The organism is Streptomyces sp. NPDC127108, assembly GCF_042677545.1.
Lineage (GTDB): Bacteria > Actinomycetota > Actinomycetes > Streptomycetales > Streptomycetaceae > Streptomyces.
Genome location: NZ_JBHXTE010000008.1, coordinates 1 through 57671 on the forward strand (window position 1 = coordinate 1; position 57671 = coordinate 57671).

The 57671-nt window shown below is 72.2% G+C and carries 45 protein-coding genes (1 of these 45 running past the window's edge); 25 read left to right on the plus strand and 20 right to left on the minus strand.

Translation table 11 applies throughout. The features are described 5' to 3' along the window. Positions 1–73 precede the first annotated feature (73 nt). Both ACFVHO_RS08530 and ACFVHO_RS08535 read right to left on the minus strand, forming a co-directional pair. Entirely contained in the window at positions 74–1372 is a 1299-nt protein-coding gene (locus ACFVHO_RS08530) for a citrate synthase (protein WP_030359945.1), read from the minus strand. A gap of 228 nt (positions 1373–1600) precedes the next feature. After that, complete coding sequence (locus ACFVHO_RS08535; RefSeq protein WP_385711835.1) at positions 1601–3817, minus strand: ATP-dependent RecD-like DNA helicase; 2217 nt, start codon at positions 3815–3817, stop codon at positions 1601–1603. Between the two features lie 397 nt (positions 3818–4214). Here ACFVHO_RS08535 and ACFVHO_RS08540 point away from each other — a divergent pair, with 397 nt between their 5' ends. From ACFVHO_RS08540 to ACFVHO_RS08565, 6 genes are all read left to right on the plus strand, one after another. Continuing rightward, positions 4215–5246 (plus strand): LacI family DNA-binding transcriptional regulator, encoded by a 1032-nt coding sequence (locus ACFVHO_RS08540; protein ID WP_385711554.1) that lies wholly within the window; start codon positions 4215–4217, stop codon positions 5244–5246. Next, on the plus strand, positions 5243–6883 hold the full coding sequence (locus ACFVHO_RS08545) for a sugar ABC transporter ATP-binding protein (RefSeq protein WP_385711556.1): 1641 nt from the start codon (positions 5243–5245) through the stop codon (positions 6881–6883). The genes ACFVHO_RS08540 and ACFVHO_RS08545 overlap by 4 nt, the downstream gene beginning before the upstream one ends. Beyond that, positions 6870–8852, plus strand: a complete 1983-nt coding sequence (locus ACFVHO_RS08550; RefSeq protein WP_385711557.1) for a substrate-binding domain-containing protein — start codon at positions 6870–6872, stop codon at positions 8850–8852. The genes ACFVHO_RS08545 and ACFVHO_RS08550 overlap by 14 nt, the downstream gene beginning before the upstream one ends. 60 nt (positions 8853–8912) lie before the next feature. Continuing rightward, complete coding sequence (locus ACFVHO_RS08555) at positions 8913–9821, plus strand: ribokinase (RefSeq protein ID WP_385711559.1); 909 nt, start codon at positions 8913–8915, stop codon at positions 9819–9821. Beyond that, on the plus strand, positions 9818–10213 hold the full coding sequence (gene rbsD, locus ACFVHO_RS08560) for a D-ribose pyranase (protein ID WP_385711561.1): 396 nt from the start codon (positions 9818–9820) through the stop codon (positions 10211–10213). The genes ACFVHO_RS08555 and rbsD overlap by 4 nt, the downstream gene beginning before the upstream one ends. Before the next feature lie 268 nt (positions 10214–10481). Then, entirely contained in the window at positions 10482–11018 is a 537-nt protein-coding gene (locus ACFVHO_RS08565) for a DUF937 domain-containing protein (RefSeq protein ID WP_385711562.1), read from the plus strand. 11 nt (positions 11019–11029) lie between these two features. Here ACFVHO_RS08565 and ACFVHO_RS08570 read toward each other — a convergent pair whose 3' ends face one another. Genes ACFVHO_RS08570 through ACFVHO_RS08580 form a run of 3 tightly spaced genes read right to left on the minus strand, consistent with a single transcriptional unit; the run spans position 11030 to position 14156 of the window. After that, positions 11030–11881 carry a sugar phosphate isomerase/epimerase family protein gene (locus ACFVHO_RS08570; RefSeq protein ID WP_385711564.1) on the minus strand — a complete coding sequence of 284 codons (852 nt, stop codon included), beginning with the start codon at positions 11879–11881 and terminating at the stop codon, positions 11030–11032. Continuing rightward, on the minus strand, positions 11878–13008 hold the full coding sequence (locus ACFVHO_RS08575) for a dihydrodipicolinate synthase family protein (protein ID WP_385711566.1): 1131 nt from the start codon (positions 13006–13008) through the stop codon (positions 11878–11880). The genes ACFVHO_RS08570 and ACFVHO_RS08575 overlap by 4 nt, the downstream gene beginning before the upstream one ends. Next, positions 13005–14156: a Gfo/Idh/MocA family protein gene (locus tag ACFVHO_RS08580; protein ID WP_385711568.1), complete on the minus strand. Its 1152-nt coding sequence runs from the start codon at positions 14154–14156 to the stop codon at positions 13005–13007. The genes ACFVHO_RS08575 and ACFVHO_RS08580 overlap by 4 nt, the downstream gene beginning before the upstream one ends. A 192-nt stretch (positions 14157–14348) precedes the next feature. Between ACFVHO_RS08580 and ACFVHO_RS08585 the strand changes: the two genes are divergently transcribed. After that, entirely contained in the window at positions 14349–15401 is a 1053-nt protein-coding gene (locus ACFVHO_RS08585) for a LacI family DNA-binding transcriptional regulator (protein ID WP_385711570.1), read from the plus strand. Between the two features lie 16 nt (positions 15402–15417). Here the strand turns inward: ACFVHO_RS08585 and ACFVHO_RS08590 are convergent, their stop codons facing one another. Next, complete coding sequence (locus ACFVHO_RS08590) at positions 15418–15606, minus strand: hypothetical protein (protein WP_385711572.1); 189 nt, start codon at positions 15604–15606, stop codon at positions 15418–15420. A 200-nt stretch (positions 15607–15806) separates the two neighbouring features. On the opposite strand from ACFVHO_RS08590, the gene ACFVHO_RS08595 reads away from it, so the two are divergent. The 4 genes from ACFVHO_RS08595 (at position 15807) to ACFVHO_RS08610 (ending at position 19427) form a co-directional block, all read left to right on the plus strand. After that, positions 15807–16184: a nuclear transport factor 2 family protein gene (locus ACFVHO_RS08595; protein ID WP_385711573.1), complete on the plus strand. Its 378-nt coding sequence runs from the start codon at positions 15807–15809 to the stop codon at positions 16182–16184. 130 nt (positions 16185–16314) lie between these two features. After that, positions 16315–17340 (plus strand): SMP-30/gluconolactonase/LRE family protein, encoded by a 1026-nt coding sequence (locus ACFVHO_RS08600; RefSeq protein ID WP_385711575.1) that lies wholly within the window; start codon positions 16315–16317, stop codon positions 17338–17340. 120 nt (positions 17341–17460) lie between these two features. After that, positions 17461–18399: a GNAT family N-acetyltransferase gene (locus tag ACFVHO_RS08605; RefSeq protein WP_385711577.1), complete on the plus strand. Its 939-nt coding sequence runs from the start codon at positions 17461–17463 to the stop codon at positions 18397–18399. 194 nt (positions 18400–18593) lie between these two features. After that, positions 18594–19427 (plus strand): sugar phosphate isomerase/epimerase family protein, encoded by an 834-nt coding sequence (locus tag ACFVHO_RS08610; protein WP_385711578.1) that lies wholly within the window; start codon positions 18594–18596, stop codon positions 19425–19427. Positions 19428–19470: 43 nt separating this feature from the next. On the opposite strand, the gene ACFVHO_RS08615 is transcribed toward ACFVHO_RS08610, so the two are convergent. Both ACFVHO_RS08615 and ACFVHO_RS08620 read right to left on the minus strand, forming a co-directional pair. Further along, on the minus strand, positions 19471–20268 hold the full coding sequence (locus tag ACFVHO_RS08615; RefSeq protein WP_385711580.1) for a MerR family transcriptional regulator: 798 nt from the start codon (positions 20266–20268) through the stop codon (positions 19471–19473). Next, complete coding sequence (locus ACFVHO_RS08620; protein WP_385711582.1) at positions 20265–21224, minus strand: EamA family transporter; 960 nt, start codon at positions 21222–21224, stop codon at positions 20265–20267. The genes ACFVHO_RS08615 and ACFVHO_RS08620 overlap by 4 nt, the downstream gene beginning before the upstream one ends. A 179-nt stretch (positions 21225–21403) precedes the next feature. Between ACFVHO_RS08620 and ACFVHO_RS08625 the strand changes: the two genes are divergently transcribed. The 3 genes from ACFVHO_RS08625 to ACFVHO_RS08635 all read left to right on the plus strand — a co-directional run bounded on the left by ACFVHO_RS08625 (position 21404) and on the right by ACFVHO_RS08635 (position 25161). Beyond that, entirely contained in the window at positions 21404–22330 is a 927-nt protein-coding gene (locus tag ACFVHO_RS08625) for a LysR family transcriptional regulator (RefSeq protein ID WP_385711583.1), read from the plus strand. Between the two features lie 295 nt (positions 22331–22625). After that, on the plus strand, positions 22626–24407 hold the full coding sequence (locus ACFVHO_RS08630; protein ID WP_385711585.1) for a glycoside hydrolase family 3 protein: 1782 nt from the start codon (positions 22626–22628) through the stop codon (positions 24405–24407). Between the two features lie 124 nt (positions 24408–24531). Further along, the gene (locus ACFVHO_RS08635; RefSeq protein ID WP_385711587.1) at positions 24532–25161 is read left to right on the plus strand and encodes a hypothetical protein; all 630 of its coding nucleotides are present in this window, start codon (positions 24532–24534) and stop codon (positions 25159–25161) included. 199 nt (positions 25162–25360) lie between these two features. On the opposite strand, the gene ACFVHO_RS08640 is transcribed toward ACFVHO_RS08635, so the two are convergent. The 7 genes from ACFVHO_RS08640 to ACFVHO_RS08670 form a co-directional block, all read right to left on the minus strand. Then, positions 25361–26797, minus strand: coding sequence for a S28 family serine protease (locus tag ACFVHO_RS08640; protein WP_385711589.1), 1437 nt, complete (start codon positions 26795–26797; stop codon positions 25361–25363). 142 nt (positions 26798–26939) lie between these two features. Further along, on the minus strand, positions 26940–27332 hold the full coding sequence (locus tag ACFVHO_RS08645) for a hypothetical protein (protein WP_385711591.1): 393 nt from the start codon (positions 27330–27332) through the stop codon (positions 26940–26942). Between the two features lie 138 nt (positions 27333–27470). Beyond that, the gene (locus ACFVHO_RS08650) at positions 27471–31241 is read right to left on the minus strand and encodes an ABC transporter ATP-binding protein (RefSeq protein WP_385711837.1); all 3771 of its coding nucleotides are present in this window, start codon (positions 31239–31241) and stop codon (positions 27471–27473) included. A 357-nt stretch (positions 31242–31598) separates the two neighbouring features. Further along, positions 31599–32528, minus strand: coding sequence for a serine hydrolase (locus tag ACFVHO_RS08655; protein WP_385711593.1), 930 nt, complete (start codon positions 32526–32528; stop codon positions 31599–31601). Positions 32529–32627: 99 nt separating this feature from the next. Further along, complete coding sequence (locus ACFVHO_RS08660) at positions 32628–34313, minus strand: thiamine pyrophosphate-binding protein (RefSeq protein WP_385711595.1); 1686 nt, start codon at positions 34311–34313, stop codon at positions 32628–32630. Continuing rightward, positions 34310–35332, minus strand: coding sequence for an agmatinase (gene speB / locus ACFVHO_RS08665; protein WP_385711597.1), 1023 nt, complete (start codon positions 35330–35332; stop codon positions 34310–34312). The genes ACFVHO_RS08660 and speB overlap by 4 nt, the downstream gene beginning before the upstream one ends. Before the next feature lie 264 nt (positions 35333–35596). Further along, positions 35597–37066 carry a sodium:solute symporter gene (locus ACFVHO_RS08670; RefSeq protein ID WP_385711599.1) on the minus strand — a complete coding sequence of 490 codons (1470 nt, stop codon included), beginning with the start codon at positions 37064–37066 and terminating at the stop codon, positions 35597–35599. Between the two features lie 191 nt (positions 37067–37257). On the opposite strand from ACFVHO_RS08670, the gene ACFVHO_RS08675 reads away from it, so the two are divergent. Further along, positions 37258–38904 (plus strand): PucR family transcriptional regulator ligand-binding domain-containing protein, encoded by a 1647-nt coding sequence (locus ACFVHO_RS08675; RefSeq protein ID WP_385711601.1) that lies wholly within the window; start codon positions 37258–37260, stop codon positions 38902–38904. 337 nt (positions 38905–39241) lie between these two features. Next, on the plus strand, positions 39242–40021 hold the full coding sequence (locus tag ACFVHO_RS08680) for a phosphatase (RefSeq protein ID WP_380854922.1): 780 nt from the start codon (positions 39242–39244) through the stop codon (positions 40019–40021). Between the two features lie 77 nt (positions 40022–40098). Here ACFVHO_RS08680 and ACFVHO_RS08685 read toward each other — a convergent pair whose 3' ends face one another. The 4 genes from ACFVHO_RS08685 to ACFVHO_RS08700 all read right to left on the minus strand — a co-directional run bounded on the left by ACFVHO_RS08685 (position 40099) and on the right by ACFVHO_RS08700 (position 43962). Next, positions 40099–41022 carry a cation diffusion facilitator family transporter gene (locus ACFVHO_RS08685; protein WP_385711603.1) on the minus strand — a complete coding sequence of 308 codons (924 nt, stop codon included), beginning with the start codon at positions 41020–41022 and terminating at the stop codon, positions 40099–40101. 90 nt (positions 41023–41112) lie between these two features. After that, positions 41113–41994 (minus strand): acyl-CoA thioesterase, encoded by an 882-nt coding sequence (locus tag ACFVHO_RS08690; RefSeq protein WP_385711605.1) that lies wholly within the window; start codon positions 41992–41994, stop codon positions 41113–41115. Between the two features lie 7 nt (positions 41995–42001). Then, positions 42002–43159 carry an acyl-CoA dehydrogenase family protein gene (locus ACFVHO_RS08695; RefSeq protein WP_385711607.1) on the minus strand — a complete coding sequence of 386 codons (1158 nt, stop codon included), beginning with the start codon at positions 43157–43159 and terminating at the stop codon, positions 42002–42004. Between the two features lie 155 nt (positions 43160–43314). Next, the gene (locus ACFVHO_RS08700; protein WP_385711609.1) at positions 43315–43962 is read right to left on the minus strand and encodes a TetR/AcrR family transcriptional regulator; all 648 of its coding nucleotides are present in this window, start codon (positions 43960–43962) and stop codon (positions 43315–43317) included. Between the two features lie 83 nt (positions 43963–44045). Between ACFVHO_RS08700 and ACFVHO_RS08705 the strand changes: the two genes are divergently transcribed. The 9 genes from ACFVHO_RS08705 (at position 44046) to ACFVHO_RS08745 (ending at position 56498) form a co-directional block, all read left to right on the plus strand. Further along, complete coding sequence (locus tag ACFVHO_RS08705; protein WP_385711611.1) at positions 44046–45662, plus strand: carboxyl transferase domain-containing protein; 1617 nt, start codon at positions 44046–44048, stop codon at positions 45660–45662. Between the two features lie 19 nt (positions 45663–45681). Beyond that, positions 45682–47730, plus strand: a complete 2049-nt coding sequence (locus tag ACFVHO_RS08710) for an acetyl/propionyl/methylcrotonyl-CoA carboxylase subunit alpha (protein ID WP_385711839.1) — start codon at positions 45682–45684, stop codon at positions 47728–47730. Then, positions 47727–48704 carry a hydroxymethylglutaryl-CoA lyase gene (locus ACFVHO_RS08715; protein ID WP_385711613.1) on the plus strand — a complete coding sequence of 326 codons (978 nt, stop codon included), beginning with the start codon at positions 47727–47729 and terminating at the stop codon, positions 48702–48704. Before ACFVHO_RS08710 ends, ACFVHO_RS08715 begins: the two co-directional genes overlap by 4 nt. 5 nt (positions 48705–48709) lie before the next feature. Further along, on the plus strand, positions 48710–49870 hold the full coding sequence (locus tag ACFVHO_RS08720) for an acyl-CoA dehydrogenase family protein (protein WP_385711615.1): 1161 nt from the start codon (positions 48710–48712) through the stop codon (positions 49868–49870). A gap of 108 nt (positions 49871–49978) precedes the next feature. Beyond that, positions 49979–51025 carry an ABC transporter substrate-binding protein gene (locus ACFVHO_RS08725; protein WP_385711617.1) on the plus strand — a complete coding sequence of 349 codons (1047 nt, stop codon included), beginning with the start codon at positions 49979–49981 and terminating at the stop codon, positions 51023–51025. A 320-nt stretch (positions 51026–51345) separates the two neighbouring features. Continuing rightward, complete coding sequence (locus tag ACFVHO_RS08730) at positions 51346–52788, plus strand: pyridoxal phosphate-dependent decarboxylase family protein (RefSeq protein WP_385711619.1); 1443 nt, start codon at positions 51346–51348, stop codon at positions 52786–52788. Continuing rightward, positions 52772–54055 (plus strand): lysine N(6)-hydroxylase/L-ornithine N(5)-oxygenase family protein, encoded by a 1284-nt coding sequence (locus tag ACFVHO_RS08735; RefSeq protein WP_385711620.1) that lies wholly within the window; start codon positions 52772–52774, stop codon positions 54053–54055. The genes ACFVHO_RS08730 and ACFVHO_RS08735 overlap by 17 nt, the downstream gene beginning before the upstream one ends. Positions 54056–54096: 41 nt before the next feature. Next, positions 54097–54699, plus strand: a complete 603-nt coding sequence (locus ACFVHO_RS08740) for a GNAT family N-acetyltransferase (protein WP_385711622.1) — start codon at positions 54097–54099, stop codon at positions 54697–54699. After that, positions 54696–56498 (plus strand): IucA/IucC family protein, encoded by a 1803-nt coding sequence (locus tag ACFVHO_RS08745; RefSeq protein WP_385711624.1) that lies wholly within the window; start codon positions 54696–54698, stop codon positions 56496–56498. The genes ACFVHO_RS08740 and ACFVHO_RS08745 overlap by 4 nt, the downstream gene beginning before the upstream one ends. A 58-nt stretch (positions 56499–56556) precedes the next feature. Here ACFVHO_RS08745 and ACFVHO_RS08750 read toward each other — a convergent pair whose 3' ends face one another. Beyond that, positions 56557–57671: the 3' portion of a beta-N-acetylhexosaminidase gene (locus tag ACFVHO_RS08750; RefSeq protein WP_385711625.1), read on the minus strand. Its footprint extends 502 nt past the window's final position; only the last 1115 of its 1617 coding nucleotides appear in the window; its start codon lies off the right edge, out of view; it ends in the stop codon at positions 56557–56559.

Sequence of the window (57671 nt, forward strand, 5' to 3'; positions counted from 1 at the left end):
TGTTGTGGCTGGTCGCGCAGTTCCCCGCGCCCCTTACGGGGCGCACCACCCCGCCCCGCGGGCGGGGTTCAGGTCAGCGAGACTCCACCGGGACGAAGTCGCGGATGACCTCGCCGGTGTAAATCTGGCGGGGGCGTCCGATACGCGAGCCGGGCTCCTTGATCATCTCGTGCCACTGGGCGATCCAGCCGGGCAGGCGTCCCAGAGCGAAGAGCACCGTGAACATCTCGGTCGGGAAGCCCATGGCGCGGTAGATCAGGCCGGTGTAGAAGTCCACGTTGGGGTAGAGCTTGCGCTCGACGAAGTAGTCGTCGGCCAGCGCGTGCTCCTCCAGCTTCAGCGCGATGTCGAGCAGCTCGTCGGACTTGCCGAGCGCCGAGAGGACGTCGTGCGCCGCCGCCTTGATGATCTTCGCCCGGGGGTCGAAGTTCTTGTAGACGCGGTGCCCGAAGCCCATGAGCTTCACGCCGTCTTCCTTGTTCTTCACCTTGCGGATGAAGGTGTCGACGTCGCCGCCGGTCGCCTGGATGCCCTCGAGCATCTCCAGGACGGACTGGTTGGCACCGCCGTGCAGCGGACCCCACAGGGCCGAGATGCCGGCGGAGATCGAGGCGAACATGTTCGCCTGCGAGGAGCCCACCAGACGGACCGTGGAGGTCGAACAGTTCTGCTCGTGGTCCGCGTGCAGGATCAGGAGCTTGTCGAGCGCGGAGACCACGACCGGGTCCAGCTCGTACTCGGCGGCGGGCACCGAGAAGGTCATGCGCAGGAAGTTCTCGACGTAGCCGAGGTCGTTGCGCGGGTAGACGACCGGGTGGCCCTGCGACTTCTTGTACGCGTACGCCGCGATCGTCGGAAGCTTGGCGAGCAGGCGGATCGTGGAGAGGTGCCGCTGCTTCTCGTCGAACGGGTTGTGGCTGTCCTGGTAGAACGTGGACAGGGCGCTGACCACGGAGGACAGCATCGCCATCGGGTGGGCGTCGCGCGGGAAGCCGTCGTAGAACCGCTTGACGTCCTCGTGCAGCAGGGTGTGCTGGGTGATCTCGTTCTTGAAGGTGGCGAGCTCGTCGACCTTCGGCAGCTCACCGTTGATCAGCAGGTACGCCACCTCGGTGAAGGTGGAGCGCTCCGCGAGCTGCTCGATCGGGTAGCCGCGGTAGCGCAGGATGCCCTGCTCGCCGTCGAGGTAGGTGATGGCGGATTTATAGGCGGCCGTGTTGCCATAACCGCTGTCCAGGGTCACCAGACCGGTCTGGGCGCGGAGCTTGCCGATATCGAAGCCCTTGTCGCCGACAGTGGACTCGATCACCGGGTAGGTGTACTCGCCATCGCCGTACCGCAGTACTACAGCCTTGTTAGCGTTCTCGCTCACGTCATCCCTCACCGACGTTGTGCCTCTTCTTCGAGGTGCCCTGACTGTCTCTACCATCCCCCATTTGGCCCTGGAGAGTGCACTCGGGGTCGACCATTGGGCCTATTGGCGGCACTCAGTGCCGCCAACCTGCTCATCCTGCCCCCTTCGCCCCAGTTCCGAAAGTGCTGTGTGACGTTTCCGACTCGTTTGATCGATCAAAGGTCGGCGACGCGTTGACGCCTACCCTCAGCCGCCGCGTCGAACCGCCAGCCGATGATCCAGCGCCGTCCATCTGCGGCCCGCGGAGACCGTGCGGACCGCCTGCCCCAGAGCCTTGCGCGAACCGACCAGGACGACCAGCTTCCTGGCGCGCGTCACGGCCGTGTAGAGCAGGTTCCGCTGGAGCATCATCCAGGCGCCGGTGGTGACCGGGATCACCACCGCTGGGTACTCACTTCCCTGTGAGCGGTGGATTGTCACCGCGTAGGCGTGGGCGAGTTCGTCGAGTTCGTCGAAGTCGTACCCGACCTCCTCGTCCTCGTCCGTGCGGACCGTGAGGCGCTGCTCGTCGGCGTCCAGGGCGGTGACCACGCCCACCGTGCCGTTGAAGACGCCGTTGGCGCCCTTCTCGTAGTTGTTGCGGATCTGCGTGACCTTGTCGCCGACGCGGAAGACGCGGCCGCCGAAGCGCTTCTCCGGCAGGTCGGGGCGGCCGGGGGTGATGGCCTGCTGGAGCAGGCCGTTCAGATGACCCGCGCCCGCCGGGCCGCGGTGCATGGGGGCGAGGACCTGCACGTCCCGGCGCGGGTCGAGGCCGAACTTCGCGGGCAGGCGACGGGCGGCCACGTCGACGGTGAGCCGCCCGGCCTCCTCGGTGTCGTCCTCGACGAAGAGGAAGAAGTCGTTCAGACCCTGGGTCAGGGGTGACTGCCCGGCGTTGATGCGGTGGGCGTTGGTGACGACGCCGGACTGCTGCGCCTGGCGGAAGACCTGGGTCAGCCGAACCGCGGGGACGGGTCCCTCCTCGCTGAGCAGGTCCCGCAGGACCTCGCCCGCGCCGACGCTGGGCAGCTGGTCCACATCGCCCACGAAGAGCAGATGGGCGCCCGGCGGGACGGCCTTCACCAGCTTGTTGGCGAGGAGCAGGTCGAGCATGGAGGCCTCGTCGACGACCACCAGGTCGGCGTCCAGGGGCCGGTCCTTGTCGTACGCGGCGTCGCCGCCCGGCTTCAGCTCAAGGAGGCGGTGGACGGTGGAGGCCTCGGCGCCGGTCAGCTCGGCCAGGCGCTTGGCGGCACGGCCCGTGGGCGCGGCGAGCAGCACCTTCGCCCGCTTGGCGCGGGCCAGCTCCACGATCGAGCGGACCGTGAAGGACTTGCCGCAGCCAGGACCGCCGGTGAGGACGGCGACCTTGCTGGTCAGGGCGAGCTTGACAGCCTCCTCCTGCTCGGGCGCGAGGTCGGCCCCCGTGCGCCCCTTGAGCCAGCCGAGCGCCTTGTCCCAGGCGACGTCCGCGAAGCCCGGCATCCGGTCCTCCGGTGCCCGAAGGAGCCGCAGGACCTGCCCCGCGAGGGACAGCTCGGCGCGGTGGAAGGGGATCAGATAGACGGCCGTGACGTCGTCGCCGCCGTCCGGTCCGGGAACGGCCTCGCGGACCACCCCTTCGGGGTCCTCGGCCAGCTCGGCCAGGCAGTCGATGACGAGGCCCGTGTCGACCTGGAGGAGCTTGACCGCGTCGGCGATCAGGCGCTCCTCGGGCAGGAAGCAGTTGCCCTGGTCGGTGGATTGCGAAAGGGCGTACTGGAGACCGGCCTTGACGCGCTCCGGGCTGTCGTGCGGGATGCCGACGGACTGGGCGATGCGGTCGGCGGTGAGGAAGCCGATGCCCCACACGTCGGCGGCGAGGCGGTACGGCTGGTTCCGGACCACCGAGATGGAGGCGTCCTCGTACTTCTTGTAGATCCGCACGGCGATGGACGTGGAGACGCCGACGCCCTGGAGGAAGACCATCACCTCCTTGATGGCCTTCTGCTCCTCCCACGCGGCCGCGATCTTCTTCGTGCGCTTGGGGCCGAGTCCTGGCACCTCGATGAGGCGCTTCGGCTCGGTCTCGATGACGTCGAGGGTGTCCACGCCGAAGTGCGTGGTGATGCGGTCGGCCATCACCGGGCCGATGCCCTTGATGAGGCCGGAGCCGAGATAGCGCCGGATGCCCTGGATCGTGGCCGGGAGGACCGTCGTGTAGTTCTCGACGGTGAACTGCTTGCCGTACTGCGGGTGGGAGCCCCAACGCCCCTCCATCCGCAGCGACTCGCCGACCTGCGCGCCGAGCAGCGCGCCGACGACGGTCAGCAGATCCCCGCCGCCGCGCCCGGTGTCCACGCGCGCGACCGTGTACCCGTTCTCCTCGTTGGCGTACGTCACACGCTCCAGAACGCCCTCGACCACGGCCATACGGGGCACGGCGCCGGGCTGTGCAGGACTCGACATGGCCCGACGGTACCGCCGCCCACTGACAGCCCCCCCGTCAGGGCCGCGGCCGACCTGAGCCCCGTCAGGGCCGCGGCCGACCTGAGCCCCGTCAGGGGCGCGGGGAACTGCGCGCTCAGCGCGCGAAAACCCGCAGACGCATCTGCGGAGATCCCGGCAGACGCGTCTGCGGCTTCTGTTGTGGCTGGTCGCGCAGTTCCCCGCGCCCCCTACGGGGCTGAGCCACTGGTCAAGGCGCCCCGCCAGCGAAAGGCGCCCACGCCAGCGAAAATCACGATCGAGTTTCAGCCAGCCGACAACCCTTGCCACCAGCCGTGTAATCGATTCCAATCCCTCGTGTAATCGATTCCACGAGGAGGTGGCATCGGCAGTGGCAAGCGTCGGCATCAAAGACGTCGCGGCCCGCGCGGGCGTCTCCGTGGCCACGGTCTCGCGTGTCCTGAACGCGCACGCGTCCGTGAGTCCCGCCGCCCGGGAGCGCGTGCTCGCCGCGGTGGACGCGCTCGGCTACCGGCCCAACGCGCTCGCCCGGTCCCTCAGGACGGACCAGACGCGCACGCTCGGCCTGGTCATCAGCGACGTGCTGAACCCCTACTTCACCGCACTGGCCCGCTCCGTCGAGGAGGAGGCCCGGGCGCTCGGCTACAGCATCATCTTCGGCAACGCCGACGAGCGGCCCGAACTCCAGGACCACCACATCCGCACGCTCCTGGACCGCCGCATCGACGGCCTCCTCGTCTCCCCCGCCGACGGCGGCTCCCCGCTCGTCCTGGACGCGGCGCGGGCAGGCACCCCGATGGTCTTCGTCGACCGCTGGATCCCCGGCCTCGACGTGCCCGTCGTACGGGCCGACGGCAGCTCCGCCGTGCGCGACCTGGTCGCCCATCTGCACGGGCTCGGCCACCGCAGGCTCGCCATCATCGCCGGGCCCGCGGCCACGACCACCGGCAGCGAGCGCGTGACGGCCTTCCGGGACGCGCTCGCCGAGTACGGCCTCGAACTGCCGGACGCCTACATCGGCCAGGGCGACTTCCAGGCCGCGAGCGGACGGCGCGCGACCGAGGGCTTCCTCGCGCTGCCCGAGCCGCCCGAAGTCGTCTTCGCCGCCGACAACTTGATGGCGCTCGGCGCCCTCGACGCGATCCGCGCGCGCGGCCTGCGGGTTCCGCACGACATCGCGCTCGCCGCCTTCGACGACATCCCCTGGTTCGTGCACACCGATCCGCCGATCACGGCGATCGCCCAGCCCACGGGCGAGTTGGGCCGGGCCGCCGTGCGGGCGCTCACCGATCTGATCGAGGGCCGGACCCCGGAGTCCGTGACGCTGCCGGCCCGCCTTGTCGTACGCGGTTCGTGCGGCGAGCTCCCCCCGACCGGCACGACCCGAAGGAGTGACGCATGACTGGCCCCGCACCGGTGCGCGACGCCGTGCAGGACGCACCGGAACTGCTGCGCGTCGAGGGCATCCGCAAGGCCTTCCCCGGCGTCGTCGCCCTCGACGGCGTGGACTTCGACCTGCGCGGCGGGGAGGTGCACGTACTCCTCGGCGAGAACGGGGCGGGCAAGAGCACGCTCATCAAGATGTTCTCCGGCGCCAACCAGCCCGACGCCGGCCGCATCCTCGTCGGCGGCGACGAGGTCCGCATCCACGGCGCGCAGGACGCCGAGCGGCTCGGGATCGCCACCATCTACCAGGAGTTCAACCTCGTCCCGGACCTGACGGTCGCCGAGAACATCTTCCTGGGCCGCCAGCCGCGCCGCTTCGGCCTCATCGACCGCAAGCAGATGGAGGCGGACGCGGCCGAGCTGCTCGCGCGCGTGGGCGTGGACGTCTCGCCGCGCGCCCGCTGCCGCGACCTGGGCATCGCCCGGCTGCAGATGGTGGAGATCGCCAAGGCGCTGAGCCTGCACGCGCGCGTGCTCGTCATGGACGAGCCGACGGCCGTGCTCACCTCCGAGGAGGTGGAGAAGCTCTTCGCCATCGTGCGCGGACTGCGCGCCGACGGCGTCGGCGTCGTCTTCATCACCCACCACCTGGAGGAGATCGCCGCGCTCGGCGACCGTGTGAGCGTGCTGCGCGACGGCCGCAGCGTGGGCCAGGTGCCCGCGTCGACGCCGGAGGACGAACTCGTCCGCCTCATGGTGGGCCGCTCCATCGAGCAGCAGTATCCGCGCGAGCGGGCCGTGGAGGGTCAACAGGCCGACGGGGACGCGCCGTTGCTGCGGGTCCGCGGGCTCACGCGCGGCGGGGTCTTCCACGACGTCGGCTTCGAGGTGCGCGCCGGTGAGGTCGTCGGCGTGGCGGGCCTGGTCGGCGCGGGGCGCACGGAGGTGGCGCGGGCCGTGTTCGGCGCGGATCCCTACGACGCGGGCACGGTGGAGGTCGGCGGCCGGGCGCTGCCCCGGCACGACGTGTACGCGGCGATGACCGCCGGCGTCGGGCTCGTGCCGGAGGACCGCAAGGGCCAGGGTCTGGTGCTCGACGCGTCCGTCGAGGAGAACCTCGGCCTGGTGACGCTGCGTTCGGCGACGCGGGCGGGCCTGGTCGACCGGGCCGGGCAGCGGGCCGCCGCCGAGCGGATCGCGGGGCAGCTCGGGGTGCGCATGGCCGGGCTCGGCCAGCACGTGCGCACCCTCTCCGGCGGCAACCAGCAGAAGGTCGTCATCGGCAAGTGGCTCCTCGCCCAGGCGAAGGTGCTGATCCTCGACGAGCCGACGCGCGGCATCGACGTCGGCGCGAAGGTCGAGATCTACCAGCTCATCAACGAACTCACGGCCGCCGGGCACGCCGTCCTGATGATCTCCAGCGATCTGCCGGAGGTCCTCGGGATGAGCGACCGGGTCCTGGTCATGGCACAGGGCCGGATCGCGGGCGAACTCGACGCGGACGAGGCGACGCAGGACGCGGTGATGGCGCTGGCCGTCAGCACGGGGTCCGCGACAGCGCCTGTGGACAACGGCGCCCCTGTGGACAACGACAACACCCCCGCAGGCGACGCCGCCGGGGACGCGAAGGAGGACTCCCGTGGCAACCACTGACACCCGCCCCGACAAGACGGGGACCGGCGGCGCGGGCGGCGGCCTCGACCTGCGCCGCGTCCTGCTCGACAACGGCGCGCTCAGCGCCCTCGTGGTCCTGGTGGTCGCGATGTCGCTGCTCTCCGGCGACTTCCTGACCACGCAGAACCTCCTCAACGTCGGCGTGCAGGCGGCCGTGACGGCGATCCTCGCGTTCGGCGTCACCTTCGTCATCGTCGCGGCGGGCATCGACCTGTCGGTCGGCTCGGTCGCGGCGCTCTCGGCGACGGTCCTCGCCTGGTCGGCGACGAAGGAGGGAGTGCCCGTCTGGATCGCGGTGCTCCTCGCGGTCGCCACGGGCATCGCCTGCGGTCTGGTCAACGGCGTGCTCGTCTCGTACGGGAAACTGCCGCCCTTCATCGCGACCCTCGCGATGCTGTCGATCGGCCGCGGCCTGTCCCTGGTGATCTCGCAGGGCTCCCCCATCGCCTTCCCGGAGTCGGTCTCCAAGGTCGGCGACACGCTGGGCGGCTGGCTGCCGGTGCCGGTGATCGTGATGGTGGCGATGGGCCTGATCACGGCGCTGATCCTGTCGCGTACGTACATCGGCCGCTCGATGTACGCGATCGGCGGCAACGAAGAGGCGGCGCGCCTTTCCGGCCTGCGCGTGAAGCGCCAGAAGATCATCATCTACGCCCTGTCCGGCCTGTTCGCGGCCGTCGCGGGCATCGTGCTCGCCTCCCGCCTGGTGTCCGCGCAGCCGCAGGCCGCGCAGGGCTACGAGCTGGACGCGATCGCCGCGGTCGTCATCGGCGGCGCGAGCCTCGCGGGCGGTGTCGGCAAGGCGTCGGGCACGCTCATCGGCGCGCTGATCCTCGCGGTCCTGCGCAACGGCCTCAACCTCCTTTCCGTGTCGGCGTTCTGGCAGCAGGTCGTCATCGGCGTCGTGATCGCGCTGGCCGTCCTCCTCGACACGCTGCGCAGGCGGGCCGGGGCGGGCGCGGGCGGCGGCGGTGCCGTCGGCAGCACGTCTTCCGGAACCGGCCGCAAGGGCCCACAGGCCCTGAAGTACACGCTCGCGGCCGTGGTCGCGGCCGCCGTGATCGCCGCGGTGTCCGTCTTCAACTCCGGCTCATCCGGTACGTCGACGAAGATCGGCCTGTCCCTGTCCACCCTCAACAACCCCTTCTTCGTACAGATGAAGGAGGGCGCGCAGGCGGAGGCCAAGAAGGCGGGTGTGGACCTGACGGTCACGGACGCGCAGAACGACGCGTCCCAGCAGGCCAATCAGCTCCAGAACTTCACCAGCGAGAGCATGAAGGCCGTCATCGTCAACCCGGTCGACTCCGACGCCGTCGGCCCCGCCGTGCGCGCCGCGAACAAGGCGGACATCCCCGTCGTCGCCGCCGACCGCGGCGTGAACAAGGCCGACGTCGCCACCCTCGTGGCCTCCGACAACGTCGCCGGCGGCAGGCAGGCCGCGAAGGCCCTCGCCGACAAGCTCGGCGGCAAGGGCGAGGTCGTCGTCCTCCAGGGCACCGCGGGCACCTCCGCGAGCCGGGAGCGCGGGCAGGGCTTCGCCGAGGACATCAAGGAGTTCCCCGGCATCAAGGTCGTCGCCAAGCAGCCCGCGGACTTCGACCGCACCAAGGGCCTGGACGTCATGACGAACCTGCTCCAGGGCAATCCGGGCGTCGACGGCGTCTTCGCGGAGAACGACGAGATGGCGCTCGGCGCGGTGAAGGCGCTCGGCGACAAGGCGGGCAGGTCGGTGTCGGTGGTCGGCTTCGACGGCACGCCCGACGGCCTGAAGGCGGTCGAGGCGGGGACGTTGTACGCGTCGGTGGCACAGCAGCCCGCGGAGCTTGGCCGGATCGCGGTGCGCAACGCGATCCGCGCGGCGGACGACAAGGACGACAACGAGCCTGCCGCCGTGGTGAAGGTGCCGGTGAAGGTGGTCACGGAGAAGAACGTGGCACGGTTCAAGTGAGGCGCCGTACGCGTACGGGTGTCGACACAGCACGGGGAACATGGGAAAGGCAGAACCACGATGCATGACTACGACCTGCTGGTCGTGGGCTCGGCCAACGCCGACCTGGTGACCGCCGTCGAGCGGCGGCCCGCCGCGGGCGAGACGGTCCTCGGCTCGGACCTGGCCGTCCATCCGGGCGGCAAGGGCGCGAACCAGGCGGTGGCGGCGGCCCGGCTCGGGGCGCGCACGGCGCTGCTCGCCCGGGTCGGCGACGACGCGTACGGCCGTCTCCTCCTGGACTCGCAGCGGTCGGCGGGCGTGGACACGGTGGGGGTCCTGGTGGGCGGCGCGCCGACCGGGGTCGCGCTGATCACGGTGGACCCGTCGGGCGACAACAGCATCGTGGTGGCGCCGGGCGCCAACTCGCGTCTGACGCCTGCGGACGTACGCGCGGCCGGAAGCCTCTTCCAGGCGGCCCGGGTGGTGTCGGTGCAGCTGGAGATCCCCCTCGACACGGTCGCGGAGGTGGTGCGCGCGCTGCCCGAGGGGACGCGTCTGGTCCTGAACCCGTCGCCGCCCGCGCCGCTCCCGGACGAGGTCCTCGCGGCCTGCGATCCCCTCGTGGTGAACGAGCACGAGGCGCGGGTGATCCTCGGGGGCGCCGGTGCGGACGTGCCGGATGCGCCCGAGGAGTGGGCGAAGGGCCTCCTCGCGCTCGGCCCGAGGTCGGTGGTGGTGACGCTCGGCGGCGAGGGCGCGCTGGTGGCCGGGCCTGACGGGGTGGCGCGGGTGCCGTCGGTGAAGGTGGCGGCCGTGGACACGACGGGTGCCGGGGACGCGTTCACGGCGGCCCTAGCGTGGCGGCTCGGCGCGGGCGCGGACCTGGAGTCGGCGGCGCGGTACGCGGCGAGGGTGGGGGCGCTCGCGGTGACGCGGGCGGGGGCCCAGGTGTCGTATCCGTCGGGTGCGGAGGTGGCCGCGCTGTGAGGAAGGCCGGGATACTCAACCGCCATCTTTCGGGCGCGCTGGCCGAGCTGGGTCATGGCGACCGGGTCCTGGTGTGCGATGCGGGGATGCCGATTCCGGCGGGGCCGCGGGTGGTGGATCTGGCGTTCGTCGCCGGGGTGCCGTCGTTCGCGCAGGTCCTGGACGGGCTGCTCGCGGAGCTCGTGGTGGAGGGCGCGGTGGCGGCGCGGGAGGTGCGGGAGGCGAATCCGGGGACGGCGGCGTTGTTGGAGCGGCGGTTTCCGGGGGCGGCGCTGGGGTTGGTCCCGCATCAGGAGCTGAAGGAGCGGTCGGCGGGGGCGCGGCTCGTGGTGCGGACGGGGGAGGCGAGTCCGTACGCGAACGCGCTGCTGACGTGCGGGGTCTTCTTCTGAGCCGGGCTGTTCCACCGGGCGGCCGGGGTGCGCGGCGCCGCTGTCCCTGAACGCCCGGGAACGTTTCGAGGGGGCCCTGTCCGTCGACCGGGCCCCCTCGGTTTCCCTCCCCTTGTCAGTTGCTCCGCGGATCCCCCCAGATCCCCCCTCCAGAGCTTCTGACACCCAGTACGACACGCATGGTGGCGGAAGGGTTGCACGACTTCGGCAAGTTCCTCCGGAAGATTTCGGCGTGCCGACAAACCCCCACGGACGTAGCGTTTCGCCCATGAGCGACGACACCTCATTCGAGCAGGACGTACTGAACGAGCTGGGCGACGACAGGCTCCAGGAGATCGCCGACGTGCTCGGCACGGACCCGGCCGGCGCGCAGGCCGTCGTGGGCCAGACGGTCTCGACGCTCTCGGGCACCCTGCAGGACAAGGCACAGGCGGCCGACCCGGAGGAGGCGGCCGAGGTCCGCCAGGCCTTCACGGAGGAGGCCCCGCTCCAGGGCGTGGCCACCCTGGGCGGCGGCCTCGGCGGGCTGCTCGGCGGCGGCATCATGGCGGGCATGCTCGGCAAGCTGAGCCGCCCCGTGGCGAACGCGGTCGCGAAGAAGACCGGCCTCCCCGTGGCGACGGTGACCCGCGCCGTGGAACTCCTGATCCCGGTGGTCCTCACGGTCCTCACGAAGCGCGCCCGGAAGACCGGGCCCGGCACCACCGCACCGAGCCCCTCCGGCGCGGCCCCCAAGACCGGCCAGGGCGACGGGTTCGACCTGGGGGATCTGCTGGGGAACATTCTGGGCGGCGGCAAGAAGTAGCGCCCGCGCCGTCAGCAGGCGTGCTCCAGATACCTCCGCACCGTCTCCCCCAGCACCTCCCGGCCGTCCGCCGCCCACAGGGTGTCGTTGAAGAGTTCGACCTCGATCGGGCCGGTGTAGCCGGCGGTTTCGGCGAGGTGGCGCCAGTGGGGGAAGTCGATGGTGCCGTCGCCGAGTTGGCCTCGGCCGGTGAGGACGCCGTGGGGCAGGGGGGTGGTCCAGTCGGCGAGTTGGAGGGCGTGCAGGCGGCCGGTGGAGGCGGCGCGGGTGAGGGCGGTGGGGGCCTGGTCGTCCCACCAGATGTGGTACGTGTCGGCGCAGACGCCGACCTGGTCGGCGGGGAAGCGTTCGGCCAGGTCGAGGGCCTGGGTGAGGGTGGAGACGACGCAGCGGTCGGCGGCGTACATGGGGTGGAGGGGTTCGACGGCGAGGCGGACGCCGCGGGCGGCGGCGTGCGGGGCGAGTTCGGCGAGGGCGTCGGCGACGCGTTCGCGGGCGGCGGGCAGGTCGCGGTCCCGGTCGCCTGCGGGGAGGCCGCCGGAGACGAGGACCAGGGTGTCGGTGCCGAGGGTCGCCGCCTCGTCGATGGCGGCGCGGTTGTCGGCCAGGGCGCGGGCCCGTTCGGCAGGGTCGTGGGCGGTGAAGAAGCCGCCCCTGCACAGGGTGGTGACGGTCAGTCCGGCGCCCCGCACCAGCTTCGCGGCCGCCTCAACGCCGTACTCCTGGACCGGCTCGCGCCACAGGCCGACGCCCCGGACGCCCAAGTCGGCGCAGGCGGTGACCAGTTCGGGCAGGGAGAGCTGCTTCACCGTCATCTGGTTGATGCTGAAGTCGGCCGGGGCGCGGGGCGGGGGTGGTGTCATGGGGTGACTCCGTGGATCTCCTGGAGCGTGCGCATGCGGTACGCGGCCAGGTCCGGGTCGGGGAACAGGGAGAGGGCGGCGGCGAGTTCGTACGCCCTGGTGAGGTGCGGCAGGGAGCGGGCCGACTGGAGGCCGCCGACCATCGTGAAGTGGTTCTGGTGGCCCGCGAGCCAGGCGAGGAGGACCACGCCCGTCTTGTAGAAGCGGGTGGGCGGCGCGAAGAGGTGGCGGGCCAACTCGACGGTGGGGTCGAGGAGTTCGTGGAAGGTCTTGGGGTCGTCGGCGTCCAGCGCGCGTACGGCTCGGGCCGCCACCGGCGCGAGCGGGTCGAAGACGCCGAGCAGCGCGTGGCTGAAGCCTTGGTCGTCGCCCGCGATCAGGTCGGGGTAGTGGAAGTCGTCGCCCGTGTAGCAGCGCACCCCGGCCGGGAGGCGGCGGCGCAGGGCGACCTCGCGGTCCGCGTCCAGGAGCGAGATCTTCACGCCGTCCACCTTGCCGGGGTGCGCGGCGATCACCTCCAGGAACGTGTCCGTGGCCGCGTCCAGGTCGGCCGAGCCCCAGTAGCCCGCGAGCGCCGGGTCGAACATCGGGCCGAGCCAGTGCAGGATCACCGGGGCGGTGGCCTGCCGGAGGAGGCCGTCGTACGTCGTCAGGTAGTCGTCCGGGCCTTCGGCCGTCGCCGCCAGGGCCCGCGACGCCATCAGGATCGCCCGCGCGCCCACGCCCTCCACCAGCGCCAGCTGCTCCTCGTACGCGTGCCGTACGTCGGTGAGGGTCGCCGCGGGCGAGGTCAGCTGGTCCGTGCCGACGCCGCACGCGATCCGGCCGCCGACCGCCGCGGCCTCCGCCGCCGACCGCCGGATCAGCTCGGCCGCGCCCGCCCAGTCCAGACCCATGCCGCGCTGCGCGGTGTCCATGGCCTCGGCGACGCCGAGGCCGTGCGCCCACAGGTGGCGGCGGAAGGCGAGGGTGGCGTCCCAGTCGACGGCGGCGGGGCCGTCCGGGGACACGTCGGCGCGCGGGTCGGCGACGACGTGGGCGGCGGCGTAGACGGTGCGGGAGCGCAAGGGGGGCAGGGCGGGCGAGGGGGACGCGGGGGGCTCGGGGGGTACGGTCGCCGCGTTCACAGCGCGATCTCCGGTACGTCGATCCGGCGCCCCTCCGCCGACGACCGCAGCCCCAGCTCCGCGAGCTGCACGCCCCGCGCGCCCGCGAACAGGTCCCAGCGGTAGGGCGCGTCCGCGTACACGTGCCGCAGGAACAGCTCCCACTGCGCCTTGAAGCCGTTGTCGAACTCCTCGTTGTCGGGGACCTCCTGCCACTGCTCGCGGAAGGAGTGCGCGGCGGGCAGGTCGGGGTTCCACACCGGCTTGGGCGTGGCCGCGCGGTGCTGGAAGCGGCAGCCGCGCAGGCCCGCGACGGCGGAGCCCTCGGTGCCGTCGACCTGGAACTCGACCAGTTCGTCGCGGTGCACGCGTACCGTCCAGGACGAGTTGATCTGCGCGACGGCGCCCCCGTCGAGCTCGAAGATGCCGTACGCGGCGTCGTCCGCCGTCGCGTCGTACGGCTTGCCGCGTTCGTCCCAGCGCTGCGGCACATGTGTGACGGCGAGGGCCTGCACGGAGCGCACCCGGCCGAACAGCTCGTGCAGGACGTACTCCCAGTGCGGGAACATGTCGACGACGATGCCGCCGCCGTCCTGTGCGCGGTAGTTCCAGGACGGGCGCTGGGCCTCCTGCCAGTCGCCCTCGAAGACCCAGTAGCCGAACTCGCCGCGCACGGACAGGATCTGCCCGAAGAAACCGCCGTCCACCAGGCGCTTCAGCTTGCGCAGGCCCGGCAGGAACAGCTTGTCCTGGACGACGCCGTGCTTGACGCCCGCGTCCCGGGCGCGCCGGGCCAGGTCGAGGGCGGCGTCGAAGGACGTGGCGGAGGGCTTCTCGGTGTAGATGTGCTTGCCCGCGGCGAGCGCCTTCAGAATCGCCTCCTCGCGGGCCGAGGTGACCTGCGCGTCGAAGTAGACGTCGATCGTGGGGTCGGCGAGGACGGCGTCCAGGTCGGTCGACCAGTGCGTGAGGCCGTGCCGCTCGGCGAGCTCGCGCAGCGCGTGCTCTCTGCGGCCCACGAGGACCGGCTCCGGCCACAGCCGGGTGCCGTCCCCCAGGTCGAGGCCGCCCTGCTCGCGCAGGGCGAGGATCGAGCGGACCAGGTGCTGGCGGTGACCCATGCGTCCCGTCACGCCGTTCATGGCGATGCGGACCGTCTCGCGTGTCACGTGAGTTCCTCCGTAGGCGCGGGGCGCTGGGCGCGCGGCCGGTGGGCGGGGGCGGTGGTGGGGACAGTGCTGGGAACAGTGGTGGCGGCGAGGTTCTTGCGTCCGGTAGGGCCGTCCATGCGTAGCAAGCGCTTTCTATTGGGGAGAAGCTAGCCTGCCGGACAAGGTTCGTACAAGACCGGAGGCCAACAGATGACCGTGACCCTGGCGGACGTGGCGGCTCGCGCCCAGGTGTCCCCCGCCACCGTGTCCCGCGTACTGAACGGCAACTACCCCGTCGCCGCGGCGACGCGTGAGCGCGTACTGCGCGCGGTGGACGACCTGGACTACGTCCTGAACGGCCCCGCGAGCTCGCTGGCGGCGGCGACCTCGGACCTGGTCGGCATCCTCGTCAACGACATCGCCGACCCGTTCTTCGGGATCATGGCGAGCGCGGTCCAGTCGGAGATCACAGGACCGGGCGGCCGTGCCGGGGGCGAGCGCATGGCGGTGGTGTGCAACACCGGCGGCTCCCCCGAGCGCGAGCTGACGTACCTGACCCTGCTCCAGCGCCAGCGGGCCGCGGCCGTCGTGGTGACCGGCGGCGCCATCGAGGACGCCCCGCACGCGGCGGCGATCGGCGGCAAGCTGCGGCGGCTCGGCGAGGCGGGCTCGCAGGTGGTGCTGTGCGGGCGGCCGCCCGCCGAGGAGGCCCCGGACGCGGTGGCCCTGACCTTCGACAACCGGGGCGGCGGACGGCGCCTCACCGACCACCTCATCGGCCTCGGCCACCGCCGCATCGGCTACATCGCGGGCCCCACGGAGCGCACCACCACCCGGCACCGCCTGGAGGGCCACCAGGAGGCCCTGGCCGCCGCGGGCGTCCCCGACGACCCCCGCCTGACCCTGCACGGCCCCTACGACCGCCGCTCCGGCTACGACGCCACCCTCGAACTCCTGCGCCGTGCCCCGGAGTTGACGGCCGTCGTCGCCGCCAACGACACGGTGGCCCTGGGCGCCTGCGCGGCCCTGCGCGACCGCGGCCTGTCCATCCCCGGCGACGTCTCGGTGGCGGGCTTCGACGACCTCCCCTTCAGCATCGACGCGGTCCCCGCCCTGACGACGGTCCGCCTGCCCCTGTACGAGGCGGGGGCGCGGGCCGGCCGCATCGCCATGGGCCGCGAGGAGGAGCCGCCCGGCGGCATCGCGACGGTCCACGGCGAGCTGATGGTGCGCGGCTCCACGGGAACCCCACGCCGGACCTGACGCCCCCCGCCCCGCCTCAACTCCCCACGATCGTCCACCGGCCGACCTCCCGGTGCCCCGAGTCCAGCACGGTCTCGCCGACCCCCGGCTCCATGGCGTAGTACCGCAGGTTGCCCGCCCAGTAGCGCAGGACGCGCCCCAGCTCCCGGGTGGTGTCCTCCGCCGACGCGGCGTCGTCGACATCGACTTCGAGCACGAACTTCACGACGGCCTCCCACAGGCACGGTCGGGGCGGGGCCGATGCCGCCGCCCTCTCGTGGGTTCCAGCATTTCATTGAAGTTCCTTTGGGGACTTTTTGCGGATTGTGGCCGGTCAGCGATGTCAAGAACGCGAAAAGTCTCAAACAGCCCGAGGGGCGTGACGGTGGGGGCGAGTTCCCCGGCGAATGCTGGTACTACTGATGCATGCAGGAAGAGGCCGCGCAGTCCGCGATCGACACGTTCATCTCCGCCTTCAACGCGCCGGACGACAGTCGGGTGACGACGCTGCTCTCCCAGGCCCTGACCTCGGACGTGGTGTTCTGGGGGCCGCTCGGGCGGCGGGAGGGGATCGAGGAGGTCGAGCGGTTCGTGCTGGATCTTCGGGGGCATCCGGCGGGGGCCGGGACCATGGTGCGGTGCTCCGCCGTGGACATGCCGGACGAGTGGGCCCGGTACCGGTGGGTCTTCACGACGCCGGACGGGGGGCCGCGGCTCGCGGGGACGGATGTGGTGCATCTGCGGCGGAGCCTCATCGACCAGATCATCGTCTTCGCCGGGGAGATCAAGCCGTCCGGCTTCTGAGGCGCCTGGTTCCGTTCGCCCGGTGAACCCGTGACACCGGCGGGAACTCCGGGTACCCAAGTGGGCTCTGCTCGCCGAAGCTGAAGGGGAGTTCGTCTCCTCCCTTCCAGTTGATACGGAGAGTTGAGTCATGAGCCCACAGATCCCTTCGGCCCGTGGGGCCGAGCTGTCCGGTCCGGCCCGTCGCGCCGTGCTCGTCGGTGCGGTCGCGTCCGCGGTCGCCCTCGCCGCGGGTACGGACACCGCCTCCGCGCGCGCCGCGTCCGGGGGTGGTGATTGGCCCACCACCTTCCCGCTGCCCAACGGGTTCCGGCCCGAGGGCATCGCCATCGGCAGAGCGCCGTACGCCTATCTGGGCTCGCTCGGCACCGGGGCCGTGTACCGGGCCGATCTGCGCACCGGGCGGGGTGAGTTGTTGCACCCGGGCGTGCCCGGGGTCCCGGCCGTCGGGATGAAGGTCGGGAGGGAAGGGCTGCTGTACGTCGCCGGGGGTGCCAGCGGCACCGCGCGCGTGCTCGACCTGCGGACCGGGGCGATCGTGGCCACGTATCGACTCGCGGCGGAGACCGGCCACTTCATCAATGATGTTCATCTGGCGGAGGGCCGGGCCTGGTTCACGGATTCCTTTGATCGGGTGCTGTACGGGGTGCCCCGTGGGCGCGATGCGGCGCCGGGAGACGTCCTGCGGCTGCCGCTCGGCGGTGACTGGCAGCAGGAGCCCGACGTCTTCAACGCCAACGGCATCACGTCCACGCCCGACGGCCGCGCGCTGATCGTCGTCAGCAGCCAGCCCGTCGGCCGCCTCTACCGGGTCGACCCGCGCACCGGCCACGCCGACGAGATCCGTCTGAAGGGCGCGGACGGCGTGCCGAACGGTGACGGTCTGGTGCGGGTCGGGCGCACGTTGTTCGTGGTGCAGAACCGGTTCAACCTCGTCACCGGGTTCCGCCTCGGCGCCGACACCCGCACCGCCGCCCTGCGCCACCGCCTCACCGACCCCCGCTTCGACATCCCCGCGACCGCCGCGCGCTTCGGCGACCGGCTCTATCTCGTCAACGCGCGCTTCACGACCCCGCCCACGCCCGACACGACGTACGACGTCGTCGCCGTGCCGCTGCCCGGGGCCAAGGCCGGGAGGGGGGTCGCCGACAGCTGACGCCGGGGCATGGCTCCTGGCCGGTTCCCGTCGTATGCTCGGAGACATATCTCTGACTGAGTCAAGTATCCGAGGTCCCGGGTCCGGGTTCGGGATCCCGGCCGGGTGAGGTGGCAGCGCATGAGCGTTCAGGAGATCCGTTCCTTCAACCGCTTCTACACGAATCTCATCGGCGCGCTCGACTACAGCCGCCACCTGTACGCGCCCTACACCCTCACCGAGTCCCGGGTGCTGTACGAACTGGCCCACTCGCCACGCACCGACGTCGCCGACCTGCGCGGCGAACTCTCCCTGGACGCCGGGTACTTGAGCCGCATCCTGGCCAAGTTCGAGGAGGACGGCCTGGTCGAGCGGGCGCCCTCGGAGCGGGATCCGCGGCGGCGGCGCGTCACGCTCACCGCGCGCGGGCGCACCGCCGCCGAGCTGCTCGACGAGCGGTCCCGGGAGGCGGTCGGCTCGCTGCTCGCGACGGTTCCGGCCGCCGAGCGCGGGCGGCTCACCGCCGCCATGGCGACCGTCCGCGGCATCCTGTCCGACGGCACCCGCCGCCCGCCCCGCGCCGACGACGTGCTCCTGCGCGAGCCCGGCGCGGGCGAACTGGGCTGGATCGTGCAGCGCAACGGCGCGCTGTACGCGGCCGAGTACGGGTGGAACGCCGACTACGAAGGCCTGGTCGCCCGCATCGTCGCCGACTTCGCCCAGGACCACGACCCGTACTTGGAACGGGTGTGGATCGCCGAGCTGGACGGGCGTCCCGTCGGGTGCGTGATGTGCGTACGCGACGAGGCGCCCGGCACGGCACGGCTGCGGCTGCTGCTCGTCGAGCCGGAGGCGCGGGGGCTCGGCATCGGGGACCGGCTGGTCGGCGCGGTCGTGGACTTCGCCCGGGGGGTGGGGTACCGGGAGCTGGTGCTGTGGACCAACGACGTCCTCAGCTCGGCCCGGCCCATCTATCAGCGGCACGGGTTCGTGCTCGTCGCGGAGAAGGCGCATCGGTCGTTCGGGGCGGATCTGGTGGGGCAGGACTGGCGGTTGCAGGTTCAGAGCGGGGCCCTTTAGCGGCGTTGGGTGCCCCCGTCCGGGGGTGCGGGTCGTCGCCTTAGCGTCTGCCCGGTTGCGGGGGTCGCGCGAGTGCGGGTTCGTCGTGGCTTGTCGCGCAGTTCCCCGCGCCCCTTACGGGGCACCCCGGTCCTCGACGTCTCGCCCCCTGCCGGGGGCGTTTCCGTAGCTCTCCTCGGGAAAGAAGTCCGGCCATGAAACTCGCCTTCTCCACGCTCGGCGTACCCGGTATGCCCGTCCCGGACGTACTGCGGCTTGCCGTCACGCACGGCTATCACGGCGTCGAGCTGCGCGCACACCCCGAAGAGCCCGTCCACCCGGGCCTCGGGCTCACCGAACGGGCCGATGTGGCCGCCGGGTTCAAGGACGCGGGCATCGACGTCCTCGGCGTCGCGGGGTACGCGCGGGTCGCGGCGCCCGGGGACGACGAGCCCGTCCTGGACGAGATCCAGGCGCTGCTCGCCCTCGCCCGTGACCTCGGCGCGCCCTACGTCCGTGTCTTCCCCGGCGGATTCCCCGACGGCCCCCCGGCCGACGGCACCGAGCCGCCCCAGGAGCAGCTCGACGAGGCCGACGCGACGGCCGCGCGACGGCTCGGCACCGCCGCCGAGCACGCCGCCGACGCCGGGGTCCGCCTCCTCCTGGAGACCCACGACTCGCACCGCACCGGCGCCGCCGCGGCCCGCGTCCTCGGCACCGTCGGCCACCGGAACGCCGGCGCCCTGTGGGACCTGATGCACACCTGGCTCGGCGGTGAACAGATCGCCGACACCTACGCCACGCTGTCCCCGTTCCTCGGCTACGTCCAGGTCAAGGACATCGCGAGCGCCGACGACACCACCCCGCTCCCCCTCGGCGCGGGCGTCCTGCCCCTCGCCGAGTGCGTGGAACACCTCACCCGCAAGGGCTGGGACGGCTGGCTGTGCTGGGAGTACGAGAAGCGGTGGCACGAGGGTGCGGCGCCGCTGCCCGAACTCCTCGGCCCTGGGCGGGAGTTGCTGGCACGGCTGCTGACGGAGTCGGCCTGAGGGGACGCCCCTGCCTCACGCGCAGGGCCGCGTCCCGGTCGGCTCAGGCCCCCTCGCCCTCTCCCGGGCCCCCGCCCACATATCCGTCCAGCAGCCCCGCCCCCGCCAGCATCGCCCGTGACCTCCGCGTCAGCTCCTCCTGGCGGCGGGCCAGGGCCGCGCGCAGCGCCTCGCTGCTGCCCGTCTCGCGCAGGCCGTCCAGGACCGGGCGGATCGCGGGCAGGGCGTAACCGGCCTGGCGGAGCATGGTGATCATGCGGGCGTCGCGGACGTCGGCGGCGTCGTAGCGGCGGTACCCCGTACCCCGCTCCCGCGCGGGCGCGAGCAGGCCCGCCGACTCCCACACCCGCAGCGCCGACGCCCGCACGCCGACGCGGGCGGCGACCTCACCGACGGTCAGGTCCACGCGGGACGGCGCCGCGGCCACGGCGGACCCGGCCCCGGCGGCCGCCGTTCCAGCGGGCCCCGACCCCGCCGCTCCCTCCCGCGCCACCGCCTCCAACGCCGCCCCCGTCGCCCGCAGCGCCTCCCTGCGCGCGTGCAGTTCCGCGTGGGCCGCGTCCAGCAGGGTCAGCGCCAGCGGTACGTCGTCCGCGTGCACCGCCCGCATCACCGCGCGGGCCGTCTCGGGGCCGAAGCCCTTCGCCAGGGCGCGGTAGGTGAGCAGGGCGCGACCGTGGACGGGGGCGAAGCGGCGGTAGCCGGAGGGGGTGCGGGGGGTGGGGGGCAGGATGCCCGCGTCGGCGTAGTCGCGTACGAGCTGGGTGGAGACGCCGGCCATCCGGGCCAGGTCGACGGGGCGCAGGGCCTTGGGCAGGTGCCGCGCGGGGCGCGGGGTCATGCGCGGGACGAGGGTTCCGGGATCACTTCGTCAGCGTACGTCGCCGGGGCGTCCGGTGAAGTGGGCGTACGCCGCCGGGGCGTGGGCGTGGTCGGCGCCCGGCGCCCTGCCGGGAGCGAGGCGAGCGCCACCCCGCCCACGAGGAGCGCCGCCGCGCACCACTGGAGCGCGCCCACCGACTCGTCCAGGAACAGGGCGGCCGACGACATGCCGAAGACCGGCACGAGCAGCGAGAACGGGGCCACCGTCGACGCCGGGTGGCGGCGCAGCAGGTACCCCCAGACGCCGAAGCCGAACACGGTCGTGATCCACGCGACGTACACGATGATCCCCACGCCCTGCCAGTCGAGGGAGCGCAGCGCGTCCAGGTCGCGCGAGGGGCCCTCGAAGAGCAGCGAGAGGCCGAGCAGCGGCAGGATCGGGACGGTGCTCACCCACACCATGAAGTTCAGGGCGTCGGGCGGCGCGGCCTTGCGGGTGAGGACGTTCGACACGCCCCAGCAGGCCGCCGCGGCGACGGTCAGGCCGAAGGCCGTGAGCGGCCCGGACGCGCCCTCGTGGACGGCGGCGACCGCGATGCCCGCGAGGGCGACGGCCATGCCCACCACCCGGATCCGGGCCGGGCGTTCGCCGAGGACGGCGAAGGCGATCAGGGCGGTGAAGACGGCCTGGATCTGGAGCACGAGCGAGGAGAGACCGGCCGGCATCCCCGCGTCCATGCCGATGAACAGCAGCCCGAACTTGGCCACGCCGAGCGCGAGGCCCACGCCCACCAGCCACTTCCAGGCGACCTTGGGGCGGCCGACGAAGAACACGGCGGGCAGCGCCGCGACGAGGAAGCGCAGGGCGGAGAAGAGGAGGGGCGGGAAGTGGTCGAGGCCTATCTCGATGACGACGAAGTTCACGCCCCAGACGGCGGCGACCAGGACGGCGAGGAGGATGTGGGTGGGGCGCATGCGTCGAGGATCACGCGACCCGAGTGTTCAGCACCAGCGCGAGTTTCTTCATGATTGTCTGAAGCGTTGCTTAGGAGTGGTGTCCCGGCGTCACCCGCGGCGGACGCCGACCACAGAGAACCGCAGAACCGCAGAACCGCAGAGACCCGCAGAGAACCGCGGAGAGACGAGGTGACCCCGTGCTGGACCTCGCCCGGCTGCGCGCCCTGCACGCCGTGTCCGTCCACGGCACCGTCGGCGCCGCAGCCGAAGCGCTCGGCTACACGCCGTCCGCCGTGTCCCAGCAGATCGCCAAGCTGGAGCGGGAGACCCGTACGACGCTCCTGGAGCGGCGGGGCCGTGGCGTGGCCCTGACCGAGGAGGCGGTGCGGCTCGCGGACGCGGCACAGGAGTTGCTGGCGATCGTGGAGCGCGCGGAGACGGACCTGGAGGAGCGCCGGGGCGTCCCGGCCGGACGCCTGACGGTGCTCGCGTTCGCGTCGGCGGCGCGCGGCCTGCTGCCCGGGGTGCTCGCGGAGCTCGCGCGCCGCCACCCGGCGCTCGACACGCGCCTGTCGGAGATCGAGCCGCATCTGTCGGTGGACCTCGTCGCCAAGGGCGCGGCGGACCTGGCGATCGCGCACGACTGGGACATCGCGCCACTGCCCGCGCCGCCCGGCGTCGAACAGGCCGTGATCGGCGACGACTTGTGCGACCTCCTGGTCCCGGACGGGCACCGGTTCGCCGGGCGGACGTCGGTGCGGCGCGAGGAGCTGCGCGGCGAGCGGTGGATCTCGCAGCCGCCGGGGCGGGTGTGCCACGACTGGCTGGTGCGGACGATGCGGACGGCGGGCTGCGAGCCGGACATCGTGCACCGCGCCGAGGAGAACCCCACCCTGATCGCCCTGGTCGCGGCCGGTCTCGGCGTCGCCGTGATCCCGCGCCTGGGCCGCGGCCCGCTCCCGGCGGGCGTCACGGCGGTGCGGCTCGACCCGCTGCCGGTGCGCAGGCTGTACGCGGTGTGGCGGACGGGAGCGGCCCGGCGCCCGGCGATCGCGGAGGCGGTACGGGTGGTGCGGGAGCAGTGGGTCCCCGCGGCCGACGGCCCACCGGGCGGCACCGGCTGACTCCGCACTCCCACCCGCACCAACTTCGGGCGATCGGGGGCAGTTCGGGAACCCTGACGCGCGCCCCGTCGTCCAATGGGCACGCTGTCGGAGAGTCTCCGCGAGGCGGTGTCGGCATCGCTGCTGGCTGCGAACGCTGACCACCCTCTCCGCCGCCCGTGGCCGGCAGCGCGCCGCCACCGGTGCGCCCCCTCCCTTGCACCGGTGGCGGCCCCTCCCCCGCTCCCGTCGCGGCACCGCCCTTGACCCGCCGCACCCCACGGGATATCCGTGGCAGGTGCCTCACGACTCCCACATGACCACCAGCGGCCAGGACACCCCCGACGACCACGACGCCCACGCGCGCGACCTGCTGTCCCGCATGACGCTCGAAGAGAAGGTCGGCCAGCTCTTCGTCCTGCATGTGTACGGGCACCACGCGAGCGCCCCGGACCAGGCCGACATCGAGCTGAACGAGCGGGAGCTGGGCGTCAGCACCGCCGCCGAAGCCGTCGCCAAGTACCGCCCCGGCGGGCTCATCTACTTCGGCTGGGCCCACAACACCCGCGACCCCCACCAGCTCGCCACGCTCTCCAACGACGTGCAGCGGGTGGCCCACGACACCTCACCGGGCATCCCGCTGCTGCTCTCCGTGGACCAGGAGCACGGCATCGTCGCCCGCATCGGCGCGCCCGCGACGCTCCTGCCGGGCGCGATGGCTCTCGGCGCGGGCGGCGCCGCCGACGACATCCGTGAGGCGGCCCGGATCGCGGGCGCCGAGCTGCGCGCGCTCGGCATCCTCCAGAACTACGCGCCGTCCGCCGACGTCAACGTGAACCCGGCCAACCCGGTCATCGGCGTACGGTCCTTCGGCGCGGGCCCGGACGCCGTGGCCGCGGCCGTGACCGCGCAGATCGAGGGCTACCGGGACGCGGGCGTCGCCCCGGCCGTGAAGCACTTCCCCGGCCACGGCGACACCGAGACCGACAGCCACTCCGCGCTCCCGCACATCCACCACACCCGCGAGCAGTGGGAGGAGCTCGACGCCCCGCCGTTCCGCGCCGCGCTCGCCACCGGCGTCGACGTGGTGATGACCGCCCACATCGTGGTCCCCGCCCTCGACCCGGCGCTCGACCCGGCGACGCTCTCGTACCCCGTCGTCACCGGCATCCTGCGCGAACAACTCGGCCACCAGGGCGTGATCGTGACCGACTCCCTCTCCATGCAGGGGGTGCGCACCAAGTACGGCGACGACCGCGTGGCCGTCCTCGCCATCAAGGCGGGCGTCGACCAGCTGCTGCACCCGCCGCAGCCCGAACTCGCCTGGAACGCCGTCCTCCAGGCCGTCCGCGACGGTGAACTCACCGAGGCCCGCATCGACGAATCGGTCCTGCGCATCCTCCGCCTCAAGCGGAAGCTCGGCCTGTTCGAGCAGGCGTACACGACCCCGGACGAGGTGGACGCCACCGTCGGCAGCGCCGCGCACCTCGCCGCCGCCGACCGCATCGCCGAGCGCACGACGACACTGCTGCGCAACGAGGGCGGCCTGCTCCCGCTGTCCCCCGCCGCCCACGGCCGCCTCCTGGTCCTCGGCGCCGACCCGGTCTCCCCGTCCGGCACCACCGGACCGCCCACCACGGTCCTCGCCGCCGCCCTCACCGAACTCGGCTTCACCGCCACGGCGTTGAGCACCGGCACCGAACCCTCCCCGGAGGCCGTCGAGAAGGCCCTCACCGAGACGGCGTCCGGATCCCACGACGCCGTGATCGTCACGACGTACGACGTCACGGACGGCGACCGCCAGCACGCCCTCGTGACCGCCCTCACAACCGCCCCCGACGCACCCCCCGTCATCACCGTCTCCGTCCGCACCCCGCACGACGTGACCCGGCTGCCCGGCGTGCGGGCCGCGCTCGCCGCCTACTCCTGGACGGACGTCGAACTGCGCGCCGCCGCCCGCGTCATCGCCGGCCGCGTCCGCCCCGTCGGCCGCCTGCCCGTGCCGGTGCCGAGCCCGGACGACCCCGGGCAGGTGCTGTACCCCATCGGCCACGGCCTCTCGTACGAGCCCTACGCCGACCCCGACCCGCAGGCGTAGCGGGCGTACGCAGCCCGCCCCCGCCGCCGGGGCCAACGTGCGCAAAGCCCCCCGCGCGCCTGGCGTGCGCCCGCCGCGCGGGGTCACGCTGGGTGCACATGGCGACGTGTCGGGGGGTCCGGCCATGCGGGTGTCAGGAGCGGTGGTGGCGTGCTGCGGCGCGCTGCTCGCCGCCGCGCTCGCCCTCACCGGCTGTCAGAAGTCCCCCGGCTCCGACGGCGCCCGGCCCTCCGGCGACACCCCGCCCGCCGGATCCGCCGGGTCCGGGCCCGGTTCCGTCTTCCTCGGCGCCGACGAGTGCAGTTCCCGCGGCCTGAAGTCCTTCACCGAAGTGCCCTGCGGCAGCGAGCGGGCCGCCGCGCGCGTCATCGCCCGCCACGGCGGTCGTTTCTCCGACGGGCCCGTCTGTCCCGGGCGCACCGACTTCGTCCTCCACATCAGCGCGAACCGGCCGTCCGTCGACGAGGACGGGGACGGGGCGGTGCCGCAGGGCTACGCCTGCATGCGCAATCTGGAGTCGCCCCATCCCGGGGATCCCGGGGCCGGGGGTGGGCCTCGTACCGTCGTCGGGGACTGTGTGTACGGGGCCGGGCGGGGGCAGGTGCGGGAGACCGCCTGCGACGGGTCGGGGCGCCGGGCCCCCGAATACCGCGTGGCCTCGGCGGCCCGCTCCCGGGATCTGTGCCCCGCGGGCACGCAGTTGTACGTGGCTCTGGGTGGGGGGCGGCCGGTGGGGTGTGCGGTCCGGGTGTAGGCCCTGCGGGGCTTTCCCCAGTCCCGCCCCTTCCCGAAACCGGGGCTCCGCCCCGGACCCCGTATCGGCGCTCCGCGCCTCGTCCTCAAACGCCGGACGGGCTGAAAAATCCAGCCCCTCCGGCGTTTGAGGAGCGGGGGTCTGGGGGCAGAGCCCCCAGTTTCGGGAAAGGGGTGGGACTGGGGCGCCCCCGCGAGGCCTACGGCCTCAGCGTGTGCTGGCGGTCACGGTCTCGACGGTCGAGCTTCGCGTCGTACGGAGCCAGCGGCTTCGCCTCGGCGGCCTGCGCGGCGGGCACCCCGGCCCAGGCGAGGATCCGCTCGGTGGCCTTGGCCTTGTCCGCGGCGGCGAGCCCGGCCACGTTGGCACCGTGGTTGGCGCCGGGCGCGGTCATGACGTACGAGTCGTGCTTGGCGCCGCGCGCGGGCTTGAACGGCTCGGCACCCCACGGGTCGTTCTCGCCGTACACGAACAGCATGCGGTGCGAGTTGTGCCGCACCCAGCGGTCGACGTCCTTCATGGCGTTCTTCTGGAACTTCATCGGGATCTCCCGGGGCACGAAGTTCCGCGGCGGCTGGTACCCGTAGCGGCTGAGGCCCTTGAGCCACGGCTGCTTGATGTCGGGCGAACCGAGCTGCGTACCGGCCTGGTAGTAGTACGGCGTGTAGTACTCGAGGCCCTGGTCGGTGTAGGAGGCCCAGCCGCCGACCTCGTCGATCCAGCCGAACAGCGTGGCGTCGCTGGCGGTCTTGGCGACGGGCACGTCGGCGCAGGCGGTGGCCGACTGCTGGTACTGCCAGAAGCCCCAGTTGACGTCGAGCACGACGGCCTCGAAGGCCTTGTCGATGCCGCCGATGGTCTTGAAGGTGTGGTTGTTGGCGGCGGCGAAGTCGGCGTACAGCTTCTTCATGGGCGCGCGCCGCACGAGCGACTCGTGCTGCACGGCCTCGATCTTCGCGCGGCACTCCTTGGTGCCGACGGTGTCGAGGAAGCGGTCGTACGCGGAGTCCTCGCGGTTGTTGACGTCGTTCGGGGCGACGTAGGCGACGACGCCGTCCATGTCACGCGGGTAGAAGCGCTCGAAGTAGGTGGCGGTCATGCCGCCCTTGGAGGCGCCCGTGGACAGCCACTTCTTGCCGTAGATCGGCTTGAGGGCCTTGAAGATGCGGTGCTGGTCGGTCGCGGCCTGCCAGATGTTCAGCTTGGACCAGTCGGCGGGCGCGGGGCGGGACGGCGTGAAGAAGCGGTACTCCATGGAGACCTGGTTGCCGTCGATGACGCGGGTGGGTTCCGCGCGGCCCGGGTTGGTGTTGAGTCCGTAGCCCGAGGTCGAGAAGACGGTGGGCCGGGCGGTGTCCTTGTGCAGCACGGTGATGCGCTGCTGGAACGTGCCCTTGGCGGGGTGCCGGTGGTCGACCGGCTGGGTGTAGTTGAGGACGAAGAAGCGGTAGCCGTCGTACGGCTTCTCCTCGATCAGGCTCATGCCCTTGATGGCCAGGAGCCGGTCCTTGATGTCCTTCTGGGCGGCGGGCGCGCCCTGTTCGGCGTCGGTGGCCGCCGTGGCCGTGACTCCGGTGAAGCCCACGGTGCCTATGAGCACCACGAGCGAAAGCACCCATCTGAGGGTCTTGCGCATGCATCCTCCCCTGTCGGCGCAGCGATTGACCGGAACCTAACCGAGCAACTCGCCACACACCAGGGCACATTGAGGACATTCGGGACTCAGGGAAATTCACTGACAGGACGGAGGTGTCCGGTGAGCGGACATCTCGGGCACGTCAGCAGAGGATCCAGCCCGAGCTGACCTTCGCCCGGCCCACCGAGCCCTTGACCCAGACGCAGCGGTGTCCCGCGTGCACCTTCACCGGGCCCGCGAGGCGGGTGAAGGTGCCGGTGTCGCGCACGGGGCGGCTGCCGCGGGCCTGCACGCTGATCGACATCTTCTGGCGGGCGCCGGGGCTCTTGGCGTACGTCACGGCGCAGACGTAGCCGCGCTTCTTGTAGAGCACGACCTTGCCGGTGCTGAAGGTCAGGGTGCGGGCCTTGTGACCGGGGCAGGGGCCCGCGGCCGCGGCGGTGCCGGCACCCGGCCCCACGAGCGCCAACAGGACTGCGGCCACGAGCGTGCCGGAGCCCGCGACCAGGCTCCGCCGTATCCGACCACTCTTCACGTCTGCCCCTCCCGACACCCCCGTATCAGCGTACTGACGTACGGACGCCGAACCCTCACCGAACGGTTGCGGAATCCGACCTATCACTTTTGTCGCCCGTGAACCGCCTGGTCGGGCGCCCCGACCAGGCGCCCCTGGCTACGCCCCCACCGGCTCCCCCACGAACGTCCGCCACAGCTCCGCGTACCGCCCGTCCCGCGCGAGCAGCTCGTCGTGCGTGCCGTCCTCGGCGACCCGGCCGTGGTCCATCACGATCACGCGGTCCGCGCGGGCTGCCGTGGTCAGGCGGTGGGCGACGACCAGCGTCGTGCGCTTGCCCGCGATGCGGTCGGTGGCCTGGTTGACCTGGGCCTCGGTGGCGAGGTCGAGGGCGGCGGTGGCCTCGTCGAGGAGCAGGATGTCGGGGTCGACGAGTTCGGCGCGGGCCAGCGCGATCAGCTGGCGCTGTCCTGCCGACAGGTTGCGGCCGCGCTCGGAGACCTCGTGCAGATAACCGCCGTCGAGCGTGGCGATCATGTCGTGCGCGCCGACGGCCCGCGCCGCCGCCTCGACCTCGGCGTCGGTGGCGTCGGGACGGCCGTAGGCGATGGCGTCGCGGATCGTGCCCGCGAACAGATAGGCCTCCTGCGGGACGACGCCGAGCCGGTGCCGGTACGAGGTGAGGTCCAGGGAGCGCAGGTCGGTGCCGTCGACCGTGACCCGGCCCGACGTCGGGTCGTAGAACCGGGCGACCAGCTTGACCAGCGTGGACTTGCCCGCGCCGGTCTCGCCGACGAAGGCGACGGTCTGCCCGGCCGGGATGCGAAGGCGGACCCCGCTGAGCGCGGCCTCCGGCTCGTCGGCCGAGCCGTAGCCGAAGTCGACGTCCTCGAACGCGATCTCGCCGCGCAGGGAGAGCACGTCGAGGGGCTCGTCGGCGGACTTGGTGGACGCGGGTTCCTGGAGCAGTTCCTGGATGCGGCCGAGGGAGACCGTCGCCTGCTGGTAGCCGTCGAAGACCTGGGACAGCTGCTGCACGGGCGCGAAGAACAGGTCGATGTAGAGGAGGTAGGCGACCAGGGCGCCGGTGGTGAGCGTGCCCGCGTCGACCCGGTGCCCGCCCACGATCAGGACCGCGACGACGGCCACGGACGACAGGAGCTGCACGAACGGGAAGTACACCGAGATCAGCCACTGGCCGCGGATGCGGGCCGCGCGGTACTCGGCGCTGCGCGCGGCGAACGACGCGCTGCCGGAGCGCTCGCGCCCGAAGGCCTGCACGATCCGCAGCCCCGACACCATCTCCTGGAGGTCGGCGTTGACGACCGACACCCGCTCGCGCGCCAGCTCGTACGCCTTGACGCTGGCGCGGCGGAAGAAGAACGTGCCGACGACCAGGAGCGGCAGCGTCGCGAAGACCACGAGGGCGAGCTGGACGTCGATGACGAGGAGCGCGACCAGGATGCCGAAGAAGGTGACGACGGAGACGAACGCGGTGACCAGGCCGGTCTGCAGGAACGTGGACAGGGCGTCCACGTCCGTGGTCATCCGGGTCATGATGCGCCCGGTCAGCTCCCGCTCGTAGTAGTCGAGGCCGAGCCGCTGGAGCTGCGCGAAGATCTTCAGGCGCAGCGCGTACAGGACCCGCTCGCCGGTGCGGCCCGTCATCCGGATCTCGCCGGTCTGCGCCGCCCACTGCACGACGACGGCGACGAGCGCGAGCGCGGACGCCGTCCACACGGCGCCGAGGGCGAGCTGGGTGACGCCCTCGTCGATGCCGTGCCGGATCAGCACGGGAAGCAGCAGGCCCACCCCGGCGTCGACGGCGACGAGCAGCAGGCTCAGGGCGAGCGGCGCGCCGAAGCCGCGCAGGAGTCTGCGCAGTCCGTACGACTCCTCGGGGGCGACGGCCCGCGCCTCGTCGATCGCGGGGGTGTCGTTCGCGGGCGGCAGCGCGTCGACCTGGGCGAGGAGTTCAGGCGTCGCGGGCGACCCGGCGAGCGCCCCCGCGTCGGTGTCGCGGGGCTCGCGGTCGCCGACCCACAGGCGCGGGGTGATGCCGCGCTCGGCGTCGAACTCGGCGTCCAGCTCCTCGCGCACGGAGGTGTCCTCGACGGCCTCGGCGGGCGCGGTGGGGGCGACGTGTCCCGGCGAGACGCCGCCCAGCTCGTCGGGGTCGGTGAGCAGGCGCCGGTAGAGCGGTGAGCGGCGCTCCAGCTCCTCGTGGGTGCCGATGTCGGCGAGGCGGCCGCCGTCTAGGACGGCGATGCGGTCGGCGAGGTTGAGGGTGGAGCGGCGGTGCGCGATGAGGAGCGTGGTGCGCCCCCGCATGACCTCCTTCAGGGCCTCGTGGATCTCGTGCTCGACGCGGGCGTCCACCGCCGAGGTGGCGTCGTCGAGGACGAGCAGCCGGGGGTCGGTGAGGATGGCGCGGGCCAGGGCGACGCGCTGGCGCTGGCCGCCGGAGAGGGTCAGGCCGTGCTCGCCGACCTTGGTGTCGTAGCCCTCGGGCAGCTCGGCGATGAAGCGGTCGGCCTGGGCGGCGCGGGCGGCGCGCTCGACCTCCTCGTCGGTGGCGTCGGGGTGGCCGTAGGCGATGTTCGCGCGGACGGTGTCGGAGAAGAGGAAGGAGTCCTCGGGGACCAGGCCGATGGCCGCGCGCAGCGAGTCGTGCGTCAGCTCGCGCACGTCGTGGCCGCCGATGAGGACGGCGCCGCGCGACACGTCGTAGAAGCGGGGCAGGAGCAGGGACACGGTCGACTTGCCGCTGCCGGAGGAGCCGACGACGGCGAGGGTCTCGCCGGGGCGTATCTCGAAGCTCAGCCCGTCGAGGACCGGGCGGCCGTCCTCGTACGCGAACGACACGTCGTCGAACTCGACGGTCGCCGGGGCGTCCGTCGGCAGCTCCTTCGTGCCGTCCGTCATGGTCGGCTCGGTGTCGATGAGCTCAAGGACGCGCTCGACGCCCGCGCGGGCCTGCTGGGCGACGGTCAGGACCATCGCGAGCATGCGGACGGGGCCGACGAGCTGGGCGAGGTAGGTGGAGAACGCCACGAACGTGCCGAGCGTGATCTCGCCCTTGACGGCGAGCCAGCCGCCGAGCGCCAGCATCGCGACCTGCCCGAGCATGGGCACGGACTGCAGGGCCGGGGTGTAGCGGGAGTTCAGCCGGATGGTGCGCAGGCGGCCCGCGAACAGCCTCCGTCCGACCTCCCTGAGCTTCCCGGTCTCCTGCTCCTCCTGCCCGAAGCCCTTCACCACGCGTACGCCGCCGACGGCTCCGTCCACGACGCCCGCGACGGCGGCGGCCTGGGCCTGCGCGTACCAGGTGGCGGGGTGCAGCTTGGAGCGGCTGCGGCGGGCGATCCAGAGCAGGGCGGGGGCGACGGCGAGGGCGACCAGGGTCAGCGGCAGGGACAGCCACGCCATGATCACCAGCGACATCACGAACAGCAGGACGTTCCCGATGGTCATCGGCAGCATGAAGAGCAGGCCCTGGATGAGCTGGAGGTCGCTGGTCGCGCGGCCGACGACCTGCCCCGTGGACAGCTCGTCCTGCCGGCGGCCGTCGAGCCGCGTGACCGTGTCGTACATCTCGGTCCGCAGGTCGTGCTGTACGTCCAGGGCGAGGCGGCCGCCGTAGTAGCGCCGGATGTACGTGAACACGTAGACGAGGACCGCGGCGCCGATGAGGGCGGCCGCCCAGGGGCCCATGGACCTGCTGTGATCGCCGATCACGTCGTCGATGACGACCTTCGTGAACAGCGGTACCAACGCCATGACGGCCATGCCGCCGAGCGACGAGCCGAGCGCGAGCACGACGTCCACGGGGTGCCGCCAGGCATACCCCCACAGCCGCTTGGCCCACCCCTGCCCGGGCTGCCCCGGCCGCTCCGGCTGCGCTGGCCGCTCCGGCTGCCCCGGTGTCACCGGCTGCTCCGCCACTGTCCGCCTCCCGTCGACCTGACCTGCCGAGAGGCCCAACGCGGGCGTCCACCGTTTTCATCCCGCCGCAACAAAACAGCTGGGGGCTGCGCCCCCGTTCCCCCTGCCTTTTCGGCGCTCCGCGCCTCGTCCTCAAACGCCGGACGGGCTGTTTCCCCCGCCCACCCGCCCCTCTGTCCCCCACGGCCCGGCCTGGGCGTTCCCCACGCCCCCTGTGCGCCGGACGGGCCGGTCCCCCGCCGGTTGCCGACTCGGCCCCGCAAACCACTTCCCCCGCCCGAGGCCGGCTCCGGCCGAGCCGGGCTCCCGAGCCGGGCTCCCGGGCCGGGCCGAGGCCCGGTGTCAGGACTGCGGGACCGGGACTGTTGCTTCCTTCGGGGTCTCCGTCGGGGCGAAGCGCGCGGGGGCCTGGCTGATCGGGGTCAGGTCCTTGTGGATGGCCTTGGAGACCTTCTGGATGGTGTCGACGCCGTAGTTCATGCTGCTGTTGCCGTGGGTGAGGACAGAGATCGTGTAGTCGTGGCCACGGCCCTTGAAGGCGCCGATGGAGTGCACGCGCCAGCCGTGCGTGGCCCGCGGCAGCCAGCCGTTCTTGACGGCGATGGAGGTGCCGGACGGCGCCCCCGCCGGGGTGCCCCAGCGCTGGTCGCGGACGACCTTGCCCATCAGCTTCAGGATGTACGCGCGGGCGTTGTCGCTGAGCACGGCGTTCTTGCCGGTGATCAGGGCGAGCAGCTTCTGCTCGTCGGTGACGTTGATGCGGGTGAGACCCCAGTACCCACCCGAACCCGGCACCGTCTTGGTCATCTTGGCCGCGGCCAGGAACTTCTTGACCTTGGTGACACCGAGCTGCCGCCACAGCGCGCTGGTGGCGTCGTTGTCCGACTTGGTGATCATGGCGGTGGCCAGCTTGGACTCGCGGTCCGTCAGGTACCGGTTCGTCTTCTTCGCGTCCCAGAGGAGGGTCGCGAGCACGGTCACCTTGACGACGCTGGCCGAGTCGAAGGCGGTGGAGCCGCGCAGCGCGCAGGTGGTCTTCGTGGCCTTGTCGTGGAAGCCCACGGCGATGGTGCCCTTGCGGTTCTTCAGGGCGGCCGTGATGTCCTTCGTCAGCTTCTTCGCCAGCTCGGGCTGGGTCGACGAGGTGCACTTGACCTGGGCGGTCGCGGCGGCGGCCGGGGTGGCGGCCGCCACCCCGGCGACGGGCACGAGGACGGCGGCGGCCGCCCCCGCGCTCAGGACGCGGGCACGCCGGGATATGCGGTGAGTCATGGAGGTTCCCCCCGTAGTCGGACACGCGTACGCCCCCGGCGCACGCGTTCCACTTGACTCACCGGACCCGGTGAAAGGTTGCACGAAAAACGAAAAATCTCAGCCCAGGTGCGTGGGCGCGAACATCCGCAGCACCGCCGGGAGCACGACGACGCTCGGCCCCGGCTCGGCCAGCGCCTTCGCCAGGTCGTCCCGCAGCCGCTCCGGCGAGGTCCGCGTGCCCGGTACCCCGAAGGACTCGGCGAGCGCCACGAAGTCCGGCCGGGCGAGCTCCGTGCCGGTCGCCTCGCCGAAGGCGTCGGCCATGTACTCGCGCAGGATGCCGTAGCCGCCGTCGTCGACGATGAGCCAGGTCACGTCGAGCCCGTACTGCTTGGCGGCGGCCAGCTCCGCGATCGAGTACATCGCGCCGCCGTCGCCGGACACCGCGAGGACGGGCCGCGTCGGGTCGGCCGCGGCGGCGCCGAGCGCGGCCGGGAAGCCGTAGCCGAGGCCGCCCGCGCCCTGCGCGGAGTGCATGGTGTTGGGCCGCCGCGCGTCGAAGGCGGACCAGGCCCAGTAGGCCAGGATCGTCATGTCCCAGAAGGACGGGGACCCGTCGGGCAGGGCGGCCCGCACGGCGGCGAGGACGTCCTGCTCCAGGGTCAGCTCCTGCCCGTCGATCCGCTCCCGTACGGCGGCGAGGACCTGGCGCACCCGATCGGGGGCGGCGGGGTCGGGCCGCTCCCCGACGGTCTCCAGGAGCGCCGAGAGGGCGATCCTGGCGTCCGCGTGGATGCCGAGCGCCGGGTGGTTGGACTCCAGCTTGCCGAGGTCGGCCTCGATCTGGATCACCCGGCCGCGGGGCTTGAACGTGTGGTAGTTGGACGACAGTTCGCCGAGCCCGGAGCCGACGACGAGCAGGACGTCGGCGTCCTCCAGGAAGTCGGTGGTGTGCCGGTCCTCCAGCCACGACTGGAGCGAGAGGGGGTGCTCCCAGGGGAAGGCGCCCTTGCCACCGAAGGTCGTGACGACGGGCGCGTTCAGCCGCTCGGCGAGCGCGCGCAGCTTGCCGGAGGCGTCGGCGCGCACGACACCGCCGCCCGCGATGATCGCGGGCCGCTCGGCGCGGGTCAGCAGGTCGGCGGCCACGGCGGTGAGTTCGGGCCGGGGCACGACCTCGTGCGGGGTCGCGTCGACGGCCGTGACGACCGGCAGCGTGGTCTCGGCGAGGAGGACGTCCTGGGGGATCTCCACCCACACGGGACCGTGCGGCGCGGTGAGCGCGGACTGCCAGGCGGCGGCGACGGCGGAGGGGATCTGCGAGGCGGTCCGCACGGTGTGCACGGACTTCACCACGTCCCGGAACGAGGCCTGCTGGTCGCGCAGTTCGTGCAGATAGCCGTGGCGTCCGCCGCCGAGCCCGGCGACCGGGATCTGGCTGCCGATGGCGAGCACCGGCGACGACCCGGCGGCGGCCTCCTGGAGCGCGGCCAGCGAGGTGAGCGCGCCGGGCCCCGTCGACAGGAGCAGCGGCGCGACCTCACCGGTGACCCGGCCGTACGCGTCGGCGGCGAAGCCGGTGTTGTTCTCGACGCGCAGCCCCACGTACCGCAGGGAGGAGCGGCGCAGCGCGTCGAACATGCCGAGGGCGTGCTGTCCTGGCAGGCCGAAGACGGTGGTGGCGCCGAGGCCCTGGAGGGTCTCGACCACTAGATCACCGCCGTTGCGGCCGGGCGGGGGGTTCAGCGCGGCACGGGTCTGCGCCTCGGTGGGGCGAAGGACCAGGTCGTGGTCGTGGGTCACCGGGCGGCCTCCACGGTCCCCTGGGCGGCGATCGCCTGGACCATGGCGGCGTCCCGGGCACCGGCGATCTGCCGGGACATGATCGTCGTCAGCTCGTACGCGGTGTGGGAGGCGGCCACGGCCGTGATCTCGGCGTGGTCGTAGGCGGGCGCGACCTCCACGACGTCGGCGGAGACGAGGTTGCAGGAGGAGAGCCCGCGCAGGATCTCCAGGAGCTCCCGCGACGTCATGCCGCCGGCCTCCGGCGTGCCCGTGCCCGGGGCGTGCGCCGGGTCGAGGCAGTCGATGTCGATGGAGATGTACAGCGGCCGGTCGCCGATGCGCTGGCGCAGCTGGTCGGCGACCTCGTCCGCGCCGCGGCGGTAGATGTCCGACGACGTGACGATGCCGAAGCCCATCTTCTCGTCGTCCGTGAGGTCCTGGCGGCCGTACAGCGGGCCTCGGGTGCCGACGTGGCTGAGCGCCGAGGTGTCGAGGATGCCCTCCTCCACGGCCCGGCGGAACGGGGTGCCGTGCGTGTACTCCGCGCCGAAGTACGTGTCCCACGTGTCCAGGTGCGCGTCGAAGTGGAGCAGCGCGACCGGGCCGTGCTTCTTCGCCATGGACCGCAGCAGCGGCAGCGCGATGGTGTGGTCGCCGCCGAGCGTCATCATGCGCGCGCCGGTCGCGAGGAGGTCGTCGGCCGCCGCCTCGATCGTCTCCACGGCCTCGTTGATGTTGAACGGGTTCGCCGCGATGTCGCCCGCGTCGGCGACCTGGGCGAGGGCGAAGGGGGACGCGTCCTGGGCCGGGTTGTACGGGCGCAGGAGGCGGGACGCCTCCCGGATCGCGTTCCCGCCGAAGCGGGCGCCCGGGCGGTACGACACGCCCGTGTCGAAGGGGACGCCGACGACGGCGATGTCCGTCGTGCCGACCTCGTCGAGGCGGGGCAGCCTGGCGAACGTCGCGGGGCCCGCGTAGCGCGGGACGCGCGAGGAGTCGACAGGGCCACGGGGTTCGTTCGTCACGCTGCTGCTCATGGTCGGATTCCTCCTGGTATTGCTGGTTGTACGTGGTCAAGTGTCGCGCGGTCGTGGGCCTCGCGGGTGCGCCCCAGTCCCGCCCCTTCACCGAAACTGGGGCTCCGCCCCAGACCCCGCTCCTCAAACGCCGGAGGGGCTAAGAACTCAGCCGCACATGTTCTAGCCCGTCCGGCGATTGAGGACGAGGCGCGAAGCGCCGATCAGCGGGGGTCCAGGGGGCGGCAGCCCCCGGTTTCTGGGAAGGGGTGGTTCGGGGACTTCTCATGCGGTCACCGACGCCTCCGCCGCCACTGGTTCGGCCCCGCGCCCAGCGACCCGCTCACGCCAGGCGGCCAGCGTCGCCGGATCGGTGGGCGGCGTGGCAAGGGACACACCCACGTACACGACGAGCGAGGTGAGCAGCCCGTAGTAGATGGGCTCGTTGGCGAGGATCCCGTACCACCACATGAGCCCGACCACGGAGAGCCCACCGGCGACGACGGCGGCCAGCGCCCCCGCCCCGGTCCCGCGCCGCCACAGCAACCCGCCCAGGATGGGCACGAGCAGCCCACCCACCAGCAGGTTGTAGGCGACGGTGAGCGCCTGGACGACGTCGTTGAGGGCGATGGAGACGCAGATGACGGCGATGCCCATGACGAGGATGAAGAGCCGGTTGCCCTTCACCTCGTCGTGCGGCTCGCCCCCGCCCGAGTCCGCGCGGACAGCGCCCCGCACCCGCGCCCAGATGTCGTTGTTGGCGACGGTCGCACAGGCGATGAGCGCCCCGGACGAGGTGGACATGACGGCGGCGAGGGCGGCGGCGAGCACCAACCCCCGCACACCCATGGGCAGTTCGTCCTTGACGATGGTGGCGAAGGCGGCGTCGGCGCTGGGCAGCTTCGGGTACATGACCTTCGCGGCGGTCCCGATGACGGCCCCGGCGAGGGCGTACACGAGGCAGTACGTCCCGGCGACGGTCCCCCCGTACCGGGCGACCTTGTCGCTGCGCGCGGTGAAGACGCGCTGCCAGATGTCCTGCCCGATGAGCATGCCGAACGTGTAGATCAGGACGTACGTGAAGATCGTCTCGGCGCCGATGCCGAGCGGCGCGAAGTACTCGTCGGGCAGCTTGTCGCGCATCTCCCCGAAGCCGCCGGCCTTGACGACGGCGATGGGGAGGAGCAGGAGCAGCACGCCCACCGTCTTGACGACGAACTGCACCATGTCGGTCAGCGTGATGGACCACATGCCGCCGAGGGTGGAGTACGCGACGACGATGGAGCCGCCGATGACGATGGCGAGCGTGCGGTTCATGTCGAAGAGGACGTCGAAGATGGTGGCGTACGCGATGGTCGAGGTGACCGCGAGCATCAGCGTGTACGCCCACATGACGACGCCGGAGAGGACGCCCGCGCGGCCGCCGTAGCGCAGGTCGAGCATCTCCGAGACCGTGTAGACCCGCAGTCGGGCGATCCTGGCCGAGAAGAAGACCGACAGGGCGAGCAGGCCGAGGCCGATGGTGAACACCATCCACGCGCCGGACAGGCCGTGGGTGTAGCCGAGGCCGACGCCGCCGATGGTGGAGGCGCCGCCGAGGACGATCGCGGCCATCGTGCCCGAGTACATCCAGGGACCGAGGCGGCGCCCCGCCACGAGGAACTCGCTCTTGGACTTGGCGCGGCGCATGCCCCACCAGCCCATGGCCAGCATCCCGGCGAGATAGACGACGATCACTGTGTAGTCGACGGCCATGGGGGGCCTCCTTGCGCGCTCGGTCGGTGGCGTGTCGTGCGGGTGGAGTGCGGCGCTGACGCCGCGGTGACCGGCCGCGGGGACATCCGCCCGTACCCGAGGCCTCGGTCGGCACGACCTTAGGTGGCCGGAAAGCGACGCTGAAGTGTACGTTTCCTACACTCTCCGAGCGGTGAATGGAGGAAGTGTCCATGGCGTCGACGCCCGACCCCACATCAGACCCGACCGCCCCACCCGCCGCTCCCCCGACCCCACCCGTCCCCCTGACCGCCCTGCTCGCCCACGAGGAGCTGGGCCTGCGCCAGATCGCGGGCCCGGACGCGGCGCGCACCGGCGCCGTCGTGCACTGGGTGCACACCTCGGAGATGGCCGACCCGTACCCGTACCTGCTGGGCGGCGAGCTGCTGCTCACGGCCGGGGTGCACGTCCCGGCGGCGGACGCGGACGGCGCGGCCGACCGGCTCGACACGTACGCGGCGCGGATCGTGGCGGCGGGCGGCGCCGCGCTCGGCTTCGGGGTGGCCCCGGTGCACGACACCGTGCCGCGGGCCCTGGTCGACGCCTGCGAACGCCACGGCCTCCCGCTCCTCGAGGTGCCCCCGCGCACGACCTTCAGCGGCATCGCCCGCGCGGTCTGGCAGCTCATGGCCGAGGCCAGGCACGCCGAACTCCGCCGCGTCGCCCAGGCCCAGCAGGGCCTCGCCGCGGCGGCGTCCCGCCCGGACCCGGTCCCGGCCCTGCTCCGCCAACTCGCGGCCCGCCTCGGCGGGTACGCGGCGCTGTACGGGGCCGACGGCACCCCCACGCAGAGCGCGGGCACCCCGCCGGAGCCGGGGGCGGGGGCGGCCCTGGGGCGGCTGGTGGGGGTGGTGAATCCGGGCGGCGCGCAGGGCGGGCGGCAGGCCGAGCGGGCTCCGCGCCCGGCGCCCGCCTCCGCCACCGACACGGTCACCGGGACCCACCTCACCGCGTACGCACTCGCCGGGGCGCACGGCCTCGCCCTCGGCGTCGCCACGCGGCAACGGGAACCGGGCGACCACACGCTGGCCGGGGTCGCCGCCGTGCTCCTGTCCCTCCTGACCGCACCGCACCAGGGCGCGGCCGAGTCGGCCCGGTCGGCGGCGCTGGTACGACTGCTGCTGGGCGCGGCCCCCGAGGACGTGACCCCGCTGCTCGGCGCGGACAGGTGGACCGTCGTCCACGCCCGCGTACGCCGCGGCGACCACGAACGGACACCCCCCACCCCGGCGTCCCTGGCGGCGGCCCTCGACAGCGTGCTGGCGGACGAGGGGAGGGGGGCCGACGGGGGCAGGGCGGACGAGGGCAGGGCGGACGATCCCGCCCGGGCGGGCGACGAGGGCCGGGCGGGCGACGACGGCGCCGCCCGCCCCGTACGCCTGCTCCTGCCCGCCGACCGGGAGCCCGCCCCGCAGACCGGCTGGACGCTCGGGGTCTCCGCGCCCGCCGGTGCCGAGGGGCTGCCCGCCGCCGACGCGCAGGCCGCGCGGGCCCTGCGCCGGGCCGAGGCGACCCGGGTGCCGTTGGTGCGGCACCGCGAGACCGGCCTGGCCGGGCTCGTCGCACCCGCCGAGGCCGACGCGCACGCGCGGACCCTGCTCGCCCCGCTCGGCGACAACGGCCCCCTGGCCGAGACCCTGCGCACCTGGCTGTCCCTGCACGGCAGCTGGGACCGCACGGCAGCCGCCCTGACCGTGCACCGCAACACCGTCCGCCAGCGCATCACCCGCTGCGCGACCCTGCTCGACGCGAACCTGGACGACCCGGACGTCCGCATGGAGCTGTGGTTCGCGCTGGGGCGCAGGGGTGGAGAGGGCTGAGCACAGCGGGCCCCACCCCGTCGAACCACCCCGCACGCCCCGGAGCATTCACGGACAGCCCCGCGCCCCGGAGCACCCCCGCACCACCACTCGCCCCCTCCGCCGCACCCGCAACGCCACCCGTCGCCAAGGCTCAGGACTCACCCCCGGAACAGCACTCGGCCCGCCCGGGACCGGCCCCGTTCCCGCCCCGACGGCCGCGGCGTGGACCGCCCCCGCGGAACAGTCCCCTCCGCCGCGTCCCGCACGCGCCCGCCCCCCGAACGTGAGTCGCCGCACAGGTCCGGCCTGCGGGACGGCCCGCGCCGGGGTCGTTGACGACGGCACAATGGGACGCATGCCGATACCCAGCCGCGCCGCGCTCGTCGATCATCTCGTCCGCACCCGCATCGCGGGCGATGTCGCGACGCCCCGCGACAACAACCTCTCCCACTACCGCAAACTCGCGAACGGCGACCGCCACTACTGGCTGGGCCTGGAGCTGGGCGACCGCTGGACCGACGAGCAGGACGTGCTCGCGGTGATGGCCGAGCGCTGCGGCGTGAACGACGACCCCGAGTACCGCCAGGGCCAGGACACGATCGACCCGGAGCTGACCGTCGACGCCCTGGAGCGGATGGCGGGGCGGCTGCGCAAGGCCGCGTCCGCCAAGGAGCGCGTGCTGTTCGCGACCGGTCACCCCGGCGGCCTGCTCGACGTGCACCGCGCCACGGCCGCCGCGCTGCGCGCCGCGGGCTGCGAGATCGTCGTCATCCCGGAGGGGCTCACCGCCGACGAGGGCTTCGTCTTCCAGTTCGCGGACGTCGCCGTCCTGGAGCGCGGCGCGACGCTGTGGCACACGCACTCGCCGGAGCCGATGAACGCGATCCTGGACGGGCTCCTTCGCGAGGAGCGGCCGCTGCCCGACCTCGTGGTCGCCGACCACGGCTGGGCGGGCCGCGCGGGCCAGCGCGGGATCGACTCCGTCGGGTACGCGGACTGCAACGACCCCGCCCTGTTCATCGGCGAGGCCGAGGGCACCGTCCAGGTCACGGTGCCACTGGACGACCACGTGACGAGCCCGCGGTTCTACGACCCGATGACGGCCTACCTGCTGGACGCGGCCGGGCTGGGATAGAAAAGCCGGTCGTGGGGGTCCCCCCTGCTCCTTGAGAGCTCGGGGGAGATTGAGGACGAGTAGGCCGAAGGCCACGATCAACGGCGCCCCGGCGTCGGGTCCAAGTACACCCGGCTCACAGCGGGAAAGCGATCCTGGATCCGCTGGGCCATCCGGTCGCAGGCCAGCTCGATGTCGGCGGCCGTGGACACGTCCCGGAAGTTGACCTTGGCGGCCACCATCGCCTCCTTGGGGCCCTGGAGCAGCGTGGTCAGCTCCAGGACGTCCACCACGTGCGGGTCCGCGAGCAGTTCGTCCCGCACAGCCGCCCGGATGGGCGAGGGCAGCGGCCGCCCGATGAGCAGCTCCGCGTTGGCGTGCCCGAGCACCCAGGCCACGTACACGAGCAGCACGCCGATGCACAGCGACGCGACGCCGTCCCAGACGCCGGAGCCGGTGAGCTGTCCGCCGAGCAGTCCGCCCGCGGCGAGCACGAGGCCCGCGAGGGCGGCCGAGTCCTCCATGACGACGGCCTTCACGGCGGTGTCGGGCGTGTGCCGCAGATAGTGCTTGACGTGCACCCCGAACCGGTCGGCCTCGCCGCGCGCCTGCTTCAGGCCGGTGCGCAGGGAGTAGCCCTCCAGGAGGAAGGCGATGCCGAGGACGACGTACGAGACGAGCGGATCGCCGGGTTCCTCGCCGTGCGTGAGGGTGTGGACGCCGTCGTACACGGCGAAGACGCCGCCGCCGACGAACGTGGCGACGGAGGCGAGCAGCGCCCAGATGTAGCGGGCGCCGCCGTAGCCGAGCGGATGGTCCTCGTCGGCGGGGCGCCGCGCGCTCTTCAGCGAGACGAGCAGCATCAGCTCCGTGACGGTGTCGGCCACGGAGTGCGCCGCCTCCGACAGCATCGCGCTGGACCCGCTGACGACCCCCGCGACGGCCTTGGCGACGGCGATGCCGAGGTTGGCGAGGGCGGCGACGAGGACGGTGAAGGTGCTTTCGGCTGCGGGTTCACCCATGGTGGGGCAGTATGCCCGAATTGCGACCTCGGGGCGGCCGTGTACGGGCCGCTCGGAGCGGCGCAGTGCAGGCCGCGGTGCGCCGGAACGTCAGCCCCGGGGCACCCGCACCACGCCCTCCTGGATCACGGTCACCGCCAGCTTCCCGTCCATCGTCCAGATCCGACCCTGCCCGAGCCCGCGCCCGCCGCCGGACGACGGCGACTCCTGGTCGTAGAGGAGCCACTCGTCCGCCCGGAAGGGCCGGTGGAACCACATGGCGTGGTCCAGCGAGGCGCCGACGACGTCCCCGACGGCCCAGCCGCCGCGCCCGTGGGCGAGGAGCACGGAGTCGAGGAGCGTCATGTCGGACACGTACGTGGCGAGGCACAGGTGCAGGAGCGAGCCCGCGGGCTCGGTGCCGAGCTTGCCGTTGGTGCGGAACCACACCTGGGACCGCGCCTGCCGGGGCGCGCCCACGCTGGCGAACGGGGGTTCGTCCACGTACCGGAGGTCGACGGCGGCCCGTGCTTCGAGGAGCCGCCGCACGACGTCGGGCCCGAGGACGTCCTCGTACCCGGGCAGCGACTCGGCGGCGGTGGGCAGCGTCTCGGGGTCGGGCGCGGGCGGCATCCCGTCCTGGTGGTCGAGTCCCTCCTCGTACGCCTGGAAGGACGCGGAGAGGTGGAAGATCGGCTGGCCGTGCTGCACGGCGACGACGCGGCGCGTGGTGAAGGAGCGCCCGTCGCGGATGCGGTCGACGGTGTAGACGATGGGCGCGCCGGGGTCGCCGGGGCGCAGGAAGTAGGAGTGGAGGGAGTGTGCGGCCCGGTCGCCGGGGGCGGTGCGTCCGGCGGCGACCAGGGCCTGCGCGGCGACCTGGCCGCCGAAGACGCGCGGCACGAGCGACGTCCGGCTGACGCCGCGGAAGATGTCCTCCTCGACCCGTTCCAGGTCGAGGAGGCCGAGCAGCCTTTCGAGTTCCTCGCTCATCGGCGAGTTACAGACCCATCGACTTCGCGATGATCATCTTCATGACCTCGCTGGTGCCGCCGTAGATGCGGTTGACGCGGTTGTCCGCGTACAGGCGGGCGATCGGGTACTCGTTCATGAAGCCGTAGCCGCCGTGGAGCTGGAGGCAGCGGTCGATGACGCGGTGGGCGACCTCGGTGCAGAACAGCTTGGCGCTCGCGGCCTCGGCGGGGGTCAGCTCGCCCGCGTCCAGGGCCTCAAGGGCGCGGTCGGCGACGGCCTCGGCGGCGTCCACCTCGGCCTGGCAGGCGGCCAGTTCGAACTTGGTGTTCTGGAAGGAGGCGACGGACTTGCCGAAGACGGCGCGTTCCTGGACGTACTCCTTGGCGAACCGCACGGCGGCCTTGGCCTGCGCGTAGGCGCCGAAGGCGATGCCCCAGCGCTCGGAGGCGAGGTTGTGGCCGAGGTAGGCGAAGCCCTTGTTCTCCTCGCCGAGCAGGTCCTCGACCGGCACCTTGACGTCGACGAAGGCCAGCTCGGCGGTGTCGGAGACCTTCAGGCCGAGCTTGTCGAGCTTGCGGCCGACGGAGTAGCCCGCGGACTTGGTGTCGACGGCGAACAGGGAGATGCCGAAGCGGCGGTCGTCCTCGCGCGGGGCGGAGGTGCGGGCGCAGACGATCACGCGGTCGGCGTGCACGCCGCCGGTGATGAAGGTCTTGGCGCCGTTCAGGACGTAGTGCGTGCCGTCCTCGGAGAGCTTCGCGGTGGTCTTCATGCCCGCGACGTCGGAGCCGGTGCCGGGCTCGGTCATGGCGAGCGCCCACATCTCCTCGCCGGAGACGAACTTGGGCAGGAAGCGCTTCTTCTGCTCGTCGGTGGCGAGCATCTCGATGTACGGCAGGCCGAGCAGGACGTGCACGCCGGAGCCGCCGAAGGAGACGCCCGCGCGGGCCGTCTCCTCGTACATGACGGCCTCGAACTTGTGCGAGTCGATGCCGGCGCCGCCGAACTCCTCGGGGACGCGGATGCCGAAGACGCCGAGCTCGCCGAGCTTGTAGTAGAAGTCCCTCGGCGCCTGGCCGGCCGCGAACCACTCGTCGTACACGGGCACGACCTCGGCCTCGATGAAGGCCCGGACGGTCTCCCGGAATGCCTCGTGGTCCTCGTTGAAGACGGTACGCCGCACGGTTGAGCTCCCTGGGTCACGGATCCGGCCAAGCGTCTCTTGGCTAAGCGCTTGCTCAGGGCGAGGTTACCCGTGGGTTCGCGTGACCGTCCAGGGCGAAAATCGTGACCGCCGGTCCGGGGCGCCGTCGATCGTGGCCTTCGGCCTACTCGTCCTCAATCTCCCCCAAGCTCTCGGCTTCGCTCGAGCAGGGGGGACCCCCATGACGGGCTCAAATTCCCCGCCGCCGCCAGGGCGCCGTGCGCCAGCCGCCGCAGCAGATCCGCCGTCCCCTCGCGGTCCGGCAGCGACCCCGGCCGCCCCAGGTGCGGTGTCGAGTTGAGGAGGCCGAAGACCGCGTGCACCGACGCCCGCGCCTCCGCCTCGGCCAGTCCCGCGTACACGTCCCGCACCGCGGAAACCCACAGCTCCACGTACCGCCGCTGGAGCGAGCGGACCAGCTTGCGGTCGCTGTCCCGCAGGCGGTCCAGCTCCCGGTCGTGGAGAGTGATCAGCGGGCGGTCGTCGAGGGCGAAGTCGATGTGGCCCTCGATGAGCGAGTCGAGCACGGCACCCGGCGACCCCGCGGCCTCCGCGGCCCGGCGCTCACCGCCCCGCAGCAACTGCTCGCTGATCCCCACGAGCAGCTCGGCCAGCATCGCGTCCTTGCCCGCGAAGTGGCGGTACAGGCCGGGCCCGCTGATCCCGACGGCGGCCCCTATCTCGTCCACGCCGACGCCGTGGAAGCCGCGCTCGGCGAAGAGCCTGGCGGCTTCCTTGAGGATCTGCTCACGGCGGGTGGGGGCGTCGGTCCTGGTGGCCATGGAAGCAATTCTAGACAGCGCGGTTAGCGGTCGTTAACCTTAGCGACATACGTTAACGCTCACTAACAGTGGGAGCACAGCGGATGCAACAGGCACCAGTCCTCGCGAGCGCGGCGGACCCCGCCTCGGAAGCCTGGCGGTCGAACGAGACGGCGCACCGCGCCCTGGCCGAGGAGCTGCGCGGCAAACTCGCGGCGGCCCGGCTCGGCGGCGGCGAGCGCGCCCGGCAGCGGCACGTGGCGCGCGGCAAGCTGCTGCCGCGCGACCGCGTGGACGCCCTCCTCGACCCCGGCTCGCCGTTCCTCGAAGTGGCCCCGCTCGCGGCCGACGGCATGTACGACGGCGCCGCCCCGGCCGCCGGCGTCATCGCGGGCGTCGGCCGGGTCAGCGGGCGCGACTGCGTGATCGTCGCCAACGACGCGACCGTCAAGGGCGGGACGTACTACCCGATGACGGTCAAGAAGCACCTGCGGGCGCAGGAGATCGCCCTGGAGAACCGCCTCCCCTGCCTGTATCTGGTGGACTCGGGCGGCGCCTTCCTGCCGATGCAGGACGAGGTGTTCCCCGACCGCGAGCACTTCGGGCGGATCTTCTACAACCAGGCCCGGATGTCCGGCGCGGGCATCCCGCAGATCGCCGCGGTCCTCGGCTCCTGCACGGCGGGCGGGGCGTACGTCCCCGCGATGAGCGACGAGGCCGTGATCGTCCGCAACCAGGGCACGATCTTCCTCGGCGGCCCGCCCCTGGTGAAGGCCGCCACCGGCGAGGTCGTCACGGCCGAGGAGCTGGGCGGCGGCGAGGTCCACTCCCGGGTGTCGGGCGTCACCGACCACCTCGCGGAGGACGACCCGCACGCCCTGCGCATCGTCCGCACCATCGTCTCCACGCTCCCCGCGCGCGGCGCCCTGCCCTGGGAGGTCCGTCCGGTCGAGGAGCCGAAGGTCGACCCGCTCGGTCTGTACGGCGCGGTGCCGACGGACTCCCGCACCCCCTACGACGTCCGCGAGGTCATCGCCCGCGTCGTCGACGGCTCGCGCTTCGCCGAGTTCAAGTCCGAGTACGGCCAGACCCTGGTGACCGGCTTCGCGCACATCCACGGCCACCCCGTCGGCATCGTCGCGAACAACGGCATCCTGTTCTCCGAGTCCGCCCAGAAGGGCGCCCACTTCATCGAGCTGTGCGACCAGCGCGGCATCCCGCTGGTCTTCCTGCAGAACATCTCCGGCTTCATGGTCGGCCGCGACTACGAGGCCGGGGGCATCGCCAAGCACGGCGCGAAGATGGTCACGGCCGTGGCCTGCACCCGCGTCCCGAAGCTGACGGTGGTGGTTGGCGGATCGTACGGAGCGGGCAACTACTCGATGTGCGGCCGGGCCTATTCGCCGCGCTTCCTGTGGATGTGGCCCAACGCCAAGATCTCCGTGATGGGCGGCGAGCAGGCGGCATCCGTCCTCGCCACCGTCAAGCGCGACCAGCTCGAAGGACGCGGCGAGGAGTGGTCGGCCGAGGACGAGGACGCCTTCAAGGCCCCGGTCCGCGCGCAGTACGAACAGCAGGGCAACGCCTATTACGCCACGGCACGGCTGTGGGACGACGGTGTCATCGACCCGTTGGAGACCCGCCAGGTGCTCGGCCTGGCTCTGACCGCGTGTGCCGGGGCGCCCTTGGGCGAACGCGGCTTCGGCGTCTTCCGGATGTGAGGGACCAGACCCCATGAGCATGTTCGACACAGTCCTTGTGGCCAACCGGGGCGAGATCGCCGTCCGCGTCATCCGTACGCTGCGGGCGCTCGGCGTCCGTTCGGTGGCCGTCTTCTCCGACGCCGACGCCGACGCCCGGCACGTCCGCGAGGCCGACACGGCGGTGCGGCTCGGGCCCGCCCCGGCCGCCGAGAGCTATCTGTCGGCCGAGCGCCTCCTGGCCGCCGCCACCGCGTCCGGCGCCCAGGCCGTCCACCCCGGCTACGGCTTCCTGGCCGAGAACGCCGCCTTCGCGGCGGCCTGCGCGGACGCCGGGCTCTCCTTCATCGGCCCGCCCGCCACCGCCATCGACCTGATGGGCGACAAGATCCGCGCCAAGGAGACCGTGCGGAAGGCCGGGGTGCCCGTCGTCCCCGGCTCCTCCGGCAGCGGCCTCACCGACGCCCAACTCATCGACGCCGCCCGGGAGATCGGCACCCCCGTGCTCCTGAAGCCCTCCGCGGGCGGCGGCGGCAAGGGCATGCGCCTGGTCCGCGACGCCGACCTGCTCGGCGACGAGATCGCCGCCGCCCGGCGCGAGGCCCGCGCCTCCTTCGGCGACGACACCCTCCTCGTGGAGCGGTGGGTGGACCGGCCCCGGCACATCGAGATCCAGGTGCTCGCCGACGCGCACGGCAACGTCGTCCACCTCGGCGAGCGCGAGTGCTCCCTGCAGCGCCGCCACCAGAAGATCATCGAGGAGGCGCCCAGCGTCCTCCTCGACGAGGCGACGCGCGCCGCGATGGGGGCCGCCGCCGTGGAGGCCGCGCGCTCCTGCGGGTACGTCGGCGCGGGCACCGTCGAGTTCATCGTCCCCGGCGACGACCCCGCCTCGTACTACTTCATGGAGATGAACACCCGCCTCCAGGTCGAGCACCCCGTCACGGAGCTGATCACAGGCCTCGACCTGGTCGAATGGCAGCTCCGGGTGGCCTCCGGCGAACCCCTGCCCTTCGCCCAGGACGACATCACGCTCACCGGGCACGCCGTCGAGGCCCGCGTCTGCGCCGAAGACCCCTCCCGCGGCTTCCTGCCGTCCGGCGGGACCGTCCTCGCCCTGCACGAGCCGTCCGGCGACGGCGTGCGCACCGACTCCGGGCTCAGCGAGGGCACGGAGGTCGGGAGCCTGTACGACCCGATGCTGTCGAAGGTCATCGCGTACGGGCCCGACCGGGCGACGGCCCTGCGGAAGTTGCGCGGGGCGCTCGCGGAGACGGTGACCCTGGGGGTGCCGACGAACGCGGGGTTCCTGCGGAGGCTGCTGGCGCATCCGGCGGTGGTGGCCGGGGAGTTGGACACGGGGCTCGTGGAGCGGGAGGCCGAGGGTCTGGTGGACCCGGACGTCCCGGCCGAGGTCTATATGGCTGCCGCGCTGGTGCGGGTCCGTCGTGCCCACCCGTCCCGCCCTGCGGGACGACCGCCCACGACGACGGCGGCAGCAGGATGGCTGGACCCGTTCTCCGTGCCCACCGGCTGGCGGCTCGGCGGCGAAGCCGCGTGGACGGTGCACCACCTGCGGGTGCCCGGGCACGAACCGGTCGTCGTACGTACCCGGCTCTCTCCCGACGGCGACGTCGAGGTCGACCTCGGGGGGCCCGGGGGCCTGCCCCCGGTTTCGGGAAGGGGTGGGCTTGGGGAGCCCCCGGCAGGGCCGACCACCGTCACCCTCCACCACCAGGACCGCACCCACACCTTCCACCGCACCGGCACCTGGCTCGGCCGTGACGGCGACGCCTGGGACGTGCGGGACCACGACCCCGTGGAAGCCGCCCTCAGCGGCGCCGCCCACGCGGGCGTGGACGCCCTGACGGCCCCGATGCCCGGCACCGTGACGGTGGTCAAGGTGGCCCCGGGCGACGAGGTGACCGCGGGCCAGAGCCTGCTGGTGGTGGAAGCGATGAAGATGGAGCACGTCATCTCCGCACCGCACGCGGGCACCGTCACCGAACTGGACGTCACCCCGGGCACCACGGTCGCCATGGACCAGGTCCTGGCCGTGGTGACCCCCGCGGAGGAGGACGCGTCATGACCGCACGATCCCCCGGCGCCCTGCCCATGGTCGTCCCGGCCGAGGAACTGCCGCCCCGCGTCCGCATCCACGAGGTGGGCGCGCGGGACGGCCTGCAGAACGAGAAGGCGACGGTCCCCACGGAGGTGAAGGCGGAGTTCATCCACCGCCTCGCCGACGCGGGCCTCACCACCATCGAGGCGACCAGCTTCGTGCACCCCAAGTGGGTGCCCCAACTGGCCGACGCGGAGGACCTGTTCCCGCTCCTCGACGACCTCGCGCGGACCAAGCGCGTGCACCTGCCGGTGCTCGTCCCGAACGCCCGCGGCCTCGACCGCGCCCTCGCGCTCGGCGCCCGCCGCGTCGCGGTGTTCGCGAGCGCCACCGAGTCCTTCGCCAAGGCCAACCTGAACCGCACGGTGGACGAGGCGCTCGCCATGTTCGAGCCGGTGGTGGCGCGGGCGAAGGAGGCGGAGAGCGCGCACGACCAGGTGCACGTGCGCGGCTATCTGTCGATGTGCTTCGGCGACCCCTGGGAGGGCGCCGTCCCGATCGCGCAGGTCGTCCGGGTGTGCAAGGCGCTGCTCGACATGGGCTGCGACGAGCTGAGCCTCGGCGACACCATCGGCGTGGCCACCCCCGGCCACGTACAGGAACTGCTCGCCGCCCTCAACGAACAGGGCGTGCCCACGGACCGCGTCGGCGTGCACTTCCACGACACCTACGGCCAGGCGCTCGCCAACACCCTGGCGGCCCTGCAGCACGGAGTGACCACCGTGGACGCGTCCGCGGGCGGCCTCGGCGGCTGCCCGTTCGCCAAGAGCGCCACCGGAAACCTCGCCACCGAAGATCTCGTGTGGATGCTTCACGGCCTCGGCATCGAGACCGGGGTCGACCTCGGCCGTCTCACCGCCACCAGCGTGTGGATGGCCGGCCAGTTGGGCCGACCGAGCCCGTCCCGCACCGTGCGTGCCCTCTCCCACCAGGAGCAGTGAGAACGATGGACCACCACCTCTCCCCCGAGCACGAGGAACTCCGGCGCACCGTCGAGGCGTTCGCCCACGACGTGATCGCCCCGAAGATCGGCGACCTCTACGAGCGGCACGAGTTCCCGTACGAGATCGTGCGCGAGATGGGCCGCATGGGGCTCTTCGGGCTGCCCTTCCCCGAGGAGTACGGCGGCATGGGCGGCGACTACCTGGCGCTCGGCATCGCCCTGGAGGAGCTGGCGCGCGTCGACTCGTCCGTGGCGATCACGCTGGAGGCGGGTGTCTCGCTCGGCGCGATGCCGCTGCACCTGTTCGGCACCGAGGAGCAGAAGCGGGAGTGGCTGCCGCGGCTGTGCTCCGGCGAGATCCTGGGCGCCTTCGGCCTGACCGAGCCGGACGGCGGCTCCGACGCGGGCGGTACGCGCACGACGGCGCGTCTGGACGAGGCGACCGACGAGTGGGTCATCAACGGCACGAAGTGCTTCATCACCAACTCCGGGACCGACATCACGGGCCTGGTGACGGTCACGGCCGTCACGGGGCGCACGGACGCGGGCAAGCCGCTGATCTCCTCGATCATCGTGCCGTCCGGCACGCCTGGCTTCACGGTCGCGGCGCCGTACTCGAAGGTCGGCTGGAACGCCTCGGACACCCGGGAGCTGTCGTTCGCCGACGTGCGGGTGCCGCGGGCGAACCTGCTGGGTGAGATCGGGCGCGGGTACGCGCAGTTCCTGCGGATCCTGGACGAGGGCCGGATCGCGATCGCGGCGCTCGGCACGGGGCTCGCGCAGGGCTGTGTCGACGAGTCGGTGAAGTACGCCAAGGAGCGGCACGCGTTCGGGCGGCCGATCGGCACCAACCAGGCCATCCAGTTCAAGATCGCCGACATGGAGATGAAGGCGCACACGGCACGCCTGGCCTGGCGCGACGCGGCCTCGCGGCTCGTCTCCGGCGAGTCGTTCAAGAAGGAGGCGGCGCTCGCGAAGCTGTACTCGTCGACGGTCGCCGTCGACAACGCGCGCGAGGCCACGCAGATCCACGGCGGGTACGGCTTCATGAACGAGTACCCGGTGGCGCGGATGTGGCGGGACTCGAAGATCCTGGAGATCGGCGAGGGCACGAGCGAGGTGCAGCGCATGCTGATCGCCCGGGAGCTGGGCCTCACCAGCTGAGGCACGGCCCGGGCGGAGCCCGGTGCGGGGGGCCGCTGGACCGGAAGGAAGGTTAGGTTAACCTAAGCACCACTTCCGGCCAGCGCCCCGTACGAAAGCAGAGACCTCATGTCCCACAGCCTCCGCACGCCCTCGCGCCGCGGCATCCTCGCCGCGGGCGGCGCCCTCGGGCTCACCGCCGTCCTCGCCGCCTGCGGGGACGAGAAGAAGGACAAGAGCGGTGGCTCGGGCGGCGGCACGAAGGACGGCGGCCCCTGGTCCTTCAAGGACGACCGCGGCAAGACGGCCAAGACCGACTCGACGCCCGCGAACATCGTGGCGTTCACCGGTGTCGCGGCCGCGCTGTACGACTACGGCATCGAGGTCAAGGGCGTCTTCGGCCCGACGAAGACCAAGGACGGCAAGCCGGACGTCCAGGCCGGTGACATGGACATCAGCAAGGTGACCGTCCTCGGCAACGCCTGGGACCAGTTCAACATCGAGAAGTACGTGGGCCTCCAGCCGGACGTCCTGATCTCCACGATGTTCGACGACAAGGGCACCCTCTGGTACGTCCCCGAGCAGTCCAAGGACAAGATCCTGGGGCTCGCCCCGAGCGTCGGGATCTCCGTCTACGACCGCCAGATGACCAAGCCCCTCGCGCGCATCCTCGACCTCGCCGAGTCGCTCGGCGCGGACGTGAAGTCCGACAAGGTCGTCACGGCGAAGAAGCGCTTCGAGGCCGCGGCGGAGCGGCTGCGCAAGGCCGCGAAGTCCCGCCCGGAGATCAAGGTCCTCGTCGGCTCGGCGAGCGCCGAGATCTTCTACGTCTCCGGCTCCGACCTCTCCGCCGACCTGGAGTACTTCAAGGCGCTCGGCGTGAACATCGTCGAGCCGCCGGAGAAGGCCAAGAAGGAGAGCGGGGGCTGGTTCGAGAACCTGTCCTGGGAGAACGTCGACCAGTACAAGGCCGACGTCATCATGATGGACAACCGCACGTCGGCCTTGCAGCCGGCGGATCTGGCGAAGCAGAAGCCCACGTGGGGGAAGCTGCCCGCCGTCAAGGCCGGCCAGGTCGTCCCGCGCGTGACGGAGCCGATCTTCTCGTACGCCAAGTGCGCGCCGATCCTGGAGGACCTGGCCAAGGCCATCGAGAAGGCGAAGAAGGTCTCCTGACCGGAGCCTGGTGCACGTCGGCCTTGTCGCGCCGTCGAGTCGCGGCCTTCGGCCTGGCTCGTCCTCAAACGCCGGACGGGCTATGAGATCCCCCAGCGCCGCCCGCTGCTCTCCGCAGCCGGGCGGCGCTGCGTTTGTGACCTGCGGGTTTGTGGATGACTCGTGAATATCCCGGTGAGTCGTGAGACGGAAGGGGGCTCCGGACCCTGTCGCGAAGAACTTAGGTTAGGCTAACCTAAGTTCCATGTCGCGCCCCCGGCCCTCCCTGCTGTGCCCTGTCCCGGGGGCGCGACCAAGTCCCCTCACCTGGAGGACAGTTCATGCGCTCGCACCTGCTCAATGACACCACCACGGAGCGGTACCGCGCCTCCGTGACCGAAGGAGTCGAGCGGGTGGCGGCCAGAATCGCCACCACCTCCCGTCCGTTCACCGGCGTCTCCGCGGACGCTCTCACCCCCCGCGTCGAGGCCGTCGACCTCGACACCCCGCTGCACGACACCGGCGCCGCCCTCGACGAGCTGGACGAGCTGTACCTGCGCGACGCCGTCTACTTCCACCACCCCCGCTACCTGGCCCACCTCAACTGCCCGGTCGTCATCCCGGCCGTGCTCGGCGAGGCCGTCCTGTCCGCCGTGAACTCGTCCCTGGACACCTGGGACCAGTCCGCGGGCGGCACCCTCATCGAGCGCCGCCTGATCGACTGGACCGCCGAGCGCATCGGCCTCGGGCCCGCCGCCGACGGCGTGTTCACCTCCGGCGGCACCCAGTCCAACCAGCAGGCGCTGCTGCTCGCCCGCGAGGAGGCCAAGACGGACTCTCCCGGCCGGCTGCGCATCCTCGCCTCCGAGGTCGGCCACTTCAGCGTCCAGAAGGCCGCGAAGATGCTGGGCCTCGGCCAGGACGCCGTCATCGTGATCCCCACCGACCGCGACAAGCGCATGCAGACCGTGGCGCTCGCCCGCGAGCTGGCCCGCCTCGACCGCGAGGGCCTCGTCCCCATGGCCGTCGTCGCGACCGCGGGCACCACCGACTTCGGCTCCATCGACCCGCTGCCGCAGATCGCCGACCTCTGCGCGCAGTACGAGACCTGGATGCACGTCGACGCCGCCTACGGCTGCGGTCTGCTCGCCTCGCGCACCCGCCGTGACCTGCTCGACGGCATCGAGCGCGCCGACTCCGTCACGGTCGACTACCACAAGTCGTTCTTCCAGCCGGTCAGTTCGTCGGCGCTGCTCGTCCGGGACGCGGCGACGCTGCGGCACGCCACGTACCACGCCGAGTATCTGAACCCGCGGCGCGCGGCGGCCGAGCGCATCCCCAACCAGGTCGACAAGTCCCTGCAGACGACCCGCCGCTTCGACGCGCTGAAACTGTGGATGACGCTGCGCGTGATGGGCGCGGACGCCATCGGCGACCTCTTCGACGAGGTGTGCGACCTGGCGGCCGAGGGCTTCGACCTGCTCGCCGCCGACCCGCGCTTCGACGTGGTCGTACAGCCGAGCCTGTCCACCCTCGTCTTCCGCTACATCCCGGCGGCGATCTGCGACCCGGCCGCCATCGACCGCGCCAACCTGTACGCCCGCAAGGCCCTGTTCGCCTCCGGTGCCGCCGTGGTCGCGGGCACCAAGGTGGGCGACCGGCAGTACCTGAAGTTCACCCTGCTCAACCCCGAGACCACGGCCGCCGACATCGCCGCCGTCCTCGATCTGATAGCCGGCCACGCCGAGCAGTACCTGGGAGAGAACCTTGACCGCGCCAGCTGACCTCCGCGAAGCGCAGCCGACGTACGACTTCATCGGCATCGGCCTCGGGCCCTTCAACCTCGGCCTCGCCTGTCTCACCGAGCCCCTCGACGAGCTGAACGGGGTGTTCCTGGAGTCCAAGCCGGACTTCGAGTGGCACGCGGGCATGTTCCTCGACGGCGCCCATCTGCAGACGCCGTTCATGTCGGACCTGGTGACGCTCGCCGACCCCACGTCCCCGTACTCCTTCCTGAACTTCCTGAAGGAATCGGGCCGCCTGTACTCCTTCTACATCCGCGAGAACTTCTATCCGCTGCGCCGGGAGTACAACGACTACTGCCGCTGGGCCGCCGGGAAACTCTCCTCCGTCCGCTTCGGCACGACCGTGACCCGGGTGACGTACGCGGGCGGCGTGTACGACGTGACGACGGAATCCGGCGACACCCTGCGCGCCCGCCACCTCGTCCTCGGCACCGGCACCCCGCCGCACATCCCGGCGGCGTGCGAGGGCCTCGGCGGCGACTTCCTGCACAACTCCCGCTACCTGGAGCACAAGGAGGAGCTGCAGAAGAAGAACTCCCTGACGATCGTCGGCAGCGGCCAGAGCGCCGCGGAGATCTACTACGACCTGCTCGCCGACATGGACACCCACGGCTACCGCCTCAACTGGGTGACCCGCTCCCCGCGCTTCTTCCCGCTGGAGTACACGAAGCTGACCCTGGAGATGACCTCTCCGGAGTACATCGACTACTTCCACGCGCTGCCCGAGGACACCCGCTACCGCCTGGAGAGCCAGCAGAAAAGCCTGTTCAAGGGCATCGACGGGGAACTGATCGACGCCATCTTCGACCTGCTCTACCAGAAGAACCTGGACGGGCCCGTGCCCACCCGGCTGCTCACCAACTCCAGTCTGCGGCACGCCCGTCACACAGGCGGCGTCTACACCCTCGGCCTGCGTCAGGAGGAGCAGGGCAAGGACTTCGAGATGACGACCGAGGGCCTGATCCTCGCCACCGGCTACCGGTACGCCGTCCCCGCCTTCCTTGAGCCGCTGCGCGAGCACCTGCGCTTCGACGGCCGCGGCCGCTTCGACGTGGCCCGCAACTACTCCGTGGACGCGAGCGGCCGGGGCGTCTTCCTGCAGAACGCCGCCGTACACACCCACTCCATGACCAGCCCCGACCTCGGCATGGGCCCCTACCGCAACGCGTACATCATCCGTGAGCTGCTCGGCCGCGAGGTCTACCCGGTCGAGAAGTCCATCGCCTTCCAGGAGTTCGCCGTATGAGCTGGATGAAAGGGACGGGCAGGACGAGCGGGGTGAGCGGCATGAGACGCCGGCCGAGCCTGGACCGCGGTGTAGGCACCCTCACCATGCGCCCCCTCGACCCGTTCGAGGACGCCGAGCTGGTGCACTCCTGGGTCACCCACCCCAAGGCGGCCTTCTGGCTGCTCCAGGGCGCGAAGCTGCACGACATCGAGCGCGAGTACATGGCCGTCGCGGCCTCCGAGCACCACGACGCGTTCGTCGGCCTGCACGACGGGGAGCCCGCGTTCCTGATGGAGCGCTACGACCCCCGGTACATCGAGCTGGTCGGCCTGTACGAGCCCGAGCCCGGTGACGTCGGCATGCACTTCCTGGTCGCCCCCACCGACCGGCCGGTGCACGGCTTCACCCGCGCCGTCATCTCCACGGTGATGGAGCACCTGTTCGCCGACCCGCGCACCCATCGCGTCGTCGTCGAGCCCGACGTCACCAACACGGCCGTGCACCGCCTCAACGAGGAGGTCGGCTTCGTGCCGGAGCGCGAGATCGACAAGCCGGAGAAGCGGGCCCTGCTCAGCTTCTGCACCCGCGAGAGCTACGAGGCGGCCGTGGTGCGCCACGCCGTGGCAGCACGCCCCACCGCAGTTTCTGGAGCACGGACATGACCCTGACGCCCACCGCACCCCGCACCCGCCTGTCCCCCCAGGCCGAGGCCGTGGACCATCTGAACCCCGAGCGCTGGGCGGAGGCCAACCGGCTCCTCATCCGCAAGGCCCTCGCCGAGTTCGCGCACGAGCGGCTGCTCACGCCGGAGGACCTCGGCGCGGGCCGGTACGTCGTGCGCAGCGACGACGGCCTGACCCGCTACCGCTTCGCCGCCCGCGTCTTCGCCCTCGACCACTGGGCCGTCGACGCCGCCTCGATCACCCGCCACCGCGACGGCACCGAACTCCCCCTGAACGCCCTGGAGTTCTTCACCGAGCTGCGCACCTCCCTCGGTCTGAGCGACAAGGTCCTGCCGGTGTACCTGGAGGAGATCTCCTCCACCCTCTCCGGCACCTGCTTCAAACTCGCCAAGCCCCACGTCTCCGCAGCCGACCTCGCCACCGCCGGGTTCCAGGAGATCGAGACCGGCATGACCGAGGGCCACCCCTGCTTCGTCGCCAACAACGGACGGCTCGGCTTCGGCGTGCACGAGTACCTCTCGTACGCCCCCGAGACCGCGAGCCCCGTCCGGCTGATCTGGCTGGCGGCGCGGCGCGACCGGGCCGCGTTCACCGCGGGTGAGGGCCTGGAGTACGAGTCGTTCCTCCGCGCCGAGCTGGGCAGGGAGACCCTGGACCGGTTCGACGCGGTGCTGCGCGCCCAGGACCTCGACCCGGCCGACTACCTGCTCATCCCGGCCCACCCCTGGCAGTGGTGGAACAAGCTCTCCGTGACCTTCGCCGCCGAGGTCGCCGACCGGCGTCTGGTGTGCCTGGGCGAGGGCGACGACGAGTATCTGGCCCAGCAGTCGATCCGGACGTTCTTCAACGCCTCCGCCCCGGCAAAGCACTATGTGAAGACGGCCCTGTCCGTCATCAACATGGGCTTCATGCGCGGGCTCTCGGCCGCGTACATGAAGGCGACCCCGGCCATCAACGACTGGCTGTACGGCCTCGTCGCCGCCGACGAGGTCCTGAGGTCCACCGGCCTCGGCATCATCCGCGAGCGCGCCGCCGTCGGCTACCGGCACCTGGAGTACGAGGCCGCGACCGACCGCTACTCGCCGTACCGCAAGATGCTCGCCGCGCTGTGGCGGGAGAGCCCGGTGTCCGCCCTCGGCGAGGGCGAGCGGCTCGCCACCATGGCGTCGCTCCTGCACACCGACCGCGACGGCGCGTCCTTCGCGGGCGCCCTGATGGACCGCTCGGGCCTGGCACCGGCCGAGTGGCTGCGCCGCTATCTGCGCGCCTATCTGACGCCGCTGCTGCACTGCTTCTACGCCTACGACCTGGTGTTCATGCCGCACGGCGAGAACGTGATCATGGTGTTGAAGGACGGTGTCGTCGACCGGGTCCTGTTCAAGGACATCGCCGAGGAGATCGCCGTGATGGACCCGACGGCGGTCCTTCCGCCCGAGGTCGAGCGGATCCGCGTCGACGTGCCCGAGGACCGCAAACTCCTGTCGATCCTCACGGACGTCTTCGACTGCTTCTTCCGCTTCCTGTCCGCGAGCCTCGTCACCGAGGGCCGTCTCGACGAGGACGTCTTCTGGCGCACGGTCGCCGAGTGCGTCCGCGACTACCAGCACTCCATGCCCGAACTCGCGGACAAGTTCCGGCAGTACGACATGTTCGCGCCCGAGTTCGCGCTGTCCTGCCTGAACCGGCTCCAGCTGCGCGACAACGAGCAGATGCTGGACCTCGCCGACCCGGCGGGCGCCCTCCAGCTGATCGGGACCCTCAAGAACCCGATCGCCTAGACCGGGCAGGGCTCCGCGGACGGTCCCGCGGAGCCCCGCTCAGCCGTTCGTGCCGTGGCTACCGCTCGGCGGGCCAGGGCACCTGCGGCGACTTGTAGTAGTTGATGCCGAGCGCGTCCCAGCGCGGCGCCTGCCCCGCGAGCCGGCCCTTGTACGCGCCCCAGTCGTGCGTGGCCGCGGGCGACCAGCCGAGTTCGGCGATCCCGGGCAGCCGCGGGAACGCCATGTAGTCCAGGTGCGCGGGCGTGGACAGGGTCTCCGTCCACAGCGGCGCCTCGACCCCGAGGACCGAGTCCGCCGGGGCCCCTTGCAGATACGTGCCGGGGTCCCAGTCGTAGGCGCGCTGCACCTCGACATAGCCCGCCCAGGTGAGGCCGAGCGGGGTGTCCTTGTCGTACTTCATGTCGAGGTAGGCGCGGTCGGCCGGGGAGAGCACCAGTTTGGTGCCCTGCTTCGCCGCGTTCACGACCTGGTCGCGCTCGGCCTGGCCGGTGCGGTCGTAGCCCCAGTACTGGACGACGGCGTCCTTGGCGGGCTTGGCCCCGGCCAGCTGGTGCCAGCCCATCACGGTCTTGCCGTACTTGGCGACGACGGGCTGCACCTTGCCCATGAACGTCACGAAGTCCTCGTGGCTGGTGGAGTGCGCCTCGTCGCCGCCGATGTGCACGCTCCCGCCGGGCGTGAGGGCGGCCAGCTCCCGGACCACGTCGTCGACGAACTTGTACGTCACGTCCTTGTTGACGCACAGCGAGCTGAAGCCGACGTTCGTGCCCGTGTAGAGCGGTGGCGCGACGCCGTTGCAGTTCAGTTCGGCGTACGAGGCGAGGGCCGCGTTGGTGTGGCCCGGCATGTCGATCTCCGGGATCACCTGGAGGCCGCGGGACGCCGCGTAGGCCACGATGTCCTTGTACTGGTCCTTGGTGTAGTGGCCGCCGGGTCCGCCGCCGACCTGCGTGGAGCCGCCGTAGGTGGCCAGGCGCGGCCAGGAGTCGATGGCGATGCGCCAGCCCTGGTCGTCGCTCAGGTGCAGGTGCAGCTTGTTCATCTTGTAGAGCGCCAGCTGGTCGATGTAGCGCTTGACGTGCTCGACGGGGAAGAAGTGCCGGGACACGTCCAGCATCGCGCCGCGGTAGGCGTAGCGCGGCATGTCCTTGATGGTGCCGCCCGCGACGC

Coding starts and splice junctions, on each gene's coding strand:
- ACFVHO_RS08720 (WP_385711615.1), top strand. CDS start 48,710: ATGGACCACCACCTCTCCCCCGAGCACGAGGAACTCCGGCGCACCGTC.
- ACFVHO_RS08610 (WP_385711578.1), top strand. CDS start 18,594: ATGAAACTCGCCTTCTCCACGCTCGGCGTACCCGGTATGCCCGTCCCG.
- ACFVHO_RS08670 (WP_385711599.1), bottom strand. CDS start 37,066: ATGGCCGTCGACTACACAGTGATCGTCGTCTATCTCGCCGGGATGCTG.
- ACFVHO_RS08640 (WP_385711589.1), bottom strand. CDS start 26,797: ATGCGCAAGACCCTCAGATGGGTGCTTTCGCTCGTGGTGCTCATAGGC.
- ACFVHO_RS08570 (WP_385711564.1), bottom strand. CDS start 11,881: ATGACACCACCCCCGCCCCGCGCCCCGGCCGACTTCAGCATCAACCAG.
- ACFVHO_RS08675 (WP_385711601.1), top strand. CDS start 37,258: ATGGCGTCGACGCCCGACCCCACATCAGACCCGACCGCCCCACCCGCC.
- ACFVHO_RS08680 (WP_380854922.1), top strand. CDS start 39,242: ATGCCGATACCCAGCCGCGCCGCGCTCGTCGATCATCTCGTCCGCACC.
- ACFVHO_RS08595 (WP_385711573.1), top strand. CDS start 15,807: ATGCAGGAAGAGGCCGCGCAGTCCGCGATCGACACGTTCATCTCCGCC.
- ACFVHO_RS08620 (WP_385711582.1), bottom strand. CDS start 21,224: ATGCGCCCCACCCACATCCTCCTCGCCGTCCTGGTCGCCGCCGTCTGG.
- speB (WP_385711597.1), bottom strand. CDS start 35,332: ATGAGCAGCAGCGTGACGAACGAACCCCGTGGCCCTGTCGACTCCTCG.
- ACFVHO_RS08685 (WP_385711603.1), bottom strand. CDS start 41,022: ATGGGTGAACCCGCAGCCGAAAGCACCTTCACCGTCCTCGTCGCCGCC.
- ACFVHO_RS08710 (WP_385711839.1), top strand. CDS start 45,682: ATGTTCGACACAGTCCTTGTGGCCAACCGGGGCGAGATCGCCGTCCGC.
- ACFVHO_RS08545 (WP_385711556.1), top strand. CDS start 5,243: ATGACTGGCCCCGCACCGGTGCGCGACGCCGTGCAGGACGCACCGGAA.
- ACFVHO_RS08605 (WP_385711577.1), top strand. CDS start 17,461: ATGAGCGTTCAGGAGATCCGTTCCTTCAACCGCTTCTACACGAATCTC.
- ACFVHO_RS08690 (WP_385711605.1), bottom strand. CDS start 41,994: ATGAGCGAGGAACTCGAAAGGCTGCTCGGCCTCCTCGACCTGGAACGG.
- ACFVHO_RS08700 (WP_385711609.1), bottom strand. CDS start 43,962: ATGGCCACCAGGACCGACGCCCCCACCCGCCGTGAGCAGATCCTCAAG.
- ACFVHO_RS08565 (WP_385711562.1), top strand. CDS start 10,482: ATGAGCGACGACACCTCATTCGAGCAGGACGTACTGAACGAGCTGGGC.
- ACFVHO_RS08655 (WP_385711593.1), bottom strand. CDS start 32,528: ATGACTCACCGCATATCCCGGCGTGCCCGCGTCCTGAGCGCGGGGGCG.
- ACFVHO_RS08630 (WP_385711585.1), top strand. CDS start 22,626: ATGACCACCAGCGGCCAGGACACCCCCGACGACCACGACGCCCACGCG.
- ACFVHO_RS08555 (WP_385711559.1), top strand. CDS start 8,913: ATGCATGACTACGACCTGCTGGTCGTGGGCTCGGCCAACGCCGACCTG.
- ACFVHO_RS08615 (WP_385711580.1), bottom strand. CDS start 20,268: ATGACCCCGCGCCCCGCGCGGCACCTGCCCAAGGCCCTGCGCCCCGTC.
- ACFVHO_RS08730 (WP_385711619.1), top strand. CDS start 51,346: ATGCGCTCGCACCTGCTCAATGACACCACCACGGAGCGGTACCGCGCC.
- ACFVHO_RS08715 (WP_385711613.1), top strand. CDS start 47,727: ATGACCGCACGATCCCCCGGCGCCCTGCCCATGGTCGTCCCGGCCGAG.
- ACFVHO_RS08740 (WP_385711622.1), top strand. CDS start 54,097: ATGAGACGCCGGCCGAGCCTGGACCGCGGTGTAGGCACCCTCACCATG.
- ACFVHO_RS08705 (WP_385711611.1), top strand. CDS start 44,046: ATGCAACAGGCACCAGTCCTCGCGAGCGCGGCGGACCCCGCCTCGGAA.
- ACFVHO_RS08725 (WP_385711617.1), top strand. CDS start 49,979: ATGTCCCACAGCCTCCGCACGCCCTCGCGCCGCGGCATCCTCGCCGCG.
- ACFVHO_RS08635 (WP_385711587.1), top strand. CDS start 24,532: ATGCGGGTGTCAGGAGCGGTGGTGGCGTGCTGCGGCGCGCTGCTCGCC.
- ACFVHO_RS08600 (WP_385711575.1), top strand. CDS start 16,315: ATGAGCCCACAGATCCCTTCGGCCCGTGGGGCCGAGCTGTCCGGTCCG.
- ACFVHO_RS08745 (WP_385711624.1), top strand. CDS start 54,696: ATGACCCTGACGCCCACCGCACCCCGCACCCGCCTGTCCCCCCAGGCC.
- ACFVHO_RS08585 (WP_385711570.1), top strand. CDS start 14,349: ATGACCGTGACCCTGGCGGACGTGGCGGCTCGCGCCCAGGTGTCCCCC.